Annotated in this window: 57 protein-coding genes (1 of these 57 running past the window's edge); 27 read left to right on the forward strand and 30 right to left on the reverse strand. The window is 61.6% G+C overall.

Annotation, left to right across the window (positions count from 1 at the left end):
- Window positions 1-27: 27 nt before the first annotated feature.
- From IG627_RS03815 to pilG, 6 genes are all read right to left on the reverse strand, one after another.
- Window positions 28-504: a chemotaxis protein CheW gene (locus IG627_RS03815; protein WP_193190140.1), complete on the reverse strand. Its 477-nt coding sequence runs from the start codon at window positions 502-504 to the stop codon at window positions 28-30.
- Window positions 505-565: 61 nt separating this feature from the next.
- Window positions 566-6670, reverse strand: a complete 6105-nt coding sequence (locus IG627_RS03820; protein WP_319024494.1) for an Hpt domain-containing protein — start codon at window positions 6668-6670, stop codon at window positions 566-568.
- 142 nt (window positions 6671-6812) lie between these two features.
- On the reverse strand, window positions 6813-8957 hold the full coding sequence (locus tag IG627_RS03825) for a methyl-accepting chemotaxis protein (RefSeq protein WP_193190142.1): 2145 nt from the start codon (window positions 8955-8957) through the stop codon (window positions 6813-6815).
- Window positions 8958-9124: 167 nt separating this feature from the next.
- Window positions 9125-9664 carry a chemotaxis protein CheW gene (locus tag IG627_RS03830; protein WP_319024495.1) on the reverse strand — a complete coding sequence of 180 codons (540 nt, stop codon included), beginning with the start codon at window positions 9662-9664 and terminating at the stop codon, window positions 9125-9127.
- 16 nt (window positions 9665-9680) lie between these two features.
- Window positions 9681-10043: a twitching motility response regulator PilH gene (gene pilH, locus IG627_RS03835; protein ID WP_193190146.1), complete on the reverse strand. Its 363-nt coding sequence runs from the start codon at window positions 10041-10043 to the stop codon at window positions 9681-9683.
- A 254-nt stretch (window positions 10044-10297) separates the two neighbouring features.
- A complete protein-coding gene (gene pilG / locus IG627_RS03840; RefSeq protein ID WP_067084389.1) occupies window positions 10298-10693 on the reverse strand; it encodes a twitching motility response regulator PilG in 396 nt (131 codons plus the stop codon).
- 345 nt (window positions 10694-11038) lie between these two features.
- Here pilG and gshB point away from each other — a divergent pair, with 345 nt between their 5' ends.
- From gshB to IG627_RS03880, 8 genes are all read left to right on the forward strand, one after another.
- Window positions 11039-11995, forward strand: coding sequence for a glutathione synthase (gene gshB, locus IG627_RS03845; protein WP_193190148.1), 957 nt, complete (start codon window positions 11039-11041; stop codon window positions 11993-11995).
- A gap of 65 nt (window positions 11996-12060) precedes the next feature.
- Window positions 12061-12969, forward strand: coding sequence for an energy transducer TonB (locus tag IG627_RS03850; RefSeq protein WP_193190150.1), 909 nt, complete (start codon window positions 12061-12063; stop codon window positions 12967-12969).
- 32 nt (window positions 12970-13001) lie between these two features.
- Window positions 13002-13586: a YqgE/AlgH family protein gene (locus IG627_RS03855; RefSeq protein ID WP_193190152.1), complete on the forward strand. Its 585-nt coding sequence runs from the start codon at window positions 13002-13004 to the stop codon at window positions 13584-13586.
- A complete protein-coding gene (gene ruvX, locus IG627_RS03860; RefSeq protein ID WP_193190154.1) occupies window positions 13583-14008 on the forward strand; it encodes a Holliday junction resolvase RuvX in 426 nt (141 codons plus the stop codon). The genes IG627_RS03855 and ruvX overlap by 4 nt, the downstream gene beginning before the upstream one ends.
- 81 nt (window positions 14009-14089) lie before the next feature.
- Window positions 14090-15022, forward strand: a complete 933-nt coding sequence (gene hemC / locus IG627_RS03865; protein ID WP_193190156.1) for a hydroxymethylbilane synthase — start codon at window positions 14090-14092, stop codon at window positions 15020-15022.
- A 14-nt stretch (window positions 15023-15036) separates the two neighbouring features.
- Window positions 15037-15828, forward strand: coding sequence for a uroporphyrinogen-III synthase (locus IG627_RS03870; RefSeq protein WP_193190158.1), 792 nt, complete (start codon window positions 15037-15039; stop codon window positions 15826-15828).
- 180 nt (window positions 15829-16008) lie between these two features.
- A complete protein-coding gene (locus tag IG627_RS21165) occupies window positions 16009-17265 on the forward strand; it encodes a uroporphyrinogen-III C-methyltransferase (RefSeq protein WP_193190160.1) in 1257 nt (418 codons plus the stop codon).
- A complete protein-coding gene (locus tag IG627_RS03880; protein ID WP_193190162.1) occupies window positions 17262-18512 on the forward strand; it encodes a heme biosynthesis HemY N-terminal domain-containing protein in 1251 nt (416 codons plus the stop codon). The genes IG627_RS21165 and IG627_RS03880 overlap by 4 nt, the downstream gene beginning before the upstream one ends.
- A 137-nt stretch (window positions 18513-18649) precedes the next feature.
- Here IG627_RS03880 and IG627_RS03885 read toward each other — a convergent pair whose 3' ends face one another.
- The 15 genes from IG627_RS03885 to proC all read right to left on the reverse strand — a co-directional run bounded on the left by IG627_RS03885 (window position 18650) and on the right by proC (window position 33438).
- Window positions 18650-19222 (reverse strand): GNAT family N-acetyltransferase, encoded by a 573-nt coding sequence (locus IG627_RS03885; RefSeq protein WP_319024496.1) that lies wholly within the window; start codon window positions 19220-19222, stop codon window positions 18650-18652.
- A gap of 426 nt (window positions 19223-19648) precedes the next feature.
- Window positions 19649-19912, reverse strand: a complete 264-nt coding sequence (locus tag IG627_RS03890; protein ID WP_193190166.1) for a hypothetical protein — start codon at window positions 19910-19912, stop codon at window positions 19649-19651.
- Between the two features lie 42 nt (window positions 19913-19954).
- Window positions 19955-20494 carry a GNAT family N-acetyltransferase gene (locus tag IG627_RS03895; protein ID WP_226864690.1) on the reverse strand — a complete coding sequence of 180 codons (540 nt, stop codon included), beginning with the start codon at window positions 20492-20494 and terminating at the stop codon, window positions 19955-19957.
- Between the two features lie 615 nt (window positions 20495-21109).
- The gene (gene ubiD, locus IG627_RS03900; RefSeq protein WP_193190168.1) at window positions 21110-22573 is read right to left on the reverse strand and encodes a 4-hydroxy-3-polyprenylbenzoate decarboxylase; all 1464 of its coding nucleotides are present in this window, start codon (window positions 22571-22573) and stop codon (window positions 21110-21112) included.
- Between the two features lie 160 nt (window positions 22574-22733).
- Complete coding sequence (locus tag IG627_RS03905) at window positions 22734-23003, reverse strand: RNA recognition motif domain-containing protein (protein ID WP_193190170.1); 270 nt, start codon at window positions 23001-23003, stop codon at window positions 22734-22736.
- Window positions 23004-23276: 273 nt separating this feature from the next.
- Entirely contained in the window at window positions 23277-24536 is a 1260-nt protein-coding gene (gene rho / locus IG627_RS03910; RefSeq protein ID WP_091388407.1) for a transcription termination factor Rho, read from the reverse strand.
- A gap of 383 nt (window positions 24537-24919) precedes the next feature.
- On the reverse strand, window positions 24920-25243 hold the full coding sequence (trxA, locus tag IG627_RS03915) for a thioredoxin TrxA (RefSeq protein ID WP_091516465.1): 324 nt from the start codon (window positions 25241-25243) through the stop codon (window positions 24920-24922).
- Window positions 25244-25480: 237 nt separating this feature from the next.
- Window positions 25481-26725, reverse strand: coding sequence for a radical SAM family heme chaperone HemW (gene hemW / locus IG627_RS03920; protein WP_226864691.1), 1245 nt, complete (start codon window positions 26723-26725; stop codon window positions 25481-25483).
- Window positions 26718-27332: an RdgB/HAM1 family non-canonical purine NTP pyrophosphatase gene (rdgB, locus tag IG627_RS03925; RefSeq protein WP_193190173.1), complete on the reverse strand. Its 615-nt coding sequence runs from the start codon at window positions 27330-27332 to the stop codon at window positions 26718-26720. The genes hemW and rdgB overlap by 8 nt, the downstream gene beginning before the upstream one ends.
- An 84-nt stretch (window positions 27333-27416) precedes the next feature.
- A complete protein-coding gene (locus IG627_RS03930) occupies window positions 27417-27866 on the reverse strand; it encodes a DUF4426 domain-containing protein (RefSeq protein ID WP_193190175.1) in 450 nt (149 codons plus the stop codon).
- Window positions 27867-27943: 77 nt separating this feature from the next.
- Window positions 27944-28534 (reverse strand): methionine biosynthesis protein MetW, encoded by a 591-nt coding sequence (gene metW / locus IG627_RS03935; RefSeq protein ID WP_226864693.1) that lies wholly within the window; start codon window positions 28532-28534, stop codon window positions 27944-27946.
- Window positions 28534-29727, reverse strand: coding sequence for a homoserine O-succinyltransferase MetX (gene metX, locus IG627_RS03940; RefSeq protein ID WP_226864694.1), 1194 nt, complete (start codon window positions 29725-29727; stop codon window positions 28534-28536). Before metX ends, metW begins: the two co-directional genes overlap by 1 nt.
- Before the next feature lie 135 nt (window positions 29728-29862).
- Window positions 29863-31827, reverse strand: a complete 1965-nt coding sequence (locus IG627_RS03945; protein ID WP_193190177.1) for a dynamin family protein — start codon at window positions 31825-31827, stop codon at window positions 29863-29865.
- A gap of 123 nt (window positions 31828-31950) precedes the next feature.
- On the reverse strand, window positions 31951-32559 hold the full coding sequence (locus IG627_RS03950; RefSeq protein WP_193190179.1) for a YggT family protein: 609 nt from the start codon (window positions 32557-32559) through the stop codon (window positions 31951-31953).
- Window positions 32560-32610: 51 nt separating this feature from the next.
- A complete protein-coding gene (proC, locus tag IG627_RS03955; RefSeq protein ID WP_319024497.1) occupies window positions 32611-33438 on the reverse strand; it encodes a pyrroline-5-carboxylate reductase in 828 nt (275 codons plus the stop codon).
- Between the two features lie 186 nt (window positions 33439-33624).
- Between proC and IG627_RS03960 the strand changes: the two genes are divergently transcribed.
- Complete coding sequence (locus IG627_RS03960) at window positions 33625-35664, forward strand: S9 family peptidase (RefSeq protein WP_193190180.1); 2040 nt, start codon at window positions 33625-33627, stop codon at window positions 35662-35664.
- On the opposite strand, the gene IG627_RS03965 is transcribed toward IG627_RS03960, so the two are convergent.
- Window positions 35661-36365, reverse strand: coding sequence for a YggS family pyridoxal phosphate-dependent enzyme (locus IG627_RS03965; RefSeq protein ID WP_193190182.1), 705 nt, complete (start codon window positions 36363-36365; stop codon window positions 35661-35663). The two genes, IG627_RS03960 and IG627_RS03965, sit on opposite strands and share 4 nt — an antisense overlap.
- A 70-nt stretch (window positions 36366-36435) precedes the next feature.
- On the opposite strand from IG627_RS03965, the gene IG627_RS03970 reads away from it, so the two are divergent.
- Genes IG627_RS03970 through IG627_RS03985 form a run of 4 tightly spaced genes read left to right on the forward strand, consistent with a single transcriptional unit; the run spans window position 36436 to window position 40100 of the window.
- The gene (locus tag IG627_RS03970; protein WP_193190184.1) at window positions 36436-37470 is read left to right on the forward strand and encodes a type IV pilus twitching motility protein PilT; all 1035 of its coding nucleotides are present in this window, start codon (window positions 36436-36438) and stop codon (window positions 37468-37470) included.
- Window positions 37471-37514: 44 nt separating this feature from the next.
- Window positions 37515-38666 carry a PilT/PilU family type 4a pilus ATPase gene (locus IG627_RS03975; RefSeq protein WP_193190186.1) on the forward strand — a complete coding sequence of 384 codons (1152 nt, stop codon included), beginning with the start codon at window positions 37515-37517 and terminating at the stop codon, window positions 38664-38666.
- 59 nt (window positions 38667-38725) lie between these two features.
- The gene (locus IG627_RS03980) at window positions 38726-39472 is read left to right on the forward strand and encodes an SDR family oxidoreductase (RefSeq protein WP_193190188.1); all 747 of its coding nucleotides are present in this window, start codon (window positions 38726-38728) and stop codon (window positions 39470-39472) included.
- A gap of 13 nt (window positions 39473-39485) precedes the next feature.
- A complete protein-coding gene (locus IG627_RS03985; RefSeq protein ID WP_193190190.1) occupies window positions 39486-40100 on the forward strand; it encodes a LysE family translocator in 615 nt (204 codons plus the stop codon).
- Here IG627_RS03985 and IG627_RS03990 read toward each other — a convergent pair whose 3' ends face one another.
- Both IG627_RS03990 and IG627_RS03995 read right to left on the reverse strand, forming a co-directional pair.
- Window positions 40101-40844, reverse strand: a complete 744-nt coding sequence (locus IG627_RS03990) for a LytR/AlgR family response regulator transcription factor (RefSeq protein ID WP_455429753.1) — start codon at window positions 40842-40844, stop codon at window positions 40101-40103.
- Complete coding sequence (locus IG627_RS03995) at window positions 40841-41971, reverse strand: sensor histidine kinase (RefSeq protein WP_193190192.1); 1131 nt, start codon at window positions 41969-41971, stop codon at window positions 40841-40843. Before IG627_RS03995 ends, IG627_RS03990 begins: the two co-directional genes overlap by 4 nt.
- Window positions 41972-42071: 100 nt before the next feature.
- Between IG627_RS03995 and argH the strand changes: the two genes are divergently transcribed.
- Window positions 42072-43478: an argininosuccinate lyase gene (gene argH / locus IG627_RS04000; protein ID WP_193190194.1), complete on the forward strand. Its 1407-nt coding sequence runs from the start codon at window positions 42072-42074 to the stop codon at window positions 43476-43478.
- 81 nt (window positions 43479-43559) lie between these two features.
- On the opposite strand, the gene cyaY is transcribed toward argH, so the two are convergent.
- Window positions 43560-43883, reverse strand: a complete 324-nt coding sequence (gene cyaY / locus IG627_RS04005) for an iron donor protein CyaY (protein ID WP_193190196.1) — start codon at window positions 43881-43883, stop codon at window positions 43560-43562.
- Window positions 43884-43976: 93 nt separating this feature from the next.
- Here cyaY and lptM point away from each other — a divergent pair, with 93 nt between their 5' ends.
- From lptM to IG627_RS04040, 8 genes are all read left to right on the forward strand, one after another.
- The gene (gene lptM / locus IG627_RS04010; RefSeq protein ID WP_193190198.1) at window positions 43977-44198 is read left to right on the forward strand and encodes an LPS translocon maturation chaperone LptM; all 222 of its coding nucleotides are present in this window, start codon (window positions 43977-43979) and stop codon (window positions 44196-44198) included.
- Window positions 44195-45472: a diaminopimelate decarboxylase gene (lysA, locus tag IG627_RS04015; RefSeq protein ID WP_193190200.1), complete on the forward strand. Its 1278-nt coding sequence runs from the start codon at window positions 44195-44197 to the stop codon at window positions 45470-45472. Before lptM ends, lysA begins: the two co-directional genes overlap by 4 nt.
- 8 nt (window positions 45473-45480) lie before the next feature.
- Window positions 45481-46311, forward strand: coding sequence for a diaminopimelate epimerase (dapF, locus tag IG627_RS04020; protein ID WP_193190202.1), 831 nt, complete (start codon window positions 45481-45483; stop codon window positions 46309-46311).
- Between the two features lie 96 nt (window positions 46312-46407).
- Window positions 46408-47142 carry a DUF484 family protein gene (locus tag IG627_RS04025; protein WP_193190204.1) on the forward strand — a complete coding sequence of 245 codons (735 nt, stop codon included), beginning with the start codon at window positions 46408-46410 and terminating at the stop codon, window positions 47140-47142.
- A gap of 18 nt (window positions 47143-47160) precedes the next feature.
- Window positions 47161-48060 carry a tyrosine recombinase XerC gene (gene xerC / locus IG627_RS04030; protein WP_193190206.1) on the forward strand — a complete coding sequence of 300 codons (900 nt, stop codon included), beginning with the start codon at window positions 47161-47163 and terminating at the stop codon, window positions 48058-48060.
- Between the two features lie 131 nt (window positions 48061-48191).
- The gene (locus tag IG627_RS04035) at window positions 48192-48881 is read left to right on the forward strand and encodes a tetratricopeptide repeat protein (protein ID WP_193190208.1); all 690 of its coding nucleotides are present in this window, start codon (window positions 48192-48194) and stop codon (window positions 48879-48881) included.
- Window positions 48882-48883: 2 nt separating this feature from the next.
- Entirely contained in the window at window positions 48884-49978 is a 1095-nt protein-coding gene (locus IG627_RS20830; protein WP_226864695.1) for a sensor histidine kinase, read from the forward strand.
- The gene (locus IG627_RS04040; RefSeq protein ID WP_319024498.1) at window positions 49965-50576 is read left to right on the forward strand and encodes a response regulator transcription factor; all 612 of its coding nucleotides are present in this window, start codon (window positions 49965-49967) and stop codon (window positions 50574-50576) included. Before IG627_RS20830 ends, IG627_RS04040 begins: the two co-directional genes overlap by 14 nt.
- A gap of 63 nt (window positions 50577-50639) precedes the next feature.
- Here the strand turns inward: IG627_RS04040 and IG627_RS04045 are convergent, their stop codons facing one another.
- From IG627_RS04045 to IG627_RS04065, 5 genes are all read right to left on the reverse strand, one after another.
- Window positions 50640-50864, reverse strand: coding sequence for a hypothetical protein (locus IG627_RS04045; RefSeq protein WP_193190212.1), 225 nt, complete (start codon window positions 50862-50864; stop codon window positions 50640-50642).
- A 399-nt stretch (window positions 50865-51263) separates the two neighbouring features.
- On the reverse strand, window positions 51264-51602 hold the full coding sequence (locus tag IG627_RS04050) for a P-II family nitrogen regulator (protein WP_043319767.1): 339 nt from the start codon (window positions 51600-51602) through the stop codon (window positions 51264-51266).
- 124 nt (window positions 51603-51726) lie between these two features.
- Complete coding sequence (locus IG627_RS04055) at window positions 51727-52986, reverse strand: ammonium transporter (RefSeq protein WP_193190214.1); 1260 nt, start codon at window positions 52984-52986, stop codon at window positions 51727-51729.
- Between the two features lie 58 nt (window positions 52987-53044).
- On the reverse strand, window positions 53045-53383 hold the full coding sequence (locus IG627_RS04060) for a P-II family nitrogen regulator (RefSeq protein WP_193190215.1): 339 nt from the start codon (window positions 53381-53383) through the stop codon (window positions 53045-53047).
- 52 nt (window positions 53384-53435) lie between these two features.
- Window positions 53436-54161, reverse strand: a complete 726-nt coding sequence (locus IG627_RS04065) for a TorF family putative porin (RefSeq protein ID WP_193190217.1) — start codon at window positions 54159-54161, stop codon at window positions 53436-53438.
- Between the two features lie 25 nt (window positions 54162-54186).
- Between IG627_RS04065 and IG627_RS21240 the strand changes: the two genes are divergently transcribed.
- From IG627_RS21240 to IG627_RS04090, 5 genes are all read left to right on the forward strand, one after another.
- Complete coding sequence (locus tag IG627_RS21240; protein WP_193190421.1) at window positions 54187-54252, forward strand: twin-arginine translocation signal domain-containing protein; 66 nt, start codon at window positions 54187-54189, stop codon at window positions 54250-54252.
- Between the two features lie 377 nt (window positions 54253-54629).
- The gene (locus IG627_RS04075) at window positions 54630-54890 is read left to right on the forward strand and encodes an accessory factor UbiK family protein (protein ID WP_193190219.1); all 261 of its coding nucleotides are present in this window, start codon (window positions 54630-54632) and stop codon (window positions 54888-54890) included.
- 206 nt (window positions 54891-55096) lie between these two features.
- Window positions 55097-55597 carry a thermonuclease family protein gene (locus tag IG627_RS04080; RefSeq protein WP_193190221.1) on the forward strand — a complete coding sequence of 167 codons (501 nt, stop codon included), beginning with the start codon at window positions 55097-55099 and terminating at the stop codon, window positions 55595-55597.
- A gap of 596 nt (window positions 55598-56193) precedes the next feature.
- Window positions 56194-57045, forward strand: coding sequence for a hypothetical protein (locus IG627_RS04085; protein ID WP_193190222.1), 852 nt, complete (start codon window positions 56194-56196; stop codon window positions 57043-57045).
- A 220-nt stretch (window positions 57046-57265) separates the two neighbouring features.
- Window positions 57266-57671, forward strand: the 5' portion of a protein-coding gene (locus IG627_RS04090) for a hypothetical protein (protein ID WP_193190224.1). 158 nt of this gene lie beyond the right edge of the window; only the first 406 of its 564 coding nucleotides appear in the window; its start codon is at window positions 57266-57268; its stop codon lies off the right edge, out of view.

The following is a 57671-nucleotide window of genomic DNA, read 5'->3' on the forward strand; positions in this document are numbered from 1 at the left end:
GCGGGTGTCGCCTCCCGTTTTCCGCCCCTAGCTCGTACACCGACGCCGTGCGCGCTCCAGCCCGGCGAGGTCCGGAATGACCGCCTCTTCGCCAGACAGTGCCACGTGCATCAGCTCGCCCTGCCGACAGGATTGTTCACGGCCTGCCAGCTCATCGGGCGTGACGCGCACCAGGCGCGGAGTGCCGGCCAGGACCAGGGCGAAAAACGGCAGATCCCCCTGGGGATTGCCGCTGCTGAGAACGGCGATGCGCCCGCTATCAGTGGCAGAAGCCAGCGGCTGGCCGCGCATGACTTCGAAGGACAACAGCGGCAGTCGCTGCTCACGCCAGTTGAGCTCACCCAGGTACCACGGCGGCGCGTCGTAGGCTGCCACCGGCGTCTGCATGGCGATCACTTCCGATAATGTGTCCACCGGCACCAGCAACTGTCCATCCGCCAGCGGCAACAACAGGCTGCTCACTTCCTGCGGCACATCTACCGGCAGTGCTTCAACTCCACTCATCGCCAATCTCTTTTGCATTAATTTTCCACGACCGCCGCCCCCTCACCGTGGGCGCGATCCGCTAACCACCGACCAGCGACTCGCCGGTATATTCGCGAATCGCCTCCAGCAAAACCTCTTCCTGGTAGGGCTTGCCCAGGTAGTGATTGACCCCCAGTGACAGGGCGTGGTCGCGGTGCTTCTTACCGGTACGCGAGGTGATCATCACGATCGGGATATCGCGCAGGCGGCTGCTGGAACGAATGTGACGCGCCACCTCGAAACCGTCCATACGCGGCATCTCGATATCCAGCAGAATCAGGTCCGGAATATGGTCCTGCAACTGGATAACCGCGTCCTGGCCGTCTTTGGCGGTGCTCACCAGGTAGCCCTCTCGCTCGAGGAAACGCGAAGTTACCTTGCGCACGGTTACCGAGTCGTCCACCACCATCACCGTCTGCTGGCGCTCCACCGGTTCCGGCTGCAGCTTGGATTCAACCTGCAACTGCGGCATCTCCGGACGCGCCAGTTGCGCGGCCTGGCGACGCAGCAGGGCGTGGGCATCGAGGATCACCACTACGGTGCCATCACCGGTTACCGTGGCACCGGAGACGCCCTGCACGCTGGCGAACTGTGGCCCCAGGCTCTTTACCACGATCTCGCGGCTGCCCATGATCGCATCCACCTGCAGCGCCATCGCGTGGCCTTCGGAGCGCACCAGCAGTACCGGCAGCTGCATATCTTCCACGCTCAGCTTGGGCTGAGCCTCGGATTGCAGCAGAGTGCCAAAATAACTCACCTGGTAAGGTTCGCCGGCGTATTCGAAACGGGCGTCACTGGAGCGGTAATAGTGCTCCAGCTCGAAGGGGCTCAGGCGCACTATACCCTCGATGGTGTTCAGCGGCAGCGCGAACAGGTCGTCGCCTATCCTCACCATCAGTGCGCGGTTAACCGACACCGTAAACGGCAGTCGCACGACAAACTCGGTGCCCTGGCCCGTCTGCGAATTGATATGTACGCTGCCGCCAATCTGCTTGATCTCAGCGGACACCACGTCCATGCCCACACCGCGGCCGGAAATCTGTGTGACCTTGTCGGCAGTACTGAAACCCGCCTGCAGGATGAACTGCAGAATCTCGTTGTTGGACAATTCCGCATCCGGGCGCATCAGGCCGCTTTCCACCGCCTTCTCGCGCACCTTCATCAGATTGATACCGGCGCCGTCGTCATTGATAGTGAGCACTACCTCACTGCCCTCGCGGGCCAGGGCGACATTGATACGTCCACGCTCCGGCTTGCCGGTAGCGGCGCGCTCCCGGGGCATCTCAATACCGTGGTCCACCGCATTACGCAGCATATGCTCCAGCGGCGCCACCATGCGCTCCAGCATGGACCTGTCCAGCTCGCCCTCGACATTGGAGAACACCAGATCAACCTGCTTGCCCAGCTCGGCGCTCACCTGCCGCACAATACGGCGCAGTCGCGGCACCAGGCGCGAGAAGGGCACCATGCGACTGCGCATCAGGCCCTCCTGCAGTTCGGTATTCACCCGCGATTGCTGCAGTAGCAACGTCTCTGTGTCGCGCGCCTTGTTGCCGAGGGTGGTGCGCAGCTCCAGCAGATCCGAGGTGGACTCGAGCAGTGAACGCGATAATTGCTGGATGGACGAGTAGCGGTCCATTTCCAGCGGGTCGAAGTCACCGTCCTGCTCCGCCAGCTGTTCCTGACGGAACAGTATCTGCGCCTCGGTTTCCATATCCAGGCGGCGCAACTGTTCATTCAGGCGCGTCAGGGTCGCATCCATCTCATCCAGCGCGAGGCCGAAATCACTGACCTGCTCTTCCAGGCGCCCGCGGGAGATAGAGGTTTCACCGGCCAGGTTAACCAGCTCCTCCAACAGTTCGGCGGCGACGCGCACCATCTCCTGGGGTTGCCCCCTCGACGGCGCGCCGGACTCGCGCTCGCTGACACTGTCCTTCTTGCGTACAAATGGCAGCACATTACTCGCGCTTTCTGCGCCGGACTCCGTCGACACCGTTTCCGGCAGCTGTGCAGATTCGACAGTCCCCTCGCGCACCTCTTCCACTGGCGGCAGCACTTCGGGCTCGTCCGCCACTTCCCCGGTCGCCGGCAGGTCCCGGGAGTCTGAATTCCAGTCTGCCGAATTCAACCCCAGCGGAGCAACTTCATGCGCCAACTGTCCATCGGCCCAGCTGGGGGAGAGCAACTGGGTAAAAGCCTCGAGCCGGTCTCCCATCATCCAGGCGCGAACCGTCTCCACGCCGGCCGCGACGCGATCGTAAATCGCGTGGGCGTCGGCGAAGAATTCGGTCGAGGGTTCAGCGTTGCCGCGCATGCCCTCGATCACCGTCTCGAAGCGGTGCGCCACTTCGCCAAGACCCATCAGGCCGGCCATGCGCGCACCGCCCTTGAAGGTGTGCAGAACACGCTTTAAAGCCTCAGCCTGGCTGTGATCTGCGGGAGCCTGCTCCCAGCCCTGGATCAACTCCTCGAGCTCATCGATCAGGTCGCCCGCCTCTTCCATAAAGACATCGACCACATCCGGATCGATGTCCGCCAGCAGCTTCTGCAATTCACCGTCGCTCGGAGCAGCGCTGGCTGACTCAGTCACTTGACTCGGCGGGGTCTCGGTTACCGCTGCGACCGGTTCTTCGGGCTCTTCTGACGCAACCGGCGGCAATTCCTGTTCTTCAATTGCGGGCAGTTTGGCGACCGTTTGCGCTTCCTGTACCTGCGCTTCTGCGGCCAGCAGGTCGTCAAAGCTCAATTCACCGAAGTCCGCATCGCCCCCTGTGACTGTGGCTTGAGCGGTCTCCTCCGCTGCGGGCAGATCGGTACTGTCGATACCGTACTCGGACAGGTCGTAGTCGTCCTCGTCCGCTGGCGCAGCCTCATCCTGTGCCAGGTAGCGCAGCGCTTCGCCCACTGCCTCGCTGACTTCGGGCAGGTCCTGCGCCGCGGCGACCGCATCGACCAGGTCCAGCAATTCATTGTGGCCCTGCTCCAGGGCGGCCCAGAGTGCGGGCTCCTCTTCCAGGCGGCCGTCGATGACTTTGCGGTAGACATCGAGCAGTAGTTGCGAAAGCTCCGCCAATGTCGGCAGTTGCGCGCGACTGGCGGCCTCCTGCAAAACATCCAGTTCTTCGGCGACCGGTGTCAACAGGGATCTGTCCCCGGGGTGGGTGCGCCACTGGTTCAGCATCTGGTCCGCATCCAGCAGCACGCGCATGCCATCGGCCATAATGACCGCGAGCAATTGCGGATCCACCGCCCTGGGCTCGTTGGCCTCGCGCTCGCGGATCAGGTGGCCGACGGCGAGCTCCTGCAGTTCGGCCACGCGCGCGAGGAACTGTTCGGATCTCTCGATAACCAGCGGCTCACCGGCGCGGATCTGCGCCAGTACTTCGCGCACATAATCGCCGCCGTCGCTGATCAATTCATAGATATCCGCGTCGATCGCCACCTGGTAGGTGCGCAGCTCCTTGGCAAAGCGCTCAAGTGGTGCCACCAGCTGCGCCACGACGGTTACCTCGGCCATATGCGCGGAACCCTTCAGGGTGTGCAGGGCGCGATGCAGAGGATCGGAGGGCACGCCGTACAGCGGGGCGGCCGCGCGCATTTCGGCGAGGAACTCTTCCACGGTCACCAGGTGGGTTTCCGCTTCCTGGGCGAAGATCTCCCACAACTGGTCGTTGTCTTCGGTAATCTCCGGCGCTTCATCCTGTTCCGCGGCGGGCTCAATGGATACCGCGGGCAGCTGCAGGTCCGCGGGCAATTCGCCGCGGGACAGCTGCTGCGCCCAGTCTTCCAGCTGTGCGGTGCGCTCTGGCTCCGGATCGCCGCTGCCACGGCGAAAACCATCGATCATGGATGGCAGTTTCTGGCGCACCCGCTCGATAAGCTCTACGTGGACACGACCCGGTTTGACGGTATCGTCGATCACCCGGTTGAGCATGTTTTCCACGGCCCAGGCCAGCTCGCCGATTTCCAGCGCCTCGACCATACGGCCGGACCCCTTGAGGGTGTGGAAACCGCGACGGAATTCCACCAGCGCCTCGCGATCGGCAAAGTTGGCGGCCCATACAGGGAAATACTGGCCAATTGTCTCGAGGACCTCTGCGGCCTCTTCAAGGAAAATCTCGACGATTTCGTCGTCGATCAGGCTGTCGTCATCTTCTGCCTCTACCGGCGCCGGCGCAGCGACTGCTTCGACGGGCAACACTGTAGTTTCGATCGCGATTTCAGCTTCCGCGCTTGCCTTTTCCGCCTCGACACTTCCGGGGCCCGCCGGCTCTGTCAGTTCCACGGCGGCAAACCAATTGTCCTCTTCCGAAACAACCGCGGGCGCCTCTTCTGCCGATGGCGCTGCGACCCCGCTCTCGGAAAAATCTGCATCGAAGCCGTCGAGTACCGCTGCTTCTTCCACAGAGCTGTAATCCGGCTGGGCATCCACGGGCGTCTCTGACGTCGCCGAGACCAGGCTCTCGTCGGTCACCGCAAAACCGAGGGTGGCGACACTGTCTTCCGCCAGCGCAAGCAGCATATCGGCGTCTTCGATACCGTCGGCACGGCGCTCCAGATAGTACTCGACGCTGGTAATGGCATCGGCCAGGGTGTCGAGGAGCTTCCATTCCGGCTGCTCGGCAGCGTCAATCAGCTGCTCGGAGATATAGCGCTTACAGGCACCGACAATTTCGCCGGCACGGCTATAACCCACCATATCCAAACCGCCGCAGACTTCCTGCAACCGCTCCGGAACCCGGTTCAGGTAACTGATATCCCAGTGGCTGGCGATGTACTCCACCACCGCCTCTTTGACCGCTTCCAGGGCCAGCCGTGCCTCGCGCAACACCGTATCAGTGGCGTCGCCCATCAGCGGCTGTTCACTGTCGACTTTCTTGTTGCGCGCTACGGCATTGGCAAGTGCGGAGTCCAACTGCACCAGGTCACCGGCAGCGCGCATCAACAGCTCATCGGCGTCCCCGCCCCGAGAGGCGTCGCGCAGGCACTCGTAGATAGCGCGCGCCCTGCCGCGCTGGTTTTCCAGCCCGAGCACCCCGAGGGTATCCGCCAGCCGCTTGGCGATTGCGGCGGTATCCGACAGTGGCGGCTTTTCTGCGCCGGCGACGCCGGGCTCCAGCGCATCGCGCACCATCTGCAGCTCTTCGCGCAGCGCCGTCACCGCGGTGCCCAGCGCTTCGGGCCCCATGGCCAGAGCGTCTTCTGTGTCCGGGCGCGGCGTGCCGGGCACAGCCTTGTCCAGTGCAAATTTTTTGTACAGGGACTGACAGCGAGGCCCGTTGGGGCCGGCCAGGTAGACGTAAAACAGCAGATTGCGCACCAGGTCGCGATCCAGGCGCGCATCCAGTACCTTTGCACCGCGGCCCTGCAACAGGCGGAATTCCACATCGATGCGACGCAGCAACTGGCGTAACGCCGGCAATACATTGAGTCGGTGTTCACCGATCGCTTCGAAAATGCCAAGCAGAGTCTGCCACAGGGACTGGCGCGGGCTGCCGCTGTACAGCAGCGACATCTTCTCGGTCACCTTGACCAGGTAGGCGAGACTCTCACCACTGTTGACGTCGCGAATCAGGCCGGCACCGGCCACGTGATACATCTTGCGCAGCTTGCCCACCAGCTCCTGCAACTTGGCATTGTCACTGGTGAGGGGCTGTCGTTTGCCGCTGAAGCTGTCCAGCGAGGAAAGATCGGGGGAGAAGAGCACGCCCTCGGTAATCAGGCGTTCGCGGCGCACCGCGCGCAAATCATTGAGTAGCGGCAGCAGCAGCACCGCGTTGTCGCGGCGCTGGTAGGCGACTTTTTCCAGGTACAGCGGCAGCTCGAGCAGGGCGCGCATCAGGAACTCGCGCGTTTCGTCACTGTTTTCCACTTCACCGCTGGTCAGCGCCTGCACCAGCTGCTCCATCTCTTCGGCGAGCATCGCGGCGCCGGTCAGCTCTGCCATATGCAGGCTGCCGTGTACCTGGTGAATCAGGTCGTGACAGTTCCTCAGCAGCGCCGTATCGCCCGCCGTGGATTCGCTATCAGCGCCACCGGCGTTCGAGGCGAAAGTTTCCAGCTGCTGGCGCGCCTGCGCCAGCGTTTCATTGATTTCACCCGTCAGCCAATCCAGGGCCAGGAAGTTGGGATTGTCGTGACTCACGCCAAGTCCTCAGTAATTCAGTCTGTACGCTGGCGCAATACTCCGGGGGCGGACCTGTGGCCGCCAGTTTCCGGAAGCGATTCCGTGCGCCTCTTCAACCCGGCACACACTGGCACCGGGCATAGAACTAACTTGCGTTGAATCAGGCCAGGGCCCGGTCTTCACGCTCTTCCAGGACCTCTGTTTCCTCGCTGTCCAGCAGCGGGAAATCGTCCTCGGGTACTTCCGGCAGTTCCACATCGTACAGTTCACCCGTCTCCTCGACGCTTTCATCACTTGGCAGCTTGAAGCCGGCAACGGATTCACGCAGGGCGTTGGCGGTCTTGGCCAGATTACCAATGGATTGGGCCGTGGCCTGGGTACCGGCAGAGGTCTGCGAGGTAATCTCCTGAATCACGTTCATCGTGTTGGAGATGTGGCCGGCGGAGGACGCCTGCTGGCGGGCGGCGTTGGAGATGTTCTGGATCAACGCAGCCAGGTTGGTGGATACGCCCTCAATTTCTTCCAGGGCAACACCGGCGTCCTGGGCCAGGCGGGCACCACGCACCACCTCGGTAGTGGTCTGCTCCATCGAGACTACCGCCTCGTTGGTGTCCGACTGAATGGCTTTAACCAGGCCCTCGATCTGCTTGGTCGCGGCGGCGGATCTCTCCGCGAGGCGCTGCACCTCGTCCGCAACCACCGCGAAGCCGCGGCCCGCGTCGCCGGCCATGCTCGCCTGGATGGCGGCGTTCAGGGCGAGGATGTTGGTCTGGTCGGCAATGTCGTTAATCAGGCTTACGATATCGCCGATCTCCTGCGAGGACTCACCCAGTCGCTTGATTCGCTTAGAGGTATCCTGGATCTGCTCGCGGATGGTATCCATGCCCTTGATGGTGTTCTGCACCACCTTGGCACCGTTGCTCGCGATCTGTACCGAGCGCTCCGCTACCTGGGCCGATTCGGCGGCGTTAGCAGATACCTGGTCGATGGTCACGGCCATTTCGTTCACGGCCGCAGAGGCACCGGCAATCTCCTGTGCCTGGTGCTCGGAGGCCTCGGCCAGGTGCAGGGCAGTCTGCTGGGTTTCCTGGGACAGGCCGGATACTTCCTGCGCTGCACCATTGATTCGCGACACCAGCACACGCAGTTGGTCGATGGTGTAGTTGATGGAGTCGGCGATGGCACCGGTGAAGGCCTCGGTTACCGTTGCCGAGGTGGTCAAGTCACCATCGGCGAGATCGGCCAGCTCATCCAGCAGCTGCATAATCGCCTGCTGGTTGCGCTCGTTGGTATCGGACTCTTCGCGCAGGCTGCGGCGGGTACCGGAGAAGGCCGCGATCATCATACCGAAGATCAGCAGTACGAAGACACCGGCGATGATGGCGATGGTCTGGTTGTTCGGCTGACGCTCGCCGGACAGGTTAACGATGCGGTCGTTCAGTGTATTCAATGCTTCCAGCAGCTGCGGCGAGGAAACCTGGATACCGTCTGCGGCCTGGCGAGTGGCGAACAGTGCCGGAGTGGCCTCAAAGATCTCGCGCACCGACGAGCTCACGAACTCGAACAGTTCGGTAATTTCGTCCAGGGACTGGCGGGCCTCTTCGTCGGTCACGCGGGAGATACCCATCACCACGTCACCGCCCTTCATGCCCTCAACCACCTTACCAAAGAGACTGGCGTCGGTATTGAACTGGTCTGCCGCGGACTCCGCATCGTCGCCGCCCTGCAGCATCTTGTCGATGTTCCGGCCGATACGCTCCGCGCGCCACACCTGCAGCTGTGCCTGCTCCACCTGGTTGGCCGGGGCATTGTTGGCCAGCAGGATCTCCACGATGTTGTTGTGCTCTGCCTGTAGTTCCGGCAGCGAGTCGTTCAGGGTACTGGCCACATCGTTCAGGAAGATGATCGAGTCCTTGTTGCCAACAATGGTGTCGGCCTGCTCGCGTACCTGTTGCCAGACCTGGCCATAGGCGGCCAGCTCGGAGGTCAACGCGCGGCGGGTACCGGCATCGGCACCCTGCAGCTGACTCCAGGTGCCGGCCATTTGGCCGACCACTTTTTCCAGCTCGGCAAAGGCCTCTTCGTCACCGGCGGTGGCCGCCGGCGCATAGGACACGACCTGGTAGGAAAGTGCGCGCAACTCAGCAACCTGCTGCAGGTACTCTTTATCGCGGTCGCCCTGGGTCTGCACCAGGTAGATACTGACAATCAACCCCGCCAGTGTGGCGAGTACCAGCAGACCCATAAACAACGCCGCAGGGTTACTGCGCAGCGCGGAGAAGGAACTCTGGGAGCCTGTTTTCATAGTTTACTCCTGGCGGACCTGTGCTTCAGGCCAATTCTTTTTGTCACCACTAAACATAACGCTTTGCCCGGAACACCCCTCACAACCAATGTGCGCTCACGCACACTTTGGCGGAACTGCCCGGAATTTTTCCCTCGCGGGAAAGTCAGAATGCCGCGTCCACTCAGTTAATGAGCCGCGGCATCCATGAATTGGAAATCATTGATCAACGCCTGCATGTCGAAGACCAGCCATCGACCCTGCTGCAACTCGAACTGCCCGCTCACCATGGGTGAAAAGGGTTCCAGCAGATCGCCCGGTGCATGCCTGGCATACTCGAGCGCCAGGTGCTGCATGCCGTGCAGTTCGTCGACGATCAAACCGGCATACATTTTCTCGTGCTCCACCACCAGCACGCGACGTCGCTGGCGCGGCCCGCTGAGATGGCCGCCGAAGAAGCCCGCCATATCGAACAGCGGCAGCAGGCGGCCGCGCACGTTGGCCACGCCGCGCACCCAGGGCTGAGCACCGGGAATAAAGGTATGTTGTGGAACTTCGAGCAGTTCCACCACTTCATCCATAGAAGCGACAAAGCGGTGGCCCAGCAGTGAGAAACCGATACCGGTCCAGTAGGGTTTTACTTCCTGGCGGCCCGGCAGGCCGGCAGCCTGCGCCTTGGCGCGCCTGGCGATATCAACCAGTGCGAGATAGGGGGTCTGTGACGGCACTCGTCTGCAGCTGGCCTCAGGCCAACACCTCCTCGATAGTGCCCAGTAGCTTGCCCTCATCCACGGGCTTGGTCAGGTAGGCGCGGGCCCCCTGGCGCATTCCCCAGACGCGGTCGGTGTCCTGGTCCTTGGTGGTCACTATGATAATCGGGATACCTGCCGTATCGCCGTCCTTGCTCAGCTGGCGCGTGGCCTGGAAGCCATTCAGGCCCGGCATCACGATATCCATCAGGATCACATCGGGGCGCTGTTCGCGCGCAACATCCAGGCCGTTTTCACCGGTAGCAGCTGCGATTACGGCGTGACCGTTCTTCTCCAGCATGGTGGTCAGCTTGTGTGTTTCGGTTGGAGAGTCGTCAACGATTAATACTCTTGCCATTTTTTCCCCGCGACATTTTCTTGTCTGCAGCGGCACAACTGTGGGCGCCGTGCAGGTTTGTTGTCGTTTTTGCGAGCAGCGCACTGTATCCGGCACCGCTCGCTCACCCTTGATTGATTGACTTTCCTGCCCAAGCTCCCAAAAAGAAGCTGACAGTGTTTGATTTTGTATCCGCGACCGTGTTGTGGCCGACTGTGGAACCTATTCTACGCCAGCCGTGCCAACAAAGTCACAATGCATTGCCTATCCAGTCCTCAGGCCGCGTGATGCGGTTTGGCGTGCGCGGATATTGCACCCAGCAGTTCGCTTTTGCTAAACGGCTTGGTCAAATATTGATCGCAGCCGACCACGCGCCCCTTGGCCTTGTCGAACAGGCCATCCTTACTAGACAGCATGACCACCGGTGTGGAGCGGAATTCGCTATTGTTTTTGATCAGCGCGCAGGTCTGATAGCCGTCCAGGCGGGGCATCATGATATCGACGAAAATGATATCCGGACGGGAGTCGGCAATTTTCGCCAGCGCATCGAAACCATCTGTGGCGGTAACCACCGTGCAACCCGCCTTTTGCAGCAGGGTCTCGGCGGTGCGGCGAATCGTCTTGCTATCGTCGATCACCATTACCGTCAGGCTTTCCCAGTTAAGCTCCATAGTGTTATTGAATCCCCTGTTTACTTATTTTCGGGCACGCCTGGAAGCGTTGTCGGGAGTACCCTTTGTTCAACCACTTGCAGGGTCTGGACGCCTCAGTTGTTTGAGGTCGCACATAAGAAGGAACTTTTATCACAGAACCCCAAGTGAATCTACCGGACGCGCCAGCCCTGCGACACCGTCGTACAATTTGTCGCCAGCGCTATCCCTGAATGCGCTCAATGGTCGGTGAGCAAACGGTTGCGCCAGCGGCGGGCAACTCTTACCTTATTTACAAGGCCGGCCGCAGTATGCCCGACGAGCCGCAGCGCCCAATCCCAATTCCCAACCAGCACGGATACCGGTATGAGTTATTCCCTCGGCGTGGTGATGGACCCCATCGCCAATATCCATTTTAAGAAAGACACTACCCTGGCGCTGTTACAGGCCGCACAGCGCAGCGGCTTTCAATTGTTTTATTTCGAACAGGGCGACCTCTACCTGGATGGAGGCCGGGCCATGGGCCGCGGCCGGTCGCTGCAGGTATTCGACGACCCACAGAACTGGTTTGAGCTGGGAGAGGCTGCGGAACAGCCACTGGGCGACCTCGACTCAATGCTGATGCGGGTGGACCCGCCGTTCGACAACGAGTACATCTACTCCACCTATATACTCGAGGCAGCGGAGCGGGAAGGCACCCTGGTGGTGAACAGCCCCCAGGCGCTGCGCGACTGCAACGAGAAGATTTTTGCCACCAGTTTTCCCCAGTGCTGCCCGCCGCTGATCGTCAGCCGGGACATGCAGATGTTGAGGACCTTCCACCAACGTCAAAGGGATGTCATCTTCAAACCGCTGGATGGCATGGGGGGCAGCGGCGTCTTCCACTGCAAACCGGACGGCGCCAACCTGGGAGCAATCCTGGAAATGCTTACCGACAATGGCCGCAAACAGATCATGGGCCAGCGCTACATCCCGGAAATCAAACAGGGCGACAAGCGCATACTGGTGGTGAACGGCGAAGCGGTGCCCTATTGCCTGGCGCGCATCCCCGAGGCCGGCGAGACCCGCGGCAACCTGGCCGCCGGCGGGCGCGGCGAAGCGAGGCCGCTTTCCGATCACGACCGCTGGATCGTCGAACAAGTGGCGCCGGTACTGAAAGAGAGAGGACTGCTGTTTGTCGGCCTGGATGTGATCGGCGATTATTTGACCGAAATCAATGTCACCAGCCCCACCTGCGTGCGCGAAATCGACGCCGCCTACGGCACCGATATTGGCGGCCTGCTGATGAGCGCCATCACAGACCGGTTGAAAGAAAAAGAGTAAACTGGTCGGCCTCAGTCAGCGAGCGGGCTGAGCGGAACATAAAAAGCAGTAACCAATAACGAACAATGAATTCGACCGCCAACAGCACGCAACTCCAGGCCGCCCAGCAAGAACGCTTTGTGTTCGCCCTGTTTCTCGCCGGCGCCTTCCACGCCCTGCTGATCTTCGGCGTGGCCTTCGCCGCGCCCGAGGGCCGGCAGGCGCCCCCGACACTGGAAGTGACTCTGGCTCAGCACCACACGGCACAGGCACCAGAGGACGCCGACTACCTGGCCCAGCACAATCAGCAGGCCAGTGGCACCGCCGATACACCGAAGGAGCTGTCCAGTAATCGCCGAGCCGAGATCGCCGACACCGCGATCCGCGAAATCAACCCACTGCCGCAGCAGCAGGCCGCGCGGCCGGCAGACCAGCGCCGCCAGCTGGTGACCACCATCGGTGACAGCCCGCAGCGGGCACCGGAGCTGCCGGCCGAAGACAAACCCTCCGACGAGAAGCGTGGCGATGCCCCCAGCGACCTGCCGATGACCAACCCCGAAGTTGCCAGCCTGCAGGCGCGCCTGGACAAGATCCGCCAGACCATCGCCCAACGTCCGCGCGTGCGCCGCCTGACCTCGGTGGCCACCAGGGCCTCGGCAGACGCCGCCTACCTGCACGGCTGGCGGCAAAAGGTGGAATCCGTGGGCAATGACAACTTCCCGGAGGAAGCACTGCAGCGTCAGATCACCGGCAGCCTGCGCATGATGGTGCGACTATTGCCCACCGGCGCGGTGGAAGAGGTGGTGATTCTGGAATCCTCCGGCGAGCGAATCCTCGACGACGCGGCGCAGCAGATAGTGCGCCTGGCCGCGCCGTTCGCGCCCTTCCCGGCGGAGATCCGCAAGGAGGCCGACCGCCTCGAAATCATCCGCACCTGGCGCTTCGAGATGACCGGCTTTTCCACCGCCGCCGGCGAGCTGCCCAAGCGCGGCTAAAATCAGCATTTGTGCCTGCCTAGACTGACACTATGAATCACACCAGTATCGATAGCGACCTGACCCACGGCGGCCTGCGCGGCCAGTTCCTGCTGGCCATGCCGGGCATGCAGGACCCGCGCTTCAAGCAGACCATCGCCTTTATGGTGGAACATACCGACGAGGGCGCCATGGCCATCGTCGTCAATACCCCCAGCAAGGTGCACTGGAAGGAAGTCTTCGACCAGCTGTCGCTGGAGGACGCCAGCCTGCGCGGCGACGAGACGGTATTGCTGGGCGGGCCCATGTCGCCGGAACAGGGCTTTGTACTGCACGGCACCGGGATGAAGTTCGACTCCACGGTGGAGATCAACGGCGACATCAGCCTCACCGCCTCCAAGGATATCCTCGAGTCCCTCGCCGCCGGCCGCGGCCCGGATGACGTGCTGCTGGCGCTGGGTTACGCCGGCTGGGGGCCGGGACAACTGGAAGAGGAGCTGGCGGAAAATGCCTGGCTGACCCTGCCGGCAGAACCGGAAATCCTCTTTGCCACCCCCTGGCAGAAGCGCTGGCACAAGGCGGCCGCGCGCCACGGCATAGACCTCACGGGAATAGGCTCCCAGGCGGGACACGCGTGAGCAAACCGGTAACGGCCCTGGCCTTCGATTTCGGCACCCGTTCCATCGGCCTCGCCTTCGGCCAGAGCCTGACCGGCAGCGCGCGCGAGCTGACACCGCTGCCGGCAAAGGACGGCAAGCCGGACTGGGACAGGGTGCAAAAGCTGGTTGATGAATGGCGGCCCCAGTACCTGCTGGTGGGCCTGCCGCTGAATATGGACGGCAGCGAGAGCGACTTCGGCGCCCGCGCACGCAAGTTCGGCCAGCGCCTGCACGGCCGCACCGGCCTGCCGGTCGAATATGTCGATGAGCGCCTCAGCACCCGCGCCGCCAAGGAAGAGGCATTTGAGCGCGGCCACCGGGGCAACTATGCGCAGGATCCGGTGGATTCCATCGCCGCGCGCATCTTCCTCGAGGACTGGCTGCGCGCTCATAGTGGTTAGCAAACGGTTGCCGCCCCCACATCACCAACCACTGACCACTCTGCTACAATCTCCCGCCCATTTCCCAAGCGACCGAGCCGCATGTCCATCACCCATATCCGTATCGCCACCCGCGAGAGCGCCCTCGCCCTCTGGCAGGCCAACTACGTCAAGGACCGGCTGCAGCAGACGCACCCCGAACTGCGTATCGAGCTGCTGCCGCTCACCAGCCGCGGCGACAAGTTGCTGGACATTCCGCTGGCCAAGGTCGGCGGCAAGGGCCTGTTCGTCAAGGAGCTGGAGGTGGCCATGCTCGAGGGGCGCGCCGATATCGCCGTGCACTCGATGAAAGACGTGCCGATGGAGTTTCCCGACGGCCTGCACCTGCCGGTGATCTGCGAGCGCGAGGATCCCCGCGACGCCTTTGTGAGCAATCACTACGCCAGTCTCGACGAGCTGCCCGAGGGCGCTATAGTCGGCACCTCCAGCCTGCGCCGCCAGTGCCAGATACTGGCGCGCCGCCCGGACCTCGAAGTGAAATTCCTGCGTGGCAACGTCAATACCCGCCTGGCCAAGCTGGATGCCGGTGACTTCGACGCCATCGTGCTCGCCTCCGCCGGTCTGCTGCGCCTGGAGATGCGCGAGCGCATCCGCGACTTCCTCGCCCCGGAAGTCCTGCTGCCCGCCGGCGGCCAGGGCGCCGTGGGTATCGAGTGCCGCCGCGACGGCGATCTGGAAGCACTGCTGCAACCCCTGCACTGCGACACCACTGCCGCGCGCCTGGCGGCAGAGCGGGCGCTGGTCAAGCGCCTGAACGGCGGCTGCCAGATCCCGATCGGCTGCTACGCACAGCTCCTTGATGAAAACGGGGAAGGGGAGGAACTGTGGCTGCGCGGCCTGGTCGGCAGCCCCGACGGCCGCACCCTGGTGCGCGCCGAGTGCCGCGGTGCGGCCGGGGACGGCGAGCGCATGGGTACGGCCCTGGCGGAGGAACTGCTGTCCTCCGGCGCCGACAAGATTCTCGCCGCACTCTGACTCAGGGCACTGCAGTGCGAGTCGAGCTGCGCGGCAAACGCATACTGATCACCCGCCCCGCGCACCAGTCCCGCGGCTGGTGTGACCTGCTGTGCGCCGCCGGTGCCGAAGTGGACAGCATCCCGATGCTGGCCATAGAGCCGATCGACAGCGGCCCGCAACTGCAGGCCATCAAGCGGCAGATTCTCGATTTCGACCAGACTGATCACGCCATCTTCGTATCCCAGAACGCCGTGCGGCTGGGCTTCGACTGGCTCGAGGACTTCTGGCCACAGCTGCCATTAGGTCCGCGCTACTACGCCATAGGCGCAGCCACCGCACTGGCGCTGCAAAAGCGGGGAGCAGCATGCGCCGGTGGCGGCGACGGCGCACCCGACACCATGGACAGCGAGGCACTGCTGGCCCTGCCGACACTTCAGAATGTCGCGGACCAGCGCATCCTGATTTTTCGCGGCAGCGGCGGCCGCACTCTGATCGGCGACACCCTGCGCGCGCGCGGCGCACGGGTCGAATACTGCGAACTCTACCGCCGCGCCCTGCCCGCGCACGCCGCCGGTCGGCTGGCGCAATACGCGGCGCGGCCGGATGCCATCAGCGTGCACAGCGGCGAGACACTGGACAACCTGGTGCAGTGCATTCACCGCAGCGGCCGCGTTGCGCTGTTTGAGGTACCGCTCGTATGCCCCAGTCAGCGCGTCGCCGCACAGGCGCGCAGCCTCGGCTTCGACCTGGCCAGTGCCGCCCGCAACGCCGGCGACGCCGCCATGCTGGAAGCACTGCAGGCAGCGCTGGGTCGAGTTGATTGATTTTCCGCCCAGTCTGAGTAAAAAATTTTAAAAGGGCGCCACAGGTCGTATAAAGCATGCCGCCACTCGCTATAATTTGACGACATTTTCTACCTCCGCGCCGCCACACCCATGACTGACGACAAATCCAGAGACGCCGCCCAATCCTCAAAAGAGGATCCGCAAACGGAGGGAACCAAGGTGCCGACAGTCACCGACAAGGCGGAACCCAAGAGTAACTTCGCCAAGGCCGCGCAGGAAAAGTCCACCGGGAAAGGCGCCGGCAAACACACGAAGGGTGACAGCAAAAGTGCCCGGAGCGGCCGGGGCTGGCTCTGGCTGCTGTTGTTCGTCGCGGTCCTCGGCGGCCTCGGCGCCTGGGGCTGGTTCAACTGGCCGCAACTGCAGAATACGCTGGCCGAACATCTGGATTTTCTGCCCGCCAATCGCCAATCCGGTTCAGATCCCCGTCCGACAGAAGCCGAAGCTGCCACCGAGACCACCGCCGTCGAGCCCGAAGCACCGGCGCCGTCCACCCCGGCCGAACAGCCGGGGCTGCCCGATAGCGGCGAAACTGAAACGACGATGGCACTGCAGCAGGCAAACGAGGCGCTGCGCAACCAGATACAACTGCAGAGCCGCACCCTGGTGCAGATGCAACAGCAGCTGGCCACCCTGCAACGCAGTGTCGCCGCCCAGGGCAGCAGGCTGGGCGAACTGGGCAATGTCAGCCGCGACGACTGGCAGTTGGCCGAGGCCGACTACCTGCTGCGCCTCGCCAACCAGCGCCTGATGCTGGAGCGCGACAGCCGCGCCGCCCTGGGCCTGCTGGAGGAAGTGGATGGCATATTGCGCCAGGTGGACATGCCGGATCTCTTCGGCGTGCGCCAGCAACTGGCTCGCGATATCGCCGCGCTGAAACTGGTGGAGAATATCGATCGCGAGGGCCTCTACCTGCAACTGGGCGCGCTGGAGGATCAGCTGATACGCGTCAGTATCCAGCCGCAGTTCGATCTCGCCACCCGTGACCCGGCGGAGAATAAGACGCAGACTGAAACCGCCGACACGCCCGCCTGGCGGCGCAGCTGGCACAACTTCAGCCAGTTCGTGCGCGATTCGGTGCGCGTGCGCGACGGCGACATCGACCCGGTATTGCTGTCGCCGCAGAGCGAGGCGCGCTTTCGCCAGGGCCTGCGCCTGAACATGGAGCAGGCCCAGCTGGCCCTGCTGCGCGGCGACAGTAGCGTGTACAAGGATGCACTGCGAAGCGCGCGCGAACAGCTGCTGGAATACGGCGCCGACAACCGCCAGCGCGCTGTACTGCTGCGCGAACTGGAGGCACTGGGCAAGCAGCCTATCGAAGCCGATCTGCCCAGCCTGGCCGCATCACAGCGGGCACTGCACGACTATATCGAGCAGCTGCACAAGACCTCTGCACAGGGAGGTGACACCCAGTGAAACGCTTCCTATTTGCCGCGCTGGCGCTGCTGCTGTTCGGCGCCTTCCTCACGGAAATGATCCGCAGCTACCCCGGCTACCTGCTGATTGCGATCGGCGGCGAAGTCGGCAAGAACATCGAAGTGAACCTCTGGGTTGCGGTCATCGCACTGCTGCTGGGCCTGCTGGCGCTCTTCTTTATCATTCTGCTGGGGCGCAGCCTGCTGCGCGGTATCGGCGGCAGCGTCAGCCGCATTCGCTTCGGTCGCCAGCGGGTCGCGCGCCGCCGCCTGACCAACGGCCTGGTTGAATTTATGGAGGGCAACTGGGCCCGCGCGCGCCGCCAGCTGCTGAAGAGTGCCCCGCGCTCCGAGGCACCGCTGATCAACTACCTCGCCGCCGCGCGCAGTGCCTTCGAGCTGGGCTACCGCGACGAGGCCAATGAACTGCTGGCCAAGGCCGAGGCCTGCGGCGACGACACCCGCCTCGCCGTTGCCCTCAGCCAGGCGCGCATGCAGCTGCTGGACAAGCGCTACGAGCAGTGCATCGCCAGCCTCGAGCGGGCCAAGCAGCTGGAGCCCAGGCACCCCGCCCTGCTGCAACTGTTGCGACAGGCCTACTACCGGCTGGGCGAGTGGAACGGCCTGCGCGAACTGCTGCCGGAACTCGAGAAGCACGCCAATATGCGCGAGGAAGAACTGCAGCAACTGGAACTGGAGGTCTACCAGCACCAGCTGGTGGACGCCACCAACCGCCGTGACAGGGAAAAGCTGCGCGAGACCTGGCAGGGACTCAGCGGCCGCTGGCAGCGCAATATGGAACTGCGCAGCCTCTACGCGCAACAGTTGCACCAGATAGGCGACGACGTGGAAGCGGAGAAGCAACTGCGCTGGCTGCTCAACCGCGAGTGGCGCGCCGATATGGCCAGGCTCTACGGCTGCCTCGCCGGTGCGGATGCCGTAGCCCAACTCACCGTCGCCGACGGCTGGCTGAAGGAATACGGCGAGAACGCCGACCTGCTCACCTGTATCGGCCGCCTGTGCCTGCGCAATGAACTCTGGGGTCGGGCCCGGCAGTATTTCGAGAAGAGCCTGCTGCTGCGCTCGGATCCCGCCACCTCCGCCGAGCTGGCGCGCCTGCTGCACGCCCTGGGGGAAACGGAGCAGGCGGCCAGACTCTACGAGGAGGGACTGATGCAGGCGGTCTCCGACCTGCCGCAGCTACCGCTGCCCGGCCAGGAGCGCCCGCTGCTGGGCGCCGGGGCCTGACCTCCATAACCGACCTTTCTGCAGTTCTTGGGACGGCACCGCGCATCTAGCTCCAGAGGCGGAGCCTGGTAACACCTTTATCGAGCGGAAATTGTCCAATCAATCGATTGAGCGCTTTCCGCAACGTTTCGATATGATCAGCGGCCCGCTGACAGTTGCGGGGCGCGCCACTGCGCCCGGCTGATCCGCCACTCCACCTGATACCAGCCGCGCTCGACCATCCACGCCGGGCCCGGCTTGACCTCCGCCGTTGCGCCGAGGGATTCCGCCAGCCGCGCTATGCGTCTGTTTTCACTGACAGTACCGCCGTAAATTTCCCGCAGTCCCAACTTATTAAAGCCGAACTCCACCAGCGCCTGTATTATCTCAAGCGCATACCGATATCGGCCCCAGAAATCCGGCGCCAACTCGATACCCAATTCCGCCCTACCCGGCTCCGACTCTCCAGTACGCAGGCCGCAGCAACCGATCAGCGGCTGAGTAACGTCACGCCGAATAATCGCCAGCTGGTAGTTCAGCCTGGGCACCTCTTCGGCCCAGTCTTTAAATAATTTCAGCAGCTTCCGCGCATGCTCAGGATCCCGATGCTCTATCCCATAGAATTCGTGGGAACGAGGGTCTGCATGATAGGCTACAAAGGCAGACACCTCCGCGTCTTCGAAGTATCGCAGGAGGAACCTTTTGGTCGAAATTTGCATATTGGTAAGCATCTCTTCATGGACTGCTCCGACCCTTTACAGCGGGAAGGCACAGTCGCTTTCTATGTGCAAATCATCGGGTTTCTTATTGTGATGAGTGTATACGTGGAATCGACTCCAGTTCCTTTATGATGTCAACCGGCCCGGTGAGCCGAATTTGAACTGGAAATGACTCCATTACAATGACGTCCTTAAGCACGCCTTTCCGCTCTAGCTCGAAAACCCGCTCCAGGACCGGATCTGGAGACTCTGCACTGCCGACGATGGTTACAGTGACAGTTCCCTCTCCCGGTGCAGTCTTTTCCGCGCCAGCCTGGGAGCAAGATAAACTACTCAGGCTTATTGCTATCACACACAAAATTTTCTTAATCAATTTTTACTCCTGTTATAACATTATGAAACTGAGCAGTTGGGAAACTGCCTTTCTCTCGTATGCGCTTAATTCTCACGGCCCCAGGCTTTGCTTTCCTGGTATTCGCTATAGCCACCAATAGAACAAAAAAGCCAATGGTGAACCAGCCTTGCCATTCCTGCACCTATTCCACCACCAACTACTAGATACCAGATCTCGCCATCAGGGCCTTTAGCATCTAGTCCTATACCATGATAAATGCGAAACAAATACATTGGTCCTAGGAGAAAAATGAAAAGTGTCACCATCGCAGATAACCCGGCAACAAACCTATAGAGAAATCTCCTCACTGAAAGCTCCTTTACTGACTAGCGAGATATATTAGGTCGCAATCACGTGCTTGTCGCGTGCATTGCACGTTTATGCTGTGGTGAAGGGTCGATAGCCAACCTTCTGTAAAGCGCAGAATCAGTGACATTGCCATTGATTTCCCATCGCTGCCGTAAAAGTCCCTTTTGATAGAACCCGAGTTTTTCCAGTGATCTCGCTGAGGCCTGATTATCAGGATCACTCTCAGCCTCAACTCGACGGAGCCCCAATGAATTGAATCCATATTGAATTAATCCTTCCCCTGCTTCACTAATATAACCTTTGGCCCAACAGCGCCGATCCAGGCCAAATCCGATCTCGGCACGTTTGGATTCTTCGTCATGGTCGAATAGCATGCACTTGCCAGCCAGCTCACCTATGGAGCTGAGATATACGCCGAGGACAAGGGACTCCTTACGCAGCATCGAATTGTTGCTGTCATTCGCGAAATCACGGGCATCTTGAGTTCCCACCCAGGGTGCTGTATTCCAGTACCTCATAACCTCCGGGTCAGAGAATATTTTCAATCGGCTTTCCGAATCGTCGGTGGTTAAAGGTTTCAAGGTTAACCGAGCAGTTTCTATTACAGGAAAGAAACAACTCCACTGACATTTATTTCTCCAATTTGCAATGCATAACGAGGCTGTAGAAAAACAGATTCAGGGCTATCGCGTTCTACAGCCATTCTTCAAATTATCGATGACCACGATTTGAGTACAATCCTTTTGCATAATCACTCACACCATCCATCTGAACGAGTGACTTTGTGGATATCCCAGCGGACTCAATGAATCGCCCCCTAATTCACCAACTTCTCGATGTTGTGCACCAAGCATAGTAACCGCCGCTGTCCCTGGACCTTGACACGCCCCCTGGAGATTTTGATGAGCCGGCGCAGGTCTTGTTCTTCGCAGGCTATGCGCAGTGCAACCGGCTCGGCGCGTCGGTGGGCGTTGAAGGCATTGGTGTTGGTGTACGCCGGGGCTCTCTCGCGCTCGTCGACGATGATCTCAATTGTGGTCAGGGCCTTGCTGCCACAGTCGGACTGGCGGTAGCGTAAGGCACAGAGTCTTTCCCCTTAGCGTCACTGAAATCGCTGTGCGCTCCATTCTCCGGGGCGCATGGTTTTGATAACTCGCATTTTCTCCCCCCTGAGATCTTCGCTTGTATTTTTTGCCTTACAGGCCGAGCTTGGACCAGATGTCATCGACCCTTTTCACTACCTCTGGATCCCGTTCGATCGGCTCACCCCACTCCCGGCTGGTTTCCCCCTCCCATTTATTGGTGGCATCGAAACCGATCTTGGAGCCGAGTCCGGAGACCGGCGAGGCGAAGTCGAGGTAGTCGATGGGTGTATTTTCCACCATCACCGTGTCGCGGGCCGGGTCCATGCGCGTGGTCATGGCCCAGATGACATCCTTCCAGTCACGGGCGTCGACGTCGTCGTCGGTGACAATGACGAACTTCGTGTACATAAACTGGCGCAGGAAGGACCAGACCCCCATCATCACGCGTTTGGCGTGACCGGGATACTGCTTCTTCATGGTGACCACGGCGAGGCGATAGGAACAGCCCTCAGGCGGCAGGTAGAAGTCGACGATTTCCGGAAACTGCTTTTGCAGTATCGGCACGAAGACCTCATTCAGGGCCTCTCCCAGGACTGCCGGCTCGTCCGGCGGGCGACCGGTGTAGGTGCTGTGGTAGATGGGGTCCTTGCGGTGGGTGATCTTTTCCACCGTGAAAACCGGGAAGCGGTCCACCTCGTTGTAGTAACCGGTGTGATCGCCATAGGGACCCTCGTCGGCCATATCGTCCGGGTGGATGAACCCCTCCAGTACATACTCGGCACTGGCCGGCACCTGCAGGTCGCTCAGTGTCGCGTTGACCACCTCGGTCTTGTCACCGCGCAGCAAACCGGCGAAGGCGTACTCGGACAGGGTGTCCGGCACCGGTGTGACAGCGCCGAGTATGGTGGCGGGGTCGGCGCCCAGGGCAACGGCTACCGGATACGGCTGACCGGGATTGCGTTTGCACCAGTCGCGGAAATCCAGCGCGCCGCCGCGGTGCGACAGCCAGCGCATGATCAGCCGGTTTTTACCCAGCAGCTGCATACGGTAGATACCCAGGTTCTGGCGCTTCTTCTCCGGGCCGCGGGTGATCACCAGGGGCCAGGTGACCAGGGGCGCGGCATCGCCGGGCCAGCAGGTCTGGATCGGCAACCTGGTCAGGTCCACCTGGTCGCCGCTCAGTACCTCCTGCTGACAGGGGGCATTCTTCACCACCTTGGGGCCCATATTCAGTACCTGTTTGAATACCGGCAGCTTCTCCCAGGCGTCGCGCAGGTTCTCCGGTGGCTGCGGTTCCTTCAGGAAGGCGAGCAGCTCGCCCACCTCCCGCAGTTCACTGACGCTCTCACGGCCCATGCCCAGGGCCACGCGCTCCGGGGTACCGAACAGGTTGGCGAGTACCGGCGTGTCAAAGCCCACCGGGTTTTCGAATAGCAACGCCGGCCCCCCGGCGCGCAGCACGCGGTCGGCAATTTCCGTCATTTCGAGTCGGGGGTCTACGGGGTGTTGGATGCGTTTGAGCAGGCCGCGCTTTTCCAGCAGCTTGATAAAGTCGCGCAGGTCTTTGTATTTCATGCAGTACCGGGCACAGGGAATGAATCAGTGCGCAGTGTAAAACAGTGGGGACAAAATGGGGAATGGCGCCCTGGGAAAACAGGATGCTGAGAGAGGGGGAGGCTTTAAAACGGCCCGCAGCGGAAGCTGCGGGTCGCGAAATTTTTAAGCTGTAATCAGCTTAGAAGCGGGGACGACGCGGACGATCTTCGCGCGGCTTGGCTTCGTTAACACGGATGTTACGGCCAGACAGCGGCTGATCATTCATTTCTTCGATCGCTTTGCGCGCTTCGTCGTCATTGGGCATTTCTACGAAACCGAAGCCCTTAGAACGGCCAGTCTCACGGTCGGTAATTACGGTAGCCCGAGAGATTTCTCCGAATGCACCAAAAGCTTCGTGCAGGTCATCAGAGGTAACGCCGTAGGCCAGATTTCCAATATAGATATTCACAAAAAGTTCTCACTAGAGTATGTGGGCTGTCGTGCAGTCACAAATGGATAACCAGCTCCACCAGATCATCCATCTGAGATTGGCCCTTCGACGGGTATACCCTGGGCCAATTCGGTCGGGCGCCGCTTCGTTCAGTACCTGATCAGCGCCACAATGTGGGACTTTATATGCCTTACGGCGCGCCTTTTCAACTGAATTCGGCGCAAAAAATCGCCTTATTCATTTCCCGATACAAAACCGGCGCCATTATTTGGCGCCGGTTATAAACGATGATTATTTCCGTTTCATGGACAGGAAGAACTCGTCGTTGGTCTTGAAGTCCTTCAGCTTGTCGATCAGGAACTCGGTCGCGGCCAGGTCTTCCATATCGTGCAACAGCTTGCGCAGTATCCACACCCGCTGCAGCTCGCCTTCCGGCATGAGCAGCTCCTCGCGGCGGGTGCCGGAGCGGCGCACATTGATGGCCGGGTAGACCCGCTTCTCGGCAATCTTGCGATCCAGTTGCAGCTCCATATTACCGGTGCCCTTGAACTCCTCGAAAATCACCTCGTCCATCTTGGAGCCGGTGTCGACCAGGGCGGTGGCGATGATCGACAGGCTGCCGCCCTCCTCGATATTACGCGCGGCGCCGAAGAAGCGCTTGGGACGCTCCAGGGCGTGGGCGTCCACACCGCCGGTCAGTACCTTGCCGGAGCTGGGCACGGTGGTGTTGTAGGCGCGCGCCAGACGGGTGATGGAGTCGAGCAGGATCACCACGTCCTTCTTGTGTTCAACCAGGCGCTTGGCCTTCTCGATCACCATCTCGGCTACCTGTACATGGCGCGCCGGCGGTTCGTCGAAGGTGGAGGCGACCACTTCGCCGCGCACGGAGCGCTGCATCTCGGTCACTTCTTCCGGGCGCTCATCGATCAGCAGCACGATCAGGTGGCACTCCGGGCTGTTGCGGGTGATGGCCTGGGCCATGTTCTGCAACATGATGGTTTTACCGGCTTTCGGCGGCGCCACGATCAAGCCGCGCTGCCCCTTGCCGATCGGCGCCACCAGGTCGATGATGCGGCCGATCAGGTCCTCGGAGGAACCGTTGCCGCATTCGAGCGTCAGGCGATCGTTGGGGAACAGCGGGGTGAGGTTTTCGAACAGGATTTTGTTGCGGGCGTTTTCCGGCTTGTCGAAATTGATTTCACTAACCTTCAGCAACGCGAAGTAGCGCTCTCCCTCTTTTGGCGGGCGTATCTTGCCGGCAATAGAGTCGCCGGTACGCAGGTTGAAGCGGCGAATCTGGCTCGGTGATACGTAGATATCATCCGGGCCTGCCAGGTAGGAGGAATCTGCGGAGCGCAAAAAACCAAAACCATCCTGAAGAATTTCCAGCACACCATCGCCGTAGATATCCTCACCGCTTTTGGCGTGGCGCTTGAGGATATTGAAAATAATATCCTGCTTACGCGAGCGGGCCAGGTTCTCAAGGCCCATGCCTTTGGCTATTTCTATCAGTTCTTCAATGGGTTTGGTTTTTAATTCGGAAAGATTCATACCAATTGCTTTATTAAGGTTTCTGTTGTCAATTGGCGCGGACGCGCCGGGAATATTGAGGAGGGATCGGAGTTTGGGTATTTGCCCGTTTCTGCCCCACAACACTGCTGTGCCATTTCCTGTCGGCCGCGCGAAAGCTCAAGGGAACTCATAATCTGCTCTGTATCGAAAACAATTCGAGCAGTGTTCGATACGGATAAGTTCAGCTCGAGGAGTTTGCGCGCCGGGGATGGTCAGAGACCGTGCGGAGGGGCGTCTTTGTCAGCTCGTCGTCAGTGGTTAGCCCGACTCGTCTGAGTAATTTCAAGATTACTTGGCAGTATAACGGCTGTTTTCCATCCTGCAAAGGGAATTCGACCCCCTGCAGGATGGATTTGCCGGCATTACAGCTGGCTGTCGATAAACTCGGTCAGCTGGGCCCGGGACAGGGCGCCGACCTTGGTGCCTTCCACATTGCCGCCCTTGAACAGCAGCAGGGTGGGAATACCGCGCACATTGTACTTGGCCGGGGACTCCTTGTTGGCATCCACGTCCACCTTGACGATCTTCAGCTTGTCGCCGTAGTGGCCCGCCAGGTCTTCCAGAACCGGAGCGATCATCTTGCAGGGACCGCACCACTGGGCCCAGAAATCCACCAGTACCGGGCCCTCAGCCTTCAAAACCTCGGCTTCAAACTCGGCGTCAGTTACGTTGACGATCTCGCTCATATTGCTTTCCTGTTCTCTGGTCATCTTGGTTTGCCGGCAGGTCTCGAGGGTCGGCCGGCATTGCGCGACATAATAAGGACAGCCAGTCCCCGGCCGCAAGGCGTTTTCCGGTAGATGGGGCCGGCGCCACAGGCTTTCAAGCCCCCCCCACGGCTGTTCCAGAAACCTCTGCAGAATCTCATCAAGAGCGCCCGCGGCCTCCCCGCCGGGAAATCCGCTCCTCGGGTCGGGCTCCGTTCAGGGCTGCTCCAGGAAGCGCTGCAGAATCTCATCAAGATAGTCAAAGCCGAATTCGCTGGCGGCGATGCGCTGCGCCAGCGGCTGCACCAGCTCCATCGCCTCCAGCGCCGGCCACTGTTGCTGCAGTACTGCCGGTGACGACCCGGTGTAGCGGCGGAAGCTCTCCAGCGGTACGCCGTCCACCAGGCGCAGCGCGTTCATCAGGAACTCCAGCGGCAGCTCCTCGGGCTCTATATCGTCGCAGTGGGGAAGCGCCAGCACACTGTGAATCAGGTCGTCGCGCGCTATCGCATCCGCACCTAAGTAGTGGCGTGGCGCACGGGTGCGGCGGCTGCGCACTATGCGGCCTTCCGCGGGCAGGGTCACCTTGCCGTGGGCGCCGGCGCCTATACCCAGGTAGTCGCCGAAGGACCAGTAGTTGATATTGTGGCGCGACTCCAGGCCGGCGCCGCTATAGGCGGACACTTCGTAGCGGGCGTAACCACAGGACGCCAGGTAATCGCGCCCGCTGCCCTGCATGCTGGCAATCAGGGCCGAGCCGGGCGTAACCGGCGGCGCGCTGTAGAAAGCGGTGTTCGGCTCTATGGTGAGCTGGTACCAGGAGATATGCTCCGGCTCGAGGAACACGGCGCGCCGCAGGTCTTCCAGCGCCGCCGCCTCAGTCTGCTCCGGTAGGCCGTGCATCAGGTCCAGGTTGATATTGTCAAAGCCGGCGCGGCGCGCCATTGCCAGTGCGCCGGCGGCCTCTTCGCCGCTGTGTATGCGCCCCAGGTTCTGCAGTTGTCGCGGGTCGAAACTCTGCACGCCGATGGACAGACGGTTGATCCCCGCGGCGCGATAGCCGGAAAACTTTTCCTGCTCGAAGGTTCCCGGATTGGCCTCCAGCGTGATCTCGATATCCGGGGCAAAACCGACCAGCTCTTCCGCCATCTGCAGAATCGCGCCAATGGCTGCCGGCGAGAACAGGCTCGGCGTGCCGCCGCCGAAAAAAATCGACTGCAGCCTGCGCCCCTGCACCCAGGGCAGCTGACTGCCCAGGTCGCGGCGCAACTGCGCCACATACTCCACCTCCGGCAGCCCGTAACCGGATGAGTCGGGTCCCGCCGCCTGGTGGGCATCGGCACCGCTAGTGTGGGTTACGGAGTGGGAGTTGAAGTCGCAGTAGGGGCACTTGCGCACACACCAGGGGATATGCACATAGAGACTGAGCGGCGGCAGCTGCAATTGCGGGGCGTCAGACAAGATCACTGCCGCCCATAGTTTCACGCCAAAGCGCCTCAAACTGCTGTACCGCCAGAGCGCGGTGGCTGAGACGGTTCTTCAGCTCCCGCGACAGCTGCGCCGAAGTCATGCCCTGGGACTCGACGAAGAACAGCGGGTCGTAGCCGAAACCCTGCTCGCCGGCGGCCTCGCGCAGTATGCGCCCGCGCCACAGGGCGCTGCATACCAGCGGCACCGGATCGTCGTGCCGGCGCACGAAGGCCAGTGCACAGTGAAAGCTGGCGTTGCGCCGCTCGTCCGGCACCTCAGCCAGGGCTTCGAGCAGCTTGCGGTTGTTTTCCGCATCGGTGGCTCCGGGGCCGGCGTAACGGGCGGAATAGATGCCCGGCGCGCCGCCGAGTGCATCCACGGCCAGGCCGGAGTCGTCCGCCAGCGCCGGCAGGCCGCTGATGCGACTGGCGTGGCGCGCCTTGATCAGCGCGTTCTCGATAAAGCTGAGCCCCGTCTCCTCCGCGCCCGGCACATCGAATTCCGACTGGGGCAGCACCTGGATATCCCAGCCGGCAAACAGTTGCGAGAACTCCCGGAGCTTGCCTGCATTGCCGCTGGCCAATACGATTTTTTTCACGATCGATTTCTTTTTCGGGTCAGACAAATAAAAAGCGAGCGCTGCGCGCCCGCTCTCATCATTCAATGGCCGCGGCCCGGTGAATTACTTTTCCAGCTTGCGGCGGAAATTGATGGTTTCGGATCTGCCATTGGGCAGTTTCACGTCGATATTGAAGGTGAGCGTCTCCTCGTCCTCGAACCGCAGCGGGGCCAGGTAGTAGACGGCATCGCCCTCTCGGATCTCCATGAACTTCAGCGGCCGCGACTGCTGGATCAGGTTGGTGGCGGTACCGGACAATTCCGAACTCAGGCCGTGCTTGCCGCCCGCCTTTTCCACCACCGACACATTGACAAACACCCGGTCCTTGGCGCGCACCAGTTGATAATTCTGTGCGATTTCCGGTTTGATGAACTCGCTGTTGAATACCGAGTAGATCACACGGTAATCGCCGAAGTCCTCGTGACTCTTGATGATCTTGGCTTCCTGCGCGGCGGCGCTGGCAGCCCAGAAGAGCAGCGCCACTGCGGCGGCTGCGGCTAGGATGCGTTTCACGGTTGACCTCCCGTATGCGGCTGCACAGCGGCTTTACTGAAGTCCGGCTGGCGCCTTTTTGCATGTGCTTTTTTAGTTTAGCGAGTCAGGTGGTAGATCGCCGTCTCGCCGCACAGATTGGGCAGAAAATCCTTGAATGCCGCGCCAATCCTGGTCTCGGATACTACCTGGCGGTGCAGGATAGTCCAGTTGTTCTCACGACAGAGGATTTCAAAATCGCGAAAAGTACAAAAGTGAATATTGGGCGTGTCGTACCACTCATAAGGTAATAAATCCGATACCGGCATGCGCCCGGAGAATGCCAGGTGCCAGCGCGCCTTCCACTGGCCGAAGTTGGGGAAGGTGATGATGCACTCGCGCCCCACCCGCAGCATTTCCCGCACCACCAGGTGCGGCTGGCGCAGTGTCTGCAGCGCCTGGGTCATGACCACGGTATCGAAACTGCCATCGGCGAAGTTGCCCAGGCCGGCGTCCAGGTTCTGCTCCACCACGCTGACGCCGCGCTCCAGGCAGCGCTCTATCTGCGCCGGGTCTATCTCCAGGCCGTAACCGCTGATGCGCTTGTTTCTGCCCAGCTGCTGCAGCAGTTCGCCGTCGCCGCAGCCAAGGTCTAGCACGCGGGATTCCGGCGCTATCCAGTTCTGGATCACATCCAGGTCTATACGCATCAGTTCACCTCCCGACCTGTTTCCGCGGCCACGCCATTCATATAGGCGGTGAACACCCGCTGGTAGCGCTCGTTGGGCAGCAGGAAGGCGTCGTGCCCCATGGCGGACTCTATTTCTGCGTAGCTGACCGGCACATTGGCGTGCATCAGCGCGTCGGCGATCTCGCGGGATCTCTCCGGAGCGAAGCGCCAGTCGGAGGTGAAGGAGACCAGCAGAAAGCGGCAGCGGGCGTGGGAGAAGGCCGCTACCGGGTCGTCGCCGTATTCCCGCGCCAGGTCGAAGTAGTCCAGTGCGCGGGTCATCAGGATATAGGTATTGGGATCGAAGCTGCCGGAGAAGCTATCGCCCTGGTAGCGCAGGTAGCTCTGCACCTGGAACTCCACCTCTTCGTCGGTTCCGAGGCTGAAAGTGCCCGAGCGCAGCTCGCGGCCGAATTTCTTGCCCAGGCCGTCGTCGGACAGATAGGTGATATGCCCGATCATACGCGCCACCGCCAGGCCGCGGCGCGGCAGCCGCTCTTGCTCCAGGTAGCGGCCGCCGCAGAAGTCCGGGTCCGAGGTGATCGCCTTGCGGGCCGTCTCGTTGAAGGCGATGTTCTGCGCGGTCAGCTTCATCGCCGAGGCGATCACCACGCAGTGGCGCAATCGCTCCGGGTATTCCAGCGCCCAGCGCATCGCCTGCATACCACCGAGACTGCCGCCCACCACTGCGGCCCACTGATCTATGCCGAGCAGGTCCGCCAGGCGCGCCTGGCTGTGTACCCAGTCCCGCGCGCGCAGCGGCGGAAAATCCGGTCCCCAGGGCTTACCGGTTGCCGGGTTGATCGAGGCCGGGCCGGTGGAACCGTGGCAGCCACCCAGATTGTTCAGCGACACCACGAAGAATTTATCGGTATCGATCGGTTTACCGGGACCTATGTAGTTGTCCCACCAGCCGGGACGCTTGTCCTCGGGTCTGTGGCGGCCGGCGGCGTGGTGGTGCCCGGACAGCGCGTGGCAGATGAGTACCGCATTGCTCCTGTCCGCATTCAATGCGCCGTAGGTCTCGTAGACCAGGGTGTAGTCCTTGAGCGTGCGCCCACAGGCGAGGGGCAGCGGCTCGGCAAAAACGTGACTCTGCGGCACAACGATGCCGACGGAGCCGGACTCGGTAGTGCCGCGTGCGGATGGTGATGAAACTTTTACCGTGGACAAGGCAGTCGTGATTTCCGGATCAAAGGGCCGTAAACGGATGGAAGACGGGCAAGTTTACGGGAGCGGGGAGGCGGAATACAAATGGACGGGCGCCGGGCGAGCGGAGCCGCAGCTCCGCCATACCGGGTTTCGGTACTACGCCGGGGCCTTCTTCAGCGGCGTGACATTGTCGGCCCGCGGCGCCGGCGCCACCGGCTGCGGCGCGGAGCTGCTCTGGCGCAGCAGCTCCTCGAGCGAGGCCAGGGCGCTGTCGTTGCGCAGTATCTCCTCTTCCAGCGCGCGCAGGTCGGTGCGCTTGCTCTGGGTCTTCTGCTTCAGCTCGGTAAGCTTGATCAGGTGCCGGTTCAGCAGGTGTTTCTGGTACTGCACATGCTGCTTCAGCGGCTCCAGCGCCTGATCCAGCCAGCCGTCGGCGGCGGAGATCATCTGGCTGTAGAGGCGCCCCACCTCGTTGGCGAGGGTGGCGACAAAGCGCTCGGTAAGGCGGTTGCGCCGCGCCAGCAACAGCTGCGGTGAGCGGCGCAGCTGCGCCGCCTGGCGGTGCAGGCCCCGCAGGGCGACGCGGAAGCTGTGGATATTGAAGTACTGCTCGTGGGCCTCCTGGCTGCCGAGACTGGAGCGCTCGAAGATGGCATCCAGCAGGCGATTGGCCTGATCCACCTCGCGCTTGAGGTTTTCCATCTGGTGGTCCACCCCGTCCATAAAACCGTCGATGGCCTTGGCCAGGCCCAGCGGCGTCCAGCGCTCGTGCAGGGCGCGGCTGGTGTCGTCGATCAGCAGTTGCAACTGCTGGCTGGAAACCGGTGCCAGCAGGGAGGCGCGCTGGCGGGCCAGCATGCGCTGGCTGGATTTCAGGGTCAGCAGCTCCTGGTGACACAGCTTGTGCTGCTCACGCACCGTCTGCTGCAGCTGCGCCAGCTCGTTCAGCTGCTCGGAACTGGTGGCGCCCTTGCGCTGCAGGTGGGTCAGGGCGGCGCGGCCGCTGTTCAGGCGCCGCTTGAGCAGGTCGCGGGTATCCGCCATCAGGGTCAGCGCCTGGTGCAGGGAGCGGTGCTCCGCCACCTTCTGGCGGTGTTCCATCAGGCGCTGTACCAGCAGCTTTTCGAATTCGGCGAAGCGGCTCATCTGCAGCAGTTCCGGATCCTGCTGCTGGCGCGCCAGCAGCGCCTTCTTGGCCGACACCCCCACCACGTTCTCCTGCGGCAGATCGAGGAGCTTGCTCACCTGGGCGCGCATGCGCCGCAGCAGCATACCGGCGTCCTCTTCCGGATCGTCCCAGAGGGTGTCGATCTTGTTCAGCAGCGCCATCACCGCGGTGCCGCGGTGTTCGCGCAACGGCACCAGGTGCGTCTCCCACATGTTCAGGTCGGTACCGCTGACACCGGCGTCGGCAGCCAGCAGGAAGGCCACCGCCTGGGCACCGGGCAGGGTGCTGAGGGTCAGCTCCGGTTCGTTGCCGAGGGCATTCAACCCGGGGGTATCGATAATGCGCAGCCCCTGGGACAGCAGCGGGTGCGGCAGGCAGATAAGCGCATAGCGCCAGGCCGGGATTTCCACCAGCTTGCCCTTGCCGTCCAGGTGACGGCGATCGAAGCCGTAGCGCGCCGCCTCTTCCGGCGTCACCGATTTGCTCGCCGCCACCCTTATCAGGGCCTCGCGGGTGGCCTCGGCGTCCTCGGCATCGAATTCGTGGGTCACCCACTTCTGCGGTATGCGGCGGAAACTCTCCAGGCTGGTGTTGGTGGCCAGGGTCTCGATCGGCAGCAGGCGCAGGCTGGCCTGCTCGCCGCCGTCGCTGAAGATCTCGGTCGGGCACATGGTGGTGCGCCCGGGCTTGGACGGCAGCAGCCGCTTGCCGTAGGTGTGCGACAGCAGCGCGTTGATCAATTCTGTCTTGCCGCGGGAGAACTCACCCACCAAAGCCAGGGTGAACTGGTCCTCGGCGAGCAGGGCGCGGGCCTGCTGTACAACCTGGCGCGCGCCGGCGGAATTGGGAAAATGCTCCCGAAGCCAGTTGTTGAAGCTGGCAAACTGGCGATCCAGGGCCTTTTTCCAGCGGTCGTAGTCGGCGATATGCTGGCGCAAGATGGCGTCTTCCATGTAATTGATGTTCTTTTTATCTACTGCACGCGAATTTTGAGCCGATTATTGTCGGCCAATGGCGGGGATTATAGAAGGTCTGGGCCGCACAAAGTGCGACCCAGTACGCGGGAAGCGGGGGAATCAGAAGCCGGGGATATGCCAGAAGAGGCTGTAGACGAAAGAGGGCATATTGGCCATCTGCGCGAAGCCGAACAGCAACTTGTCCGCCACCGTCAGCAGGATAAACACGAAGATGGGGCTGATATCGATCATACCCAGCGGCGGTATCAGCTTGCGCACCGGCGCGCAGAAAGGCTCCAGCAGCTGGCGCAACAGCAGTAGTGCCGGGTGGCTGCTGTGGGGCGCTATCCAGCTGAAGATAATGGAGATCAGCATGCCGACGAACACCACCGCGATCACCGTCATGGTGCAACCGATCAGCGACCACAGCAGCGCACTGAGCGGATTGATCAGGCCGGCACCGGCGAGCAGGCCACAGCCGATAATCATCACTACACCCACCAGCAGCGCCAATACCAGCGACGCCATGTCGATACCGAACAGGCCCGGAATCACCTTGCGCAGCGGCAATAGCAGCGGGTTGGTGACCTTTACGATGCCCTGGGAAATGGGGTTGTAGAAATCCGCCCGCGCCAGCTGCAGCAGGAAGCGCATCAGCACCGCAAACAGGAACAGGATGCCCAGGGTGGCCAGCAGGAAGACGCCGATATTGCTGAAGGTGTTTACCATTGAAATTCCCTTTGGGGTGACAGGTCTGCGGTGCCACTGGCATCGCGCGAATTATTGGTCCAGCTCCCGCGCCATCTCGGCGGCGCGCTCGGCGCAGTCGCGCATGGCCTGCTCCACCAGTTGCGGCAGGCCGCCGCTCTGGAAACGCCTTATCGCGCGCTCGGTGGTGCCGTTCGGGGACATGACATTGCGCTTCAACTGCGCCACATCCACATCACTGGCTGCAGCCAGTTTCGCCGCCCCCAGGGCGGTTTGCAAGGTGAGTCGCTCGGCGTCGGCGCGCGCCATGCCGGCCTTCACTGCCGCGTCGATCATCGACTCCATAAACTGGAAATAGTAGGCGGGACCCGAACCGGATACGGCGATCACGCGATCGATACCGGTCTCTTCCTCGACCCAGAGAGCGATCCCCACCGCCTCCGCCATCTGTGTGGCAATCTGCCTCTGTGCATCGCTGACACCCTCGCCGGCATAGAGGCCGGTCACGCCGGTGCCGACCAGTGCCGGGGTATTGGGCATGGCGCGCACTATCGGCACGCCGGCACCGAGCCAGCGCTGGTAGGCGGACAGCGGAATACCCGCGGCCAGGGTGATTACCAGGGGTTTGCGATCGCTCACTATGCCAGCCAGGGATTCGCACAGCGCCTTCATCCCCTGTGGCTTGACCGACAGCACCAGCACATCGGCATCGGCCAGTGCGGCGGCGTTGTCGGTGCTCACCTGCACACCGGTGCGCGCGGCGAAATCCGCTAGCTTTTTGTGGTCGCGCCCGGTGGCGACAATCCTGTCCGCCGGATAGCCGCTCGCCACCAGGCCGCCGATCACCGCGCCGGCCATATTGCCGGCGCCGCCGATAAATACCATCTTGGGTTCTGTCACTACTACCTCTGCGGTTGTGCGCAGACTGTGCGCTGATTGTTTCGACCAGATTATGGACGCGGCCGCGATCAAATAAAAATCTGGCGGCCTTTTGCCCCGACCGCAGCACCACTCGCCGCAAACCGTTGGCGCTATCGCCGGCGACTTTTACTATGAGGTCGCGCATCACAATAACAAGGAACGCAGATGAACAAGTCCAGACCCCTCAGCTGGCTGGCACTCGCCCTCGGAATGGGCGCCGCCAGCCTGTCACTCGCCGCGGTGGAGAGCCGCACCCTCAACAACGGTAACCTGGTCATGGAGGATATTCCGGCGATACCCGAGTCGCTCGCCGAGGACCTCAACCGCTACCAGAATGTGCGCTCGGCGGCGTTCCAGGGCTGGGTCGAAGGAGAGGATGGACTCTATATCTCCACCCGATTCGGCGAAGTCAACCAGCTGCACCGGGTCGACAGGCCCGGCGGCGCGCGCCAGCAGCTGACCTACTTCCGCGAGCCGGTGGGCCAGATCAGTCCGCGGCCGAACTTCTCCGATGTGGCCTTCACCATGGATGCCGGCGGTAGCGAGGACACGCAGATTTTCCTGTTCGACCCCGCCACCGGCGCCAGCCGCATGATCACCGACGGCGAATCCCGCAACGGCGCCATGGCCTGGAGCGATGACGGCAGCGCCCTCGCCTACCAGAGCACCCGCCGCAACGGCAGGTCCAACGACCTATGGATAACCCGCTTCTCCGCCAGCGGCCACAGCAGCACCCTGGCACTGGAATCGCCGGACGGCAGCTGGTGGGGCCCCGCGGCCTTCAGCGCCGACAACCGCCAGCTGCTGGTGCAGCAGTACATCTCGTCCACCAATTCGCTGGTGCACCTGCTCGACCTGCAGAATGGTGAATTGACTCCCATCGCCGGGGACAGCGACAGCGAGTCGCGCAACTACGCCATGGACTTCAGCCGCGACGGCGTCTTCTATGTCAGCGACCGCAACGGCGAGTTCGCGCAGCTGATCCACCGGGCGTCCGCTTCCGGCGAGGAGCGAGTCATCACCGCGGATATCCCCTGGGATATCACCGCCCTGGCGCTGAGCACCGACAAGCGCCGCGGCGCCTTCACCGTCAACGAGAACGGCGTCGACAAGTTGTACCTGTTCGACCCGCGCAGCTTCCGCTACCGCAAGGTGGACAGCCTGCCGATCGGCGTGATCGGCGGCCTCGAGTTCGACAGCGAGGGCGAGCGGCTGGCGCTGTCCATCAATACGCCCAGGACACCGACCGACACCTTCGTCCTGCAGCTGCGCCGCAACCCGCTGCGTGCCGGGGAACTGCGGCGCTGGACCGAGAGCGAGGTCGGCGGGCTGGATACCGGTAAATTCGTCGAGCCGCAGCTGGTGCACTACCCCACTTTCGATGAGGTCGACGGCGAGCAGCGCGAGATACCCGCCTTCGTCTACCGCCCCCGCGGTGTCGAGGGGCCGGTGCCGGTGGTGATTTCCATTCACGGCGGTCCCGAGGGCCAGTACCGCCCCTATTTCAGCAGCACCTACCAGCTGTGGTTGCAGAAGCTCGGCGTCGCCGTGATTGCGCCCAATGTGCGCGGCTCCGCCGGCTACGGCAAAACCTATGTGGCGCTGGATAACGGCTACCAGCGCGAGGACTCGGTGCGGGATATCGGTGCGCTGCTGGACTGGATAGACACCCAGCCGGACCTGGACGGCGAACGGGTGGCGGTATTCGGCGGCAGCTACGGCGGCTATATGGTGCTGGCCAGCGCCATGCACTACAGCGATCGGCTGCGCGCGGCGGTGGACATAGTCGGCATCTCCAACTTCGTCACCTTCCTGACCAACACCCGCGACTACCGCCGCGACCTGCGCCGGGTGGAGTACGGCGATGAGCGCGATCCCGATATGCGCGCCTTCCTGAATAAGATCAGTCCCAGCAACAATGTGGACAGGATCCGCGTGCCTATCTTCGTCGCCCAGGGTGAGAACGATCCGCGGGTGCCGGTGAGTGAAGCGGAGCAGATAGTGGCGGCGCTGCGCGACGGCGGCAAACCGGTCTGGTATATGAACGCGCTGAACGAGGGGCACGGCTACCGCAAGAAGGAGAACCGCGACCTCTTCGCCCAGACCACCGCCCTCTTCTTCTCCGAGCACCTGCTGGCGGAGCCGGTGGCCAGCTGGCAGGCAGACGAAAGTGAAGACGTGCAGTCGGCCGAGCTGGAACGCTAGTCGCGGCGGCCGAAGATATCGGTGCCTATCCTGACCATGGTGGCACCGCTCTCGATCGCCGCCTCCATATCGCCGGACATGCCCATGGACAGAGTGTCCAGGGGCTGGTCCGGCAGCTGATCGCGCAGCTGCCGCAGCAGTTGCGCCAGCTGCGCGAAGGGGCGGCGCTGCTCCTCCACTGTTTCGCGAGCTGCCGGTATCGCCATCAGGCCGCGCAGGCTCAGGTTGGGCAGTTTCGCCACCGCGGCCGCCAGCGCCGGCAACTCACCCGGTGTCACACCGGATTTGCTCTCCTCACTGTCGATATTCACCTGCAAGCAGATATTCAGCGGCGGCATCTCCGCAGGCCGTTGCGCCGACAATCGCTGGGCAATTTTTAGGCGATCGACGCTGTGCATCCAGTGGAATGCCTCCGCCACGGCACGGGACTTGTTCGATTGCAGCGGCCCTATGAAATGCCAGCACAACCCCCGATCCGCCAGATCCGCCAGCTCGCCCTGCTTCTCCAGCGCCTCCTGCAGGTAGTTCTCGCCGAAATCGCGCTGGCCGGCCTCGAAGGCCGCGCGCAGGTCCGGTGCCGGGCGGGTCTTGGAGACCGCCAGCAACGTCACGGTCGCCGGATCGCGGCCACAGGCAGCGCAGCCTGTGACGATCCGCTCACGCACGGCATTGAGGTTTTCGACGATGGTCCCTTTGCGCATATACTGGTGCCCTTACCGAACAGGAGGGCAATTCTAACTGAGCCCCCCACAAGAACCATAAGGTAGCAGTATGGATATCACAGAACTCCTCGCCTTCAGCGCCAAACAGAACGCCTCGGACTTACACCTCTCCGCCGGCCTGCCGCCGATGATCCGCGTGGACGGTGACGTGCGCCGCATCAACCTGCCGCCGATGGAGCACAAGCAGGTGCACGGCCTGATCTACGAGATCATGAACGACAAGCAGCGCAAGGATTACGAGGAGTTCCTGGAGACCGACTTCTCCTTCGAGGTGCCCGGCGTGGCGCGCTTCCGGGTGAATGCCTTCAACCACAACCGCGGTGCCGGCGCCGTCTTCCGGACGATTCCGTCCAAGGTGCTGACCATGGAAGACCTGGGCATGGGCCAGGTGTTCAAGCAGATTTCCGATACTCCAAGGGGTCTGGTACTGGTCACCGGACCCACCGGTTCCGGTAAGTCCACCAGCCTGGCGGCGATGATCGACTACATCAACGACAACAAGTATGAGCACATCCTCACCGTCGAGGACCCGATCGAATTCGTGCACGAATCCAAGAAATGCCTGGTGAACCAGCGCGAGGTGCACCGCGACACCCACGGTTTCGCCGAAGCCCTGCGCTCGGCACTGCGTGAGGACCCGGACATCATCCTCGTGGGCGAGATGCGAGACCTGGAAACCATCCGCCTGGCCCTGACCGCCGCCGAGACCGGCCACCTGGTATTCGGCACACTGCACACCACCTCCGCCGCCAAGACCATCGACCGGGTCGTCGACGTCTTCCCGGCCGAGGAGAAAGCCATGGTGCGCTCCATGCTGTCGGAATCCCTGCAGGCGGTGGTCTCGCAGACACTGCTGAAGCGCAACGGCGGCGGCCGCGTCGCGGCCCATGAGATCATGCGCGGCACACCGGCGATCCGCAATCTGATCCGCGAGGACAAGATCGCGCAGATGTACTCTGCCATCCAGACCGGCGCCAGCGTCGGCATGCAGACCATGGACCAGTGCCTGCAGGATCTGGTGGAAAAGCGCATCATCGCCCGCGAGGTCGCGCGCGAAAAGGCCAAGATGCCGGAGAACTTCTAAACAGGGGCCAGTCCCGCAACGCACAATGAAAGTGGTTTAAAACAATGGAAATCGAAAGACTCCTGCAGCTGGTCGTCGAGAAGGGCGCATCCGACCTGTTCATCACCGCCGGGGTGCCGGCTTCGATCAAGGTGCACGGCAAGGTGGTGCCCGTCAGCAGCAGCTCCCTCACGCCGGAAAAGGCGCGCGAGCTGGTGGTGGGCATCATGAGCGAGAAGCAGCGGCGCGAATTCGCGGAAAAGAAAGAGCTGAACTTCGCCATCTCGGTGCGCAACGTGGGCCGCTTCCGTGTGTCGGCCTTCTTCCAGCGCAACCTGGTGGGCATGGTGCTGCGCCGCATCGAGACCAAGATCCCCACGGTCGACGGCCTGGGACTGCCGGAGATCCTCAAGGACCTGGCGATGACCAAACGCGGCCTGATCATTTTCGTCGGCGCCACCGGCACCGGTAAATCCACCTCGCTGGCGTCTATGATCGGCCACCGCAACGAGAACTCCAAGGGCCACATCATCTCCATCGAGGACCCGATCGAATTCGTGCACCAGCACCGCGGCTGCATCGTGACCCAGCGCGAGGTCGGCCTGGATACCGAGTCCTTCGAGGTGGCCCTGAAAAATACCCTACGACAGGCGCCGGACGTGATCCTGATCGGCGAGGTGCGCTCCCGCGAGACCATGGATCACGCCATCGCCTTCGCCGAAACCGGCCACCTGTGCCTGTGCACCCTGCACGCCAACAACGCCAACCAGGCCCTGGACCGCATCATCCACTTCTTCCCGGCGGACCGCCACGAACAGCTGTACATGGACCTGTCCCTGAACCTGAAGGCGATGGTGGCCCAGCAGCTGGTACCGACCCCGGACGGCGACGGCCGCCGCGCCTGTCTCGAGATCCTGATCAACACCCCGCTGATGTCGGACCTGATCCGCAAGGGCGAGGTGCACAAGATGAAGGAGTTGATGAAACGGTCCAACGAACAGGGCATGCAGACCTTCGACCAGGCCCTGTACGAACTCTACGACCGCGGCGAGATCACCTACGAGGACGCCCTCTCCCACGCCGACTCCGCCAACGACCTGCGCCTGATGATCAAGCTCAAGTCCGAGTCGGACGCCGAGTACCTGAACAGCGCCGCCGGCGAGTTGAGTCTGCAGAATGATTCCGAGTACGGAGACGGCGGGCCGCAGCTTTACTAATGTTCCCTCCGGTTGCCGGGACTCTCACGTCCCGGCACTCTGCATTGGCGAAACCGCAAATGAAAAAAGTAGCGATCATTACCGGCGGCAGCCGCGGTATTGGGGCAGCAACAGCGCGCCTGCTCGCCTCGCGCGGTTACGATATCTGCATCAGTTACCGTCAGCGGGCGGAAACTGCCGAGGCGCTGATTGAGGAATTGCGCTCGCTCGATGTGGAGGCAATTGCCGTGTGCGCGGATATCTCTGCGGAGGCGGATGTGGTGCGGCTCTTCCGCGAAGTCGACAATCGCTTGGGGCCGCCAACCGCTCTGGTCAACAACGCCGGTATCCTGCTGCCGCAGACACTTGCGGAAAACATGACAGCCGAGCGCATCAACAAGATCCTGCACACCAATGTCACTGGCACATTACTTTGCTGTCGCGAGGCAATAAAACGCATGTCGACAAGTCACGGCGGCAACGGCGGTGCTATCGTCAATGTCTCCTCGGGTGCGGCGCGCACCGGCTCACCCAATGAATATATCGACTACGCCGCCAGCAAGGGCGCGGTGGATTCGATGACCATAGGCCTAGCCAGGGAACTGGCCAGCGACGGGATTAGGGTCAACGGCGTGAGGCCCGGCCCCATCCATACGGAAATGCACGCGGACGGCGGTGAACCGGACAGGATAGAACGGGTAAAAACCAATATTCCGCTGGGACGCGGTGGACAACCAGAGGAAGTGGCTGCGGCCATCGCCTGGCTGCTCGGCAATGAGGCCTCTTTTACGACGGGCTCGTTTATCGATGTGACGGGCGGAAGCTAAAAGGAGAATAGAGATGACTTTCGCTACAATATTTGCACTCTTCGGCGCAATGGTAGTGCTGGCCCTGGTGCCCGGCCCCGCCGTCGTCGCCGTGACCAGCCGCGCCATGAGTTCGGGTTTCTCCCACGGCGCCTCGACGACTATCGGCATAGTGCTGGGCGACTATGTTTTTGTCCTGCTGTCGATATCCGGGTTGGCCTTTATCGCCGAGACCATGGGCAATCTGTTTGTCGCTATCAAATACCTCGGCGCTGCCTATCTTGTCTGGCTGGGAATCGGGCTGCTGCGCTCCAGAGGCACGGTGGAAAACCCGGGTGACGCCGGCAAGAGCTCCCATTTCGCCAACTTATTGCTGGGCCTGGCCACCACCCTGGGCAACCCCAAGGCGATACTGTTTTACCTGAGCTTTTTCCCGGCGTTCCTGAATATGCAGCAGATTTCCGCTGTGGACCTGTTCTGCGTATTGCTGGTGGTCACAATTGCGGTGGGCAGTGTCAATCTGGGCTATGCCTATCTGGCCGCACGTACCGGTGGACTGATAAAAAATTCCTCCAGGTCCGCCCCGCTCAACCTGATTGGCGGCAGCGTCCTGGTCGGCAGTGGTATTTTTCTCGGCGCGAGAAGCTGATCAACACATCTCGGCCATCAGGTCTTTGACGCCGGCCAGCAGTCGGCGGCTGACCAGCGGCTGCTCGGCGACGCCGCTGAGCTCCACCCGGTAATTGCCGCCGTCCTTGCGCAGGCCGGTGATAAACCCGATCGCCACCAGCGCATTGCGGTGTACCCGCACGAAGCGCTCGCCGAACTCGCCCTCCAGCTCCTTCAGCGACTCGTCCAGAATCGTCTCGCCGCCGTCGTGGTGCGCGACCACGTATTTGCTGTCGGCGACAAAGCAGCGGATGGATTCCACTTCCAGCAGTTCGACGCCGCGACGGCTGATCGCCTTGATGCGACTGCGACCGGTCTGGGGTTTCTCCCCGCCCTCGATCAAATTTCGCTGCGGCTTGCTCAGTCGCTGCACCTTCGCGATCGCCTCACCCAGTTGTTCGGCGTTCACCGGCTTGAGCAGGTAACCTGCGGCGGCGGTGGCAAAGGCCGGCAGGGCAAACTGGTCGTGGGCGGTGCAGAAGATCAGCGCCGGGGGGAAGTCCCGTGCAGACAGGCGTCGCGCCAGCTCCAGGCCATTTTCACCGGGCATTTCTATATCCAGCAGCACCAGGTCCGGGTCCAGTCTCTCGACCTGCTGCAGCGCCGCTTCGGCATCGGCGGCCTCACCCAGCAGCGCGCAGTTTTCCAGTTGCTGCAGCTGCCGCGCCAGGCGCGCGCGGGCCAGGGGCTCGTCGTCGACGATCAGGACTTTCAGTGGATTCACGCCAGTGCCTCCTCTCTTCGCGACTTGCGTGTCGCCGGCTGTGTGACCGGCAGCCGCAACTGCACCCGATAGCGGTCGCCGTCGCGGCCGGCGGCAAAGGTAAAACGGTTGCCGAAGTGGGCGGCCAGGCGCTGGCAAATATTTTCCATCGCGATACCGTTGCTGTCCCGCCGCGCTTCACTGTCACCGGCGGGCACCGGATTGTCGATGGTCAGCTCGAGGCAATCAACTCCAATGGCGAGATGCAGCGCTATCTCGCCGCCCTCGCGCAGTCGCGCCACACCGTGCAATACCGCGTTCTCCAGCAACGGCTGCAACAACATGCTCGGCACCTCCAGCTGTTCCAGTCCAGCGGCAATGTCCCAGCGCGTGCGCAACCGCTCGCCCAGGCGCAGCTCCTCGATCTGCAGGTAGCGTTTCGCCAGCGCCAGCTCCTGCCCCAGCGGCACCATGCCGGAGTCGGCGAGGCTGGCGCGAAAGAGCGCAGACAGATCCTCCACCAGCCGCTCGGCGCGCTCCGGGTCTATGGCGATCAGGCTGGCGAGGCTGTTCATGCTGTTGAACAGGAAGTGCGGTCGTATGCGCGACTGCAGGGCATCGATACGCGCACCAAGCTCCGCCTGCTGCTGGTTGTGCAGCTGCTGCTGCACATAGGCGTAGCGAAGCACTACACCGGCACATATGGCGCCGAGCAGGCTGTCGCCGAGGAAGCGCCAGTAATCGAAGGGGGAGTGGGACAGAAAGGCCTGCCACCACTGCTGGGCGCCCATCACCGTCAGCAGCACGGCGAGCACCGCGGCGAAGCTGAGGCCACCGGCCAGCCTGTTGGGCAGTTGCGCCAGGCGCGGGCGCAGGCGGCACAGCAGCGCCGCCGACGGCAGTATCACCCACTGGATCGTCATGGACACCAGCCCCAGGCGCTCCCAGCTGAAGGCGCGCAGGCCGTCCACCGCCAGTACCAGCACCAGCGCCAGCAGCTCGCCCATCAGCACCAGTGCCGCCAGCGCAGAGACACTGCACAGGTCGGGCAAAAACGGCGGGCGCGCAGAATCTTTGCTATCTGCGGCAATTTCGCGAATTTGCTGCGCTATAATGCCCGCCGGTCGCGCGGACTGTGGGGAAGTCATACCACTTGTTATTCTTGGTTTTGCCGAAATCAGACCGGGAAGATACCACCAGCGCCAGGCGCTTTCACCCATCCACACCCATTCAGCTGTCAGGGACACCATGAGCAACGACAACGCCTCCAACCCAGCCGCCAAACTCTGGGGCGGCCGCTTCAGTGAAGCCACCGACGCCTTTGTAGAAAGATTTACCGCCTCGGTCACCTTCGACCAGCGCATGGCGCTGGAGGACATCCAGGGCTCCCTGGCACACGCACAGATGCTGTCGGAAGTGGGTGTTCTGACAGAAGGCGAATACCAGCAGATCGCCGGCGGCCTGAATGACATTGCCGCGGAGATAGAGGCCGGCGAATTCCCCTGGTCCGTGCAGCTCGAAGACGTGCATATGAATATCGAGGCGCGCCTGACCGACCGCATCGGCGCCACCGGCAAGAAGCTGCACACCGGCCGCTCGCGCAACGACCAGGTGGCTACCGATATCCGCCTGTGGCTGCGCAACCGTATCGACCGGATAGCCTCCGAACTGACCCGATTGCAGACCGGCCTGGTAGAGCTGGCCGAGCGGGAGGCGGACACCATCATGCCCGGCTTCACCCACCTGCAGTCGGCCCAGCCGGTGACCTTCGGCCACCACCTGCTGGCCTGGAACGAGATGCTCAGCCGCGACTACGAGCGGCTGATGGACTGCCGCAAACGCGTCAACCGCTCGCCGCTGGGCGCCGCGGCGCTGGCCGGTACCAGCTACCCGATCGACAGGGCGCGCACCGCCGAGCTGCTCGGCTTCGACGCGCCGACGGAGAATTCCCTCGACTCCGTCAGCGATCGCGATTTCGCCATCGAGTTCTGCGCCTTCAGCGCGCTGCTGCTGACACACCTCAGCCGCGCCAGCGAGGAGCTGGTGCTCTGGACCTCCAGCCAGTTCGACTTTATCGACCTGCCCGATCGTTTCTGCACCGGCTCCTCGATCATGCCGCAGAAGAAGAACCCGGACGTACCGGAGCTGGTGCGCGGCAAGACCGGCCGCGTGAACGGCCACCTGATCGCCCTGCTGACACTGATGAAGAGCCAGCCACTGGCGTACAACAAGGACAATCAGGAGGACAAGGAGCCGCTGTTCGACGCCGCCGACACGGCCCTGGACTGCCTGCGCGCCTTCGCCGATATGGTGCCGGCGCTGAAGGCCAAAAAGGAAAATATGCTGGCCGCCGCGGCGAAAGGCTTCTCCACCGCCACCGACCTGGCGGACTACCTGGTGCGCAAAGGCGTGGCCTTCCGCGATGCCCACGAGATCGTCGGCCAGTCGGTTTCCTTTGCGATAGAGCAGGACAGGGATCTGGCCGAGCTCAGCCTGCCGCAGCTGCAGCAGTTTTCCGATCAGATAGGTGAGGATGTGTTCGGGGTTCTGACCCTGGAGGGATCGGTGGCGGCGCGGGACCATATCGGCGGCACGGCGCCCAAGCAGGTGCGGGCTGCCTGCGCGCGGGCAAAGACGCTGATCGCGAAGCGTTGAGGTTTATTGCATTGCTGTAGGAGCGGCCGGTGGCCGCGATAAATCGAGCGGCGTAGGTTGGGCTCAGCCCGACCTACGGAGTTATTCCAGCCCCAGGGAAACCGGCTCGCCCTGCTGCTCGGTCAATACGCGATCGAGCAGTGCCGGCAGATCCTCACCTGTGGTGGTGCACTTCCAGCCAGGATTCTCGAAAGCGAGATGGAAGCCGCCCGACCTGGCAGCCACCCAGAGTTCGCGGTTGGCGGACTGGCGCGAGAGGATCACCTGGCTGCCGTTGTCCTCCAGTGTCAGGGTCAATACCGCATCGGCGCGCTCGTAATCGATATCCCAGTCGCAATCGTCGAGGGCGTCCTCGATGGCGATCAGGGTGCGCTCGACAGCCGTATCGTACTCCGCTTGACTCATAATTTGTTACTACTGTTACCGTGTACTGTGCTGAAACTGGTTGGCCGCTATACTAGCAGGCTTTTCCAACGACCGAGTCGCAGGACGCCGCCGATGCAGAAAAAACTCATTCTTCCCCTCGCTGTACTATTGAGTGCCTGCGGACAAAAGGGGCCCCTCTACCTGCCGCAGGATCCGGCCGCGCCGGCTCAGCCCGCTGCGGTCGCTGCTCCCGTCTCGGGCACTGCCACCACGACCGGGGAAGAGCCGGAAAAACCGCGGGCGCAAACGGGCGACGCCGTCGAAAGCAGCGGGGAGCCGGAAGCGGAAAAATGAGCGACTTCAACTACCGCGATGGCGGCCTCTGGGCGGAAGGGGTTCCACTCGAGCAGATCGCCGAACAGTTCGGCACGCCCACCTATGTCTACAGCCGCGCGCACTATGAAAAGCAGTACCTGGACTACGCCGATGCGCTCGGCAACCACCCGGGACTGATCTGCTACGCGGTCAAGGCCAACAGCAACCTCGGCATACTGTCACTGCTGGCGCAGCTGGGGGCCGGTTTCGATATCGTCTCCGGTGGCGAGCTGGAGCGGGTGCTGCTGGCCGGCGGCGATCCGTCGCGCATCGTGTTTTCCGGCGTGGGCAAGACCGCCGACGAGATGCGCCGCGCGCTGGAAGTCGGCGTGCACTGCTTCAACGTGGAATCCGAAGCGGAAATGGCGCGACTGGAGCAGGTGGCCGCCGAGTGCGGCGTCCGCGCGCCCGTCTCCCTGCGCGTCAATCCGGATGTAGATGCCAAGACCCACCCGTATATTTCCACCGGGCTGAAGGAAAACAAATTCGGTATTGCCATCGACGGCGCCGTCGAGGTCTACCGCCGCGCCGCCGGGTCGGCGCACCTGAAGGTGATCGGTGTCGACTGCCATATCGGCTCCCAGCTGACGGAGATAGCTCCCTTCTTGGACGCACTGGACCGGCTGCTGATCCTGATAGACCAGCTGGCGGATGCCGGCATACAGCTGGAGCACCTGGACCTGGGTGGCGGCCTGGGCGTGCGCTATCGCGGCGAGGAACCGCCACCGGTGAGCGACTACCTGAATGCGGTCAAGGAGCGCCTCGGCGATCGCCAGCTGGGGCTGGTGCTGGAACCCGGCCGCTCCATCGCCGCCAACGGTGGCCTGCTGCTGACCCGGGTCGAGTTTCTGAAGCGCGCCGAAGAGCACAACTTTGCCATCGTCGACGCGGCCATGAACGACAACCTGCGCCCGGCTCTCTACCAGGCCTGGCAGGACATAGTGCCGGTGGTACCGGACAGCGGCGAGACCGAGATCTGGGATATAGTGGGCCCTGTGTGCGAGACCGGCGACTTCCTCGGCAAGAACCGCTCCCTGGCGCTGCAACAGGGGCAACTGCTGGCGATGATGTCCGCCGGCGCCTATGGGTTCACCATGAGCTCAAACTACAATAGCCGTCCGCGCGCCGCGGAAGTGCTGGTGGACGGCGACAGGACCTACCTGGTGCGCGCGCGCGAAACGGTGGAGGACCTGGTGCGCGGCGAGAGTCCTGTTCCGGAAAGAGCGCCGGCAAAGGCCAGGGACAACAACTGAGAAACGGAATGCGCCTTAAATTCAGCAAAATGCACGGCCTCGGCAACGACTTCGTGATGCTCGATGGCATCAGCCAGCGCCTCAAGCTGTCGCCGGAGAAGATCCGCCAGCTGGCCGACCGCCACACAGGTGTGGGCTGCGACCAGGTACTGGTGGTGGAATCGCCGCGCACACCGGATGCCGACTTCCGCTACCGTATCTACAACGCCGACGGTGGCGAGGTGGAGAATTGTGGCAATGGCGCGCGCTGTTTTGCCCGCTTTGTGCGCGAGCGCCGCCTGACCGGCAAGAAGCAGCTGTTGGTGGAGACAGCCGCCGGCATGCTGCAGCTGAACCTGCTCGACGACGACCGCGTCAGCGTCGATATGGGTGCACCGGTACTGGAACCGCAACAGATTCCCTTCGCCGCCGATATACGCGCAGAGACCTATCCATTGGAAGTGGACGGCGAGGTCTTCACCATCAGCGCCGTGTCCATGGGCAATCCCCACGCGGTACTGCTGGTGGACGACGTCGACGCTGCGCCGGTCGAAGAGCTGGGCCCCAAGGTCGAACACCACCAGCGCTTCCCGCAACGGGTCAATGTGGGCTTCCTGCAAATCGAGTCCCGTGCCCGCGCGCGCCTGCGCGTGTTCGAACGCGGCGTCGGCGAGACCCGCGCCTGCGGCACCGGCGCCTGTGCCGCCATGGTCGTCGCGCGCCTGCGGGATCTGGTGGACGACAGCCTGGAAATCCAGCTGCCCGGCGGCATACTGACAATCCACTGGAGCGGACCGGGGCAGCCGGTTACCATGACCGGGCCCGCGACCACCGTGTACCACGGGCAAATTGTTCTCTGAACGAAGGGACGTAGGATGGGCAAAGCGCAGCATGCCCATCAACCGCGACATGATGGGCACGCTGCGCTTTGCCCATCCTACAAGCCAAACTGAATAATGACGGAACACAGCGACGCCACTCAGGCCCCGGACATCTCCAATGGCGACAAGGAAGTGCAGCGCAACAGGAAACTGCTGGCGCGCCAGGTGGCCCGCTACCTGATCCAGAACCCGGACTTCTTCGCCGACCACCTGGAACTGCTGGAGACCATCAAGCTGCCGCGGGAAAACGGCAAGACTGTGTCGCTGATGACGCACCAGACAAACCTGCTGCGCGAGCGCAATATCGAGATGCGTCAGCGCCTCGACCAGCTGCTGCACAATGCCCGCGACAACGACCAGCTGTTTCTGCACAGCCGCCGCCTGATACTGGCGCTGCTGGAGGCGCAGACCGTCGGCGAAGCCACGGCGGCCCTCTACAAGAGCTTCGCCGGCGATTTCAATGTGGAATTCACCGGCCTGACCCTGTTCGGCCCCCTGCCGCACGGGCGGAATGCCCTCGGCGAGGTGCGTACCAGTTCCCGCGCCGCGGCGGAGACGGCCATCGGCTCGATACTGCGCAATGGTCGCACCGTCTGCGGCATACTGCGCCCGGCGGAAAAGACATACCTGTTCGGCGGTGACGCGGAAAAAGTCGCCTCTGCCGCCGTGGTCCCCCTGGCCAACCAGCTGGGCGTGCTCGCAATCGGCTCCTGCGATCCGCAGCACTACCGCTCCAGCCTCGGCACACTCTTCCTGTCCTATATCGGCGAGGTGCTCGAGCGCCTGTTGCCGCGCCTGCTCGAACCCTGATCCGCGGCGTCACAGACAGTGCAACTGGCCGCTGCCATCGCCTTTTTCCTGCAACGGCTGCAGACCGAAAAGCAGCTGTCCCCCCACACCCTAGACGCCTACCGCCGCGACCTGGCCAAGCTGCAGCAGCTGGCAGAAGCGGAGGGCCTTGCCCGCATCGACGAACTGAAAGAGATGCTGCTGCGCGGCTGGCTGGCGCAACTGCACCGGGGCGGCCTCGGCGCCAGGAGCCTGCAACGCTGGCTGTCCGCAGTGCGCGGCCTGTGCAATTGCGGCCTGCGCGAGGGCTGGCTGAAAGCCAACCCGGCCGAGGGGCTGCGCGCGCCCAAGGGAGAAAAACGACTGCCGAAGCTGCTGGATGTGGACGCGGCGGCGGACTTTGTCGAAAGCCCCGGCGACGAGCGTTTGCACCTGCGCGACAGGGCCATACTGGAACTCTTCTACAGCAGCGGCCTGCGCCTGTCCGAGCTGACCGGACTGGACTGGCCCGACCTGGACCTGCGCGCCGGCGAAGTGCGGGTCACCGGCAAGGGCAACAAGAGCCGGCAGCTACCGCTGGGCACAAAGGCGATCGAAGCACTGCAGGCCTGGCGCAGCGCCGCGCCCCCCGGCGATGACGGCGCGGTATTCACCAGCCTGAAGGGCCGCCGCCTGGGCAACCGCGCCGTGCAGGCGCGCCTCGCGCACTGGGCCCGGGCCAGCGGCGCCGAGCAGCGGGTGCACCCACATATGCTGCGCCACTCCTTCGCCAGCCATATGCTCGAATCCAGCGGCGACCTGCGCGCCGTGCAGGAGCTGCTCGGCCACGCGGATATCAGTACCACCCAGATCTACACCCACCTGGATTTCCAGCACCTGGCCAGGGTCTACGACAGCGCCCATCCCCGCGCGCGCAGCGATAGAAAGAGTGAGGATTGACTCGGCTTCTGCTGACAAATGTCACTGCAAATTCCTGACAAACGGAAATACCCTCTGACTCCGGTGCGCTGAATACTGAGCGGGCACTTTTCGGGGCAACTGCAAGCCCGCAACGGACAAGGAGTCCACCGATGAAAGCATTCCACACACTACTTTTCTCCACCGCGCTCAGCACCGCAAATGCACTGGCCGCGGCGCCGGACAGCACCGTGGAAGAGGCCTTCAACCGCCTGGATACGGAGCGCCTGGCCGTGCTGCAGTCCGAGCTGAACGACAGCTACGGCCGCGCCTACGCCGGCTATCGGCTGGCGATTGCCCGCCACCTGCGCGACGAGGGCGGCGCGGGCGAGGCGCTGGGACAAGTTTTGAAACTGTTGGAAGTCAATGAGGCCGCGCAGACCGACAGCAACAGAGCAGCACTGCTGGCCATGGCCTACGGCTACAAGATCGCCCTCACACCGCTGTCCGCAGTCCGCTACGGCCCCAAGAGCCACAGCATGGTCGAACGCGCGCTGGCGCTGGACGCGGAAAACCCGCTGGCCCAACTGGCCAGGGGCATCTCCCAGTTCAATACACCCGGCGCCTTCGGCGGCGACAAACGGGAGGCGCTGGAGGCCTTCGGCCGGGCCGTGTCCCTCTACCACGCCGGCCGCGGCGGCACCACGGCGGACTGGGGGCTGGCCGAGGCCCTGGTGTGGCGGGGACTGACACAGCGGGAACTGGATCGCGAACGGGAGGCAACGCAGAGCTGGCGCGACGCCCTGGCCGCTCGCCCTGACCACCGCTGGGCCGGCGCACTGCTCGAGGGAAATGAAAGGTAACCATGCAATTACACAAGTCACCGGATCACCACAGATTTGCCCCCTGGGTATGGCTGATCTTTCTCGGCTTTTACTTTATCCGCCCCTTCGCCGCCCCCATGAGTGGCGGCGAGTGGCTGCTGTTCGCACTTGGCCTGGCGCTGTTCCTCTGGGCCTATTTCCGCCTCTTCCGCGCAACCGAGCCCAGGCCCTATATCTGGCTGGTGTTACTGCTGGCCCTGGTCGAGGCGCCCTTCAACAACGGTGCCAGCTCCCTGTTCATCTATGCCGCCGCCTTCTCCGGCAACCTCCTGCCCGGGCGGCAGGCGGCCCTGCACCTGGCCGCCATTCTGTCGCTGCTGGGCCTTGAGAGCTGGTGGCTCAACCTACCGGCTACCCTGTGGATGCCAGCCAGCCTGGTGTCCGTTGCGGTGGGGGCCATGGGGATTCTCGACCGCATACGCGGCGAGGCCACCCGGCAGAGATTGCGCGATCGCGAGGAGATAGAACGGCTGGCGACGGTGGCCGAGCGCGAGCGCATCGCCCGGGACATGCACGACGTCATTGGCCACACCCTGTCCAGTGTGGCGCTGAAGTCGGAACTTGCCGGCCGCCTGCTGGCCAGGGCCGAAACCAGCCCCATGTCCCTGGAACAGGCCCGGCACCAGGTGGCCGAGGTACAGCAACTGGCCCGCGCCGCCCTGACCCGGGCCCGCGAGGCCATCGCCGGTTACCGGGAGCGCGAACTGGGCGCCGAGCTGGCGCGCCTGCAACAGTGGCTGGAGGAACAGAACTTCCAGGTGGAAGTGAACACTGACTTTCAACGGCTGCCGCCGCGGGTGGAGTCCGCCGCGGCACTGATACTGATGGAGGCCTGTACCAATGTCGTGCGCCACTCGACTGGCGACACCGTTGTGATGGACTGCAAGGGGCGGGCGGATCGCCTGCAGCTGTGCGTTGCCGACAATGGCGACACTCGGGCCGTCATCGAAGGTAACGGCCTGCGCGGCATCCGCGAACGAGCCCGCTCTCTGGGCGGACAGGTGCGCTGCAGCGCCGCCAACGGCGTGCGGATCGAGGTGGAGCTGCCGCTGGGGGAAGCCTGTGAGATCGATTGATATCCTGATCGCGGAAGACCAGCACCTGGTACGCGGTGCCCTCAAGGCGCTGCTGGAGCTGGAGGAAGATCTGCAAGTGGTCGGCGAGGCCGCCAGCGCCGCCGAAGCACTGGCACTGCTGCAGCGGCAATCGGTGGACGTGCTGGTGAGCGATATCGAAATGCCCGGTTCCAGCGGCCTGGCCCTGGCGGAAGAGGTCAGACGGCGCTGGCCCGGCTGCCGCCTGGTGATTGTCACCACCTTCAACCGCCGCGGCTATGTGCGCCGCGCCCTGGACCTGGGCGTGGATGCCTTCCTGCTCAAGGACGCCCCCAGTGAGCAGCTGGCCGATGCGATACGCCGCACCGTCGCCGGCAGGCGGGTGATAGACCCGGAGCTGATGCTCGACGCCCTCGGCGACAGGGATCCCCTGACCGACAGGGAAAGACAGGCGCTGCTACTCGCCGCCAAGGGATACAACACGGCGCACATCGCCGAGCGGCTCTGCCTGAGCGAGGGCACGGTGCGCAACTACCTGTCCGAGGCGATCAGCAAACTGGGCGCACACAACCGTATCGATGCCGCGCGTATCGCGCGACAGAGGGGCTGGCTCTACTGATCGCAATGTTCGCCGCGGGTGCGGACGTGAGGTTCGCACCCTAGATCGCAGACCGGGAAGATATTAGATAGGGCGGCTGCCGTACTTGGGCTGCGGCTTGCGCGGGGGGTCGGCGGTGACCTCCGCATCGATTTCGCTGATGGCGCCGCCGTGGGCGAGGAACTCCTCCACATCGGCAGTCAGCTGACTTCTGGCCCTCTGGCGGGAGGTGATGCTGCGCTCCTCGGCAAACTCCTCGTTTTCTTTGCTGCGGGAATTGTTGCCCTGTTCCTGGTAACCATCTTTCATAACTCAAACCCTGTAACTGCTACTCCTGTTACAGAGGGTGTACCCCTGTGCCGCCCTTTCCTCGCGGCGCTAACAAGATTGACAAAGAACCGCCATTGGCGATGGACTGCCGCTGCAAGCCGCGGCGAATAATATATAGGCACTGGAACCCGGTGCCGCCAGCGCCGGCGGCCATCGTATGTAGAGTTTTTTGTTGCGGAACGGAGACGGGATATTGCGGCTGGTTATGCAGAAGAGGGCGCCAGCGCGGCGCAAAAAAAATGTGCCAATGGGGGCGACAAAAAAGATACTCAGCGGCTCAATTTACCGCTGACGAAATGAAAAAAGCCCCATTCGGGGCCTTTTCCAAGTTTGGCGGATTATTCATCCGCCTGCCTGTGAGACAGCAATCGGTCCCGGTTACACCGCCTCGCTGCCGGTCTCGCCGGTGCGGATGCGGATCACCTCTTCCAGCGCGGTGATGAAAATCTTGCCATCGCCTATCTTGCCGGTCTGGGCCGCCTTGGTGATGGCCTCGACGGCACTGTCCACCATGCTGTCGTCCACGGCCAGCTCCAGCTTCACCTTGGGCAGGAAATCCACAACGTATTCGGCGCCGCGGTAGAGTTCTGTGTGGCCCTTCTGGCGGCCGAAGCCTTTTACCTCGGTCACCGTCATGCCCTGCACACCGACTTCGGACAACGCCGTGCGCACGTCATCCAGCTTGAAGGGCTTTACCACAGCCGTAATCAATTTCATCTCTCTATATCCCCTGGGTTATTCGCGGTCTGGTGGAAGCCAGCCCCGCCGGCGATCCAATCACCTGCCAGGCAGGCTCCCACAGTAATGGGCGGCTTGTTTGCCCATGACTCTTTGTTCATGACTATTTATTCATGAATTCGGGATAAGCTTCCATTCCGCATTCTACCAAGTCAACACCTTCTTGCTCCTCGTCTTCGCTGACGCGAATGCCGGTAATGACCTTGAGCAGGAACCAGACCGCGAAAGAGGCGGCGAAGACCCAGGCGAAGATGGTGGCGGCACCGATCAGCTGGCCGCTGAAGCTGGAACCGTCGTTGGTGACAGGCACCAGCAGCAGGCCCAGCAGGCCGACCACACCGTGCACCGAGATGGCGCCCACCGGATCGTCGATTTTCAGTTTGTCCAGGGTGACGATGGAGAAGACCACCAGCACGCCGCCCAGGGCGCCGAACAGGGTCGCCTGAATCGCAGTCGGGGTGGAGGGCTCGGCGGTGATGGCCACCAGGCCGGCCAGTGCACCGTTCAGCAGCATGGTCAGGTCGGCCTTGCCGAACAGGATACGGGCGGTGATCAGCGCGGCCACGGCGCCACCGGCAGCGGCGGTGTTGGTGTTCAGGAATACCATGGCCACCGAGTGCGCATTGGCGGCGTCACCCAGCTTCAGCACGGAGCCGCCGTTGAAGCCGAACCAGCCCATCCACAGGATAAAGGTGCCCAGGGTCGCCAGCGGCAGGTTGGCACCGGGGATGGCGTAGACCTCGCCGTTGGGGCCGTATTTGCCCTTGCGCGCGCCCAGCAGCAGCACGCCGGCCAGGGCCGCGGCGGCGCCCGCCATGTGCACAATGCCGGAGCCGGCAAAGTCGGAGAAGCCCAGGTCGCCCAGGTTGTACAGGCCGAATACATCGGCGCTGCCCCAGGTCCAGGAGCCTTCCAGCGGGTAGATAAAGCCGGTCAGTACGACCGCAAAGACCAGGAAGCTCCACAGCTTCATACGCTCCGCCACGGCGCCGGAGACGATGGACATGGCCGTGGCCACGAACACCACCTGGAAGAAGAAGTCGGAGGCACCGGAGTAGACGGAGTCGCCGTCAAAGCCGTTTTCCGCCGAACTGGCCAGCACGCCGTCCAGGTCGAAGGCTTCTATACCGGACAATGCCCAGCTGCCGTCGTACATGATGGCGTAGCCGGTCAGCAGGTACATGATGCACGCGATCGCAAACAGCGCCACGTTCTTGGTGAGAATTTCCGTGGTGTTTTTCGAGCGCACCAGGCCGGCTTCCAGCATGGCAAAGCCGGCCGCCATCCACATGACCAGTGCGCCGCACACGAGGAAATAAAACGTATCAATTGCATACTGCAATTGAAAAATTTGATTTTCCATCTTTCGCTCCGTTAATCCCGAGAATTTGTCAAAAGTTAATTAATTCTTATTCGTTGCGTTAAATCGCTTCCGCACCCGTCTCACCGGTACGTATGCGCACCACCTGCTCCAGACTGGAGACGAATATCTTGCCGTCGCCGATCTTGCCGCTGTGCGCGCCGCCGCCAACGGCTTCCAGTACCGCATCCAGCTGGCCGTCATCCACAGCGATCTGCAGCATGGTCTTGGGCAGGAAGTCCACCACATACTCGGCACCGCGGTAGAGTTCCGTGTGACCCTTCTGCCGGCCGAATCCCTTCACTTCACTGACGGTGATACCGTTGACACCGGCCTCCGCCAGCGCATCGCGCACCGCATCCAGCTTGAAGGGCTTGATGATTGCTGTAACCAGTTTCATGCTCTCCCCCATTCGTTATTCGGTCCCGCCCGAAGGAACGGGACCGGGTTCATTACCAGCTGTAAGTGGCCGCGGCGAGCAGCGAAGGCTCACACCAGTCCAGGTCGAAACACTCGCTGTCGCTGATGTCGGTACCGACCAGCGAGGCGCTCAGGCTCAGGCCGCCGAATTCCTTGCCCAGGGTGACCGAGTAATCGATGTAGGAGTCGGCCTCGAACAGGAAGCCCTCCTCGTCGAAAATGTTCGCGCCCACGTGAAGGTCCAGGCTCAGATCCGCCGGCAGCGCAAAGCTGTATTCGGCGTAGGGATAGTAGAAGGCGCCGGTCGCGGCCCAGTAGTCGTCGGAGTAGGCCAGGCCCAGAGTCAGGTCGGAGACGCTGACGCTGCCGTAGATTTCCTGGTAATCCTCGTCGTTGTCGCCACCGTGGTAGGCGTAGTAGATGAAGCCGACGTCATAGCTGACGGTTTCGCTGATCTCACCGGCGTAGCCGCCGTAGAAATCCTGCTCAAACTTGGTCTCGTCCTCACCGTAGGCGAAGTCCACCTGGGAGGCCCAGGTGCCCAGGTAAATACCGTTGCCGAGGTCCAGGTCCACCCCGCCCTGCAGCGCGGGGCTGCCGTCGGTCTGGGAAATGCCGCGGAATTTGTAGTCGGTGACCACACCCACATTGGCGCTGAAGCTGGGGCCTGCCTCCTGCGCCTGGGCGGCAGCGGCTACGCCCAGTACCAGGGTGCCAGTGGTCAGAACAGCAGCGATTTTATTCTTTGTAATTCCCACCTTGATTCTCCTAAATTCTCTGTGAATGTCTCGTCGTCATTTTTTATCTATGCAGTCTGCGATCGGCGTCGGGTGTGCCGCTGTGGTTTGACGGCGGCTGTTTTTATTCGCCTCGTGAGCTCTTGGTCCCGGCGGCTGTCAGTGATCTGCAGTGGAACATCTGCACTATTAAGCACTCTCTGCAGTCAGAGTTTTTGCAGACTTGATGCCAACTCCGCATTCCGACCGGAAATCAACGGCTTAGCGCTGTCAGTCGGTGCCAGCCAGAGAGGAAATTGAAGGGGGTGCAGAAGCGACATGCACCAAAATGGAACTCCGACGATCGGCGCGCACTGAAGTGGTGAGCGAATTAACGCCTTTGAACCAAGGTGGAGCACCGGTCGCTCGCTTTTGCGGCCGGAGACGGTGGGTTACAATCTGCTGCTATTAAACGGCGTGTTTTTAGTGATCTGAACCTTGGGAGGCCCGGTGGCCGCAGACAAATTGCAACAGCTGCTGAAAGAACTGCAACAACAGGGTGCGGTGGTCACCGGTGACCTGCGCGATGCTTTGGCAGTGGCACTGGGTAAGCTGCCGCTGGTGTCCCAGCACGAATTCGACACCCAGGCGGAGATACTGAAGCGCACCAGGGAAAAATTGGCGCGGCTGGAGGCCCAGGTGGAACTAATGGAACAGGCCCTCGCAGAAAAAGATAAAACCGTTCCCGGCAACAGCCCCCCCGCCGATTAGATTTCCACTACCCGAATTTCAAGGATGAAATTTTGAGTCTCTCCGTCACCTACAGCCGCGCACAGCTCGGCGTATCCGCCCCGCAGGTCACCGTCGAGACCCACCTGGCCAACGGCCTGCCTGCCTTCCAAATGGTAGGGAAGGTTAACCCTAAAGTATTATTTCTAATAAAATCAATAAGTTAGCCCCCCGAGTAGGGACCTGCGATGAAACGCTATACAATCTGCCTTCTACTGGCACTTCTGCCGGTAACAGCCCAAGCAACACCCCCCATCACCGGCAAGGTGGTCGCCGTGACAGACGGGGACACAATCAAGGTACTTGACGCTGACAAACAACTGACCAAGGTCAGGCTTGCCGGGATCGACTGCCCGGAACGCGGACAGCCTTACGGACGCGTCGCCACAGATGCCGCTGCCGCACTTGTTGCGGGGAAGACGGTGGAAGTAGAGGTAGTGGACACAGACCGCTATGGGCGAACCGTGGGGCGCGTTTACGTCGATGGGAACAACGTGAACCGGGCATTGGTGAACGCGGGTCACTGCTGGGCTTACACACGCTATGTGCGGGACAAGATGCTATTCACCCTTCAGGATGACGCACGGAAGGCACAGCGGGGGCTATGGCGGCTACCAGCAGCGGAGCGGATGCCGCCATGGGAGTGGCGACGTAAGGGAAAAAGTAAACCCAAACCATCTTCCTTATAAATCAATAACTTACATAATAACCTCAATGTTCCTTGAGCCCGTTCATCTCGATGAAGTAAGTACACTGGATAAATAATTGACCGCCTAAGAAGCGGTAGTTGAACTAAGCGCCAAAATTTAATGAACCGTCTCGTATAAATATTGCCTTAGAACACTGAATCCCCTACAATTCGCGCCCATTTTTGCTATACCTAACTCGGGCGTTGAATTAGGCATTGACACGTCTACAAATCATGGCTGACACTGCTAAGGTTTTATGGAAGTGGCAAGTTTGAGTTCTAACTAACGACAAGCATGGAGCCCAAGAAGACATATATTAGCTGCGACTATATTTCTTGATATGTTCTTCTTTTATAACGTTATGAAACTTTTTAAATTCCTGTTTAAAGAACCCAAAACTGTTCTTCATTCTGATTCAGAAGAATATGCAAGAGTAATGGTTGCTAAGTATTCAAGTGGCAGCACTTCGCTTCAGCATGGCGCATACACTACCAAGAAACAGCTCGACCAACGGAAGGCGTCTATTCTTAAAGTTAAATTCAGCTAACTAACCTTCACTTGTACTCATAAAAACAAGGATCGTGAGGCGTTACCCTGTGCCTGAAAAAACTAACAAAGTAAGCCTTCCAGAAGCAGTAAATAATTGCACCGGTGATGCCGCCAAAGTTGAACACCCATTGGAGTCTTTAGGGGAGATCCCGACAACTCCCGTATGGTATGCGTCCAATAAGGCAAAGTTTGATCAGTTAGCCAAGGCATTTAAAATAGCCGAGTCCGATATTAAGAGTGCGGAACTGTCGGACAAATACGAAAATGGGATTCTTGTCCCCGCAGTAAACGAACTAAGATACTGCAGTTACCACGTTATCAAGGCAATTAGCGCCAATAATGCTGCCGATCAAAGAGATCAACTGTATCGCGGGTTAAGACATTGCGAGCGAGCCAGCTACGACGCCTTGGAGTTAGGGCTAACGACTTATCTAAAGAAAATTGATGAATTTAGAGCAATTTACAGGGATAAAAATGTCGTCATGAGTAAAGTTATTCCCGGATATCCTGAGGATATGAGGGAGGCGTCAAAAGCTCAGGCACTTTTAGGGAAAAATTTCAAAGACAAAACCGAAATCTTTGAAGAAGTTAGAGAATACCTAAGTAAAATCAAAGATATATACCTGAAGTTTAATGAAGCTGAAGACGACCTTAATACGGAGGCACGACAGGCGAATCAAAGTTTAAAATACACAAAACTTGCCCTTGCAGCCACCGTACTCATAGCGATAGCAGGCTGGACCAAGGTGTTTTACTCTCCGTCGCCACAAATTGTGCCAGACGCTGTCCAACCAGCAAACAAAGCAAAGCCCATAACAACTATCGACGAGGCAGATATAGGAGCTAGCCAACCTGCCGATAGAGCAAAAATAGATGCTCCTACTGATCGTACTAGGTGAATTCAGGTTTGTTGTTTAACCGGCAGCACAATTTGTCTCAATCTCCCATCTGTTAGATCACAAGAATATCCGGAAGCCCGACAATATTGTCGGGTTTCGAATTATCCAGTGCTACGCTTTGCAATCCATCCGTTCCCGGATTCCGTTGACTTACCAAGAAGAATATAGGTAAGCCAATCAGTGGACCTCACCAAAAATTATTAATAAGTAAGAAGCACAAATGTATAAGTCAGAATTTGAAGCCGCCATTGAGAGAACAAAGAAATTTAATTTACCTTGCCCGCCAGTAGAATATTCATCGGAATTACTCCTAACTGATAACAAAATGAATGGATTCGTCTATGCGTTGAGAGATTCTATCGGGGAACTCGAGCCAAAAGAGGTTGTAGCACAGTGCCTCTCAATACACTACAGAGTGTTAGATGTTGTATCTAATTTCTTCAAGACAGACTGTTATTTTACTATCGGCTATGTAGAGTCGGATAACGGAACTCTCTTTTATCAAAGCGAGAACGACCTTAAAAATATACTAATCAATGGGGCAGACCGCCCATCGTTAAGCATTCATGCATGGCTAACCTTGCCGACGATGGAAATATTGGATTTTTCTTTGCCAACAAGCTTTG

Source organism: Microbulbifer taiwanensis, from assembly GCF_014904815.1.
In the GTDB taxonomy this organism is placed as follows: domain Bacteria; phylum Pseudomonadota; class Gammaproteobacteria; order Pseudomonadales; family Cellvibrionaceae; genus Microbulbifer; species Microbulbifer taiwanensis.

Coding starts and splice junctions, on each gene's coding strand:
- IG627_RS04035 (WP_193190208.1), top strand. CDS start 48,192: ATGAAAGCATTCCACACACTACTTTTCTCCACCGCGCTCAGCACCGCA.
- trxA (WP_091516465.1), bottom strand. CDS start 25,243: ATGAGCGAGATCGTCAACGTAACTGACGCCGAGTTTGAAGCCGAGGTT.
- IG627_RS04045 (WP_193190212.1), bottom strand. CDS start 50,864: ATGAAAGATGGTTACCAGGAACAGGGCAACAATTCCCGCAGCAAAGAA.
- lysA (WP_193190200.1), top strand. CDS start 44,195: ATGAGCGACTTCAACTACCGCGATGGCGGCCTCTGGGCGGAAGGGGTT.
- IG627_RS04025 (WP_193190204.1), top strand. CDS start 46,408: ATGACGGAACACAGCGACGCCACTCAGGCCCCGGACATCTCCAATGGC.
- IG627_RS04060 (WP_193190215.1), bottom strand. CDS start 53,383: ATGAAACTGGTTACAGCAATCATCAAGCCCTTCAAGCTGGATGCGGTG.
- IG627_RS03965 (WP_193190182.1), bottom strand. CDS start 36,365: ATGCGCAAAGGGACCATCGTCGAAAACCTCAATGCCGTGCGTGAGCGG.
- IG627_RS03855 (WP_193190152.1), top strand. CDS start 13,002: ATGAATCACACCAGTATCGATAGCGACCTGACCCACGGCGGCCTGCGC.
- rho (WP_091388407.1), bottom strand. CDS start 24,536: ATGAATCTTTCCGAATTAAAAACCAAACCCATTGAAGAACTGATAGAA.
- IG627_RS03815 (WP_193190140.1), bottom strand. CDS start 504: ATGAGTGGAGTTGAAGCACTGCCGGTAGATGTGCCGCAGGAAGTGAGC.
- IG627_RS03980 (WP_193190188.1), top strand. CDS start 38,726: ATGAAAAAAGTAGCGATCATTACCGGCGGCAGCCGCGGTATTGGGGCA.
- argH (WP_193190194.1), top strand. CDS start 42,072: ATGAGCAACGACAACGCCTCCAACCCAGCCGCCAAACTCTGGGGCGGC.
- IG627_RS03950 (WP_193190179.1), bottom strand. CDS start 32,559: ATGGTAAACACCTTCAGCAATATCGGCGTCTTCCTGCTGGCCACCCTG.
- hemC (WP_193190156.1), top strand. CDS start 14,090: ATGTCCATCACCCATATCCGTATCGCCACCCGCGAGAGCGCCCTCGCC.
- IG627_RS04050 (WP_043319767.1), bottom strand. CDS start 51,602: ATGAAATTGATTACGGCTGTGGTAAAGCCCTTCAAGCTGGATGACGTG.
- gshB (WP_193190148.1), top strand. CDS start 11,039: ATGAGTTATTCCCTCGGCGTGGTGATGGACCCCATCGCCAATATCCAT.
- ubiD (WP_193190168.1), bottom strand. CDS start 22,573: ATGAAATACAAAGACCTGCGCGACTTTATCAAGCTGCTGGAAAAGCGC.
- IG627_RS20830 (WP_226864695.1), top strand. CDS start 48,884: ATGCAATTACACAAGTCACCGGATCACCACAGATTTGCCCCCTGGGTA.
- lptM (WP_193190198.1), top strand. CDS start 43,977: ATGCAGAAAAAACTCATTCTTCCCCTCGCTGTACTATTGAGTGCCTGC.
- IG627_RS04080 (WP_193190221.1), top strand. CDS start 55,097: ATGAAACGCTATACAATCTGCCTTCTACTGGCACTTCTGCCGGTAACA.
- dapF (WP_193190202.1), top strand. CDS start 45,481: ATGCGCCTTAAATTCAGCAAAATGCACGGCCTCGGCAACGACTTCGTG.
- IG627_RS03945 (WP_193190177.1), bottom strand. CDS start 31,827: ATGGAAGACGCCATCTTGCGCCAGCATATCGCCGACTACGACCGCTGG.
- IG627_RS04055 (WP_193190214.1), bottom strand. CDS start 52,986: ATGGAAAATCAAATTTTTCAATTGCAGTATGCAATTGATACGTTTTAT.
- IG627_RS03850 (WP_193190150.1), top strand. CDS start 12,061: ATGAATTCGACCGCCAACAGCACGCAACTCCAGGCCGCCCAGCAAGAA.
- IG627_RS03825 (WP_193190142.1), bottom strand. CDS start 8,957: ATGAAAACAGGCTCCCAGAGTTCCTTCTCCGCGCTGCGCAGTAACCCT.
- IG627_RS03960 (WP_193190180.1), top strand. CDS start 33,625: ATGAACAAGTCCAGACCCCTCAGCTGGCTGGCACTCGCCCTCGGAATG.
- IG627_RS03975 (WP_193190186.1), top strand. CDS start 37,515: ATGGAAATCGAAAGACTCCTGCAGCTGGTCGTCGAGAAGGGCGCATCC.
- pilG (WP_067084389.1), bottom strand. CDS start 10,693: ATGGAGCTTAACTGGGAAAGCCTGACGGTAATGGTGATCGACGATAGC.
- IG627_RS03985 (WP_193190190.1), top strand. CDS start 39,486: ATGACTTTCGCTACAATATTTGCACTCTTCGGCGCAATGGTAGTGCTG.
- cyaY (WP_193190196.1), bottom strand. CDS start 43,883: ATGAGTCAAGCGGAGTACGATACGGCTGTCGAGCGCACCCTGATCGCC.
- IG627_RS03970 (WP_193190184.1), top strand. CDS start 36,436: ATGGATATCACAGAACTCCTCGCCTTCAGCGCCAAACAGAACGCCTCG.
- pilH (WP_193190146.1), bottom strand. CDS start 10,043: ATGGCAAGAGTATTAATCGTTGACGACTCTCCAACCGAAACACACAAG.
- IG627_RS03995 (WP_193190192.1), bottom strand. CDS start 41,971: ATGACTTCCCCACAGTCCGCGCGACCGGCGGGCATTATAGCGCAGCAA.
- IG627_RS03885 (WP_319024496.1), bottom strand. CDS start 19,222: ATGCTTACCAATATGCAAATTTCGACCAAAAGGTTCCTCCTGCGATAC.
- metW (WP_226864693.1), bottom strand. CDS start 28,534: ATGCGTATAGACCTGGATGTGATCCAGAACTGGATAGCGCCGGAATCC.